This window comes from Peribacillus sp. P4_D6, from assembly GCF_056401795.1.
In genome coordinates, this window is the sequence record NZ_JBFUIQ010000002.1 from 1 (window position 1) to 57,671 (window position 57,671).

56 protein-coding genes and 3 pseudogenes (1 of these 59 running past the window's edge) are annotated in these 57,671 nt (G+C 37.2%); 42 read left to right on the forward strand and 17 right to left on the reverse strand.

Translation table 11 applies throughout. From position 1 onward, the window contains the following. The 8 genes from ccsB to AC1DVB_RS01785 all read left to right on the forward strand — a co-directional run. Positions 1–797 (forward strand): c-type cytochrome biogenesis protein CcsB (gene ccsB / locus AC1DVB_RS01750; RefSeq protein ID WP_477587906.1); only part of this gene is annotated, 797 nt, incomplete at its 5' end. Between the two features lie 294 nt (positions 798–1,091). Then, the gene (locus AC1DVB_RS01755; RefSeq protein ID WP_034308096.1) at positions 1,092–1,808 is read left to right on the forward strand and encodes a response regulator; all 717 of its coding nucleotides are present in this window, start codon (positions 1,092–1,094) and stop codon (positions 1,806–1,808) included. Then, positions 1,805–3,598, forward strand: coding sequence for an ATP-binding protein (locus tag AC1DVB_RS01760; protein ID WP_477588045.1), 1,794 nt, complete (start codon positions 1,805–1,807; stop codon positions 3,596–3,598). The genes AC1DVB_RS01755 and AC1DVB_RS01760 overlap by 4 nt, the downstream gene beginning before the upstream one ends. A 216-nt stretch (positions 3,599–3,814) precedes the next feature. After that, positions 3,815–4,375, forward strand: coding sequence for an RNA polymerase sigma factor SigX (gene sigX, locus AC1DVB_RS01765; RefSeq protein WP_053537311.1), 561 nt, complete (start codon positions 3,815–3,817; stop codon positions 4,373–4,375). Continuing rightward, the gene (locus AC1DVB_RS01770) at positions 4,341–5,570 is read left to right on the forward strand and encodes a hypothetical protein (RefSeq protein WP_477587908.1); all 1,230 of its coding nucleotides are present in this window, start codon (positions 4,341–4,343) and stop codon (positions 5,568–5,570) included. Before sigX ends, AC1DVB_RS01770 begins: the two co-directional genes overlap by 35 nt. A 115-nt stretch (positions 5,571–5,685) precedes the next feature. Next, a protein-coding gene (locus AC1DVB_RS01775; protein WP_477587910.1) for an IS3 family transposase occupies positions 5,686–6,845 on the forward strand; the annotation gives its coding sequence in 2 pieces (ribosomal slippage) (positions 5,686–5,944 and positions 5,944–6,845; 1,161 coding nt in all). Between the two features lie 254 nt (positions 6,846–7,099). Continuing rightward, a complete protein-coding gene (locus AC1DVB_RS01780; protein ID WP_057276244.1) occupies positions 7,100–7,345 on the forward strand; it encodes a ParB N-terminal domain-containing protein in 246 nt (81 codons plus the stop codon). Positions 7,346–7,754: 409 nt separating this feature from the next. After that, positions 7,755–7,952, forward strand: a complete 198-nt coding sequence (locus AC1DVB_RS01785; protein WP_048687036.1) for an IDEAL domain-containing protein — start codon at positions 7,755–7,757, stop codon at positions 7,950–7,952. A gap of 160 nt (positions 7,953–8,112) precedes the next feature. On the opposite strand, the gene AC1DVB_RS01790 is transcribed toward AC1DVB_RS01785, so the two are convergent. Both AC1DVB_RS01790 and AC1DVB_RS01795 read right to left on the reverse strand, forming a co-directional pair. Further along, a complete protein-coding gene (locus AC1DVB_RS01790; RefSeq protein WP_057276242.1) occupies positions 8,113–8,403 on the reverse strand; it encodes a recombinase family protein in 291 nt (96 codons plus the stop codon). A 225-nt stretch (positions 8,404–8,628) separates the two neighbouring features. Further along, positions 8,629–9,012, reverse strand: a pseudogene (locus AC1DVB_RS01795) (AAA family ATPase); the annotation flags it as partial. A gap of 281 nt (positions 9,013–9,293) precedes the next feature. Between AC1DVB_RS01795 and AC1DVB_RS01800 the strand changes: the two are divergent. The 9 genes from AC1DVB_RS01800 to AC1DVB_RS01840 all read left to right on the forward strand — a co-directional run bounded on the left by AC1DVB_RS01800 (position 9,294) and on the right by AC1DVB_RS01840 (position 16,796). Next, positions 9,294–11,402, forward strand: a complete 2,109-nt coding sequence (locus AC1DVB_RS01800) for a BglG family transcription antiterminator (RefSeq protein ID WP_477587913.1) — start codon at positions 9,294–9,296, stop codon at positions 11,400–11,402. 61 nt (positions 11,403–11,463) lie between these two features. After that, positions 11,464–11,772, forward strand: coding sequence for a PTS sugar transporter subunit IIB (locus AC1DVB_RS01805; RefSeq protein ID WP_057276240.1), 309 nt, complete (start codon positions 11,464–11,466; stop codon positions 11,770–11,772). A gap of 37 nt (positions 11,773–11,809) precedes the next feature. Then, on the forward strand, positions 11,810–13,099 hold the full coding sequence (locus AC1DVB_RS01810; RefSeq protein WP_057276239.1) for a PTS sugar transporter subunit IIC: 1,290 nt from the start codon (positions 11,810–11,812) through the stop codon (positions 13,097–13,099). Positions 13,100–13,129: 30 nt separating this feature from the next. Beyond that, a complete protein-coding gene (locus AC1DVB_RS01815; protein ID WP_057276238.1) occupies positions 13,130–13,528 on the forward strand; it encodes a hypothetical protein in 399 nt (132 codons plus the stop codon). Positions 13,529–13,570: 42 nt separating this feature from the next. Further along, a complete protein-coding gene (locus tag AC1DVB_RS01820; RefSeq protein ID WP_057276237.1) occupies positions 13,571–14,437 on the forward strand; it encodes a class II fructose-bisphosphate aldolase in 867 nt (288 codons plus the stop codon). 115 nt (positions 14,438–14,552) lie between these two features. Continuing rightward, a complete protein-coding gene (locus tag AC1DVB_RS01825) occupies positions 14,553–15,164 on the forward strand; it encodes a P-loop nucleotide/nucleoside kinase family protein (protein ID WP_477587915.1) in 612 nt (203 codons plus the stop codon). Positions 15,165–15,374: 210 nt separating this feature from the next. Next, entirely contained in the window at positions 15,375–15,614 is a 240-nt protein-coding gene (locus AC1DVB_RS01830; RefSeq protein WP_477588048.1) for an HPr family phosphocarrier protein, read from the forward strand. A 135-nt stretch (positions 15,615–15,749) separates the two neighbouring features. Continuing rightward, positions 15,750–15,950 carry a hypothetical protein gene (locus AC1DVB_RS01835; RefSeq protein ID WP_477587917.1) on the forward strand — a complete coding sequence of 67 codons (201 nt, stop codon included), beginning with the start codon at positions 15,750–15,752 and terminating at the stop codon, positions 15,948–15,950. A gap of 21 nt (positions 15,951–15,971) precedes the next feature. Beyond that, entirely contained in the window at positions 15,972–16,796 is an 825-nt protein-coding gene (locus AC1DVB_RS01840) for an RHS repeat domain-containing protein (protein WP_477588050.1), read from the forward strand. 392 nt (positions 16,797–17,188) lie between these two features. On the opposite strand, the gene AC1DVB_RS01845 is transcribed toward AC1DVB_RS01840, so the two are convergent. Together AC1DVB_RS01845 and AC1DVB_RS01850 are read right to left on the reverse strand one after the other, a co-directional pair. Next, positions 17,189–17,389, reverse strand: coding sequence for a hypothetical protein (locus AC1DVB_RS01845; protein ID WP_057276234.1), 201 nt, complete (start codon positions 17,387–17,389; stop codon positions 17,189–17,191). A gap of 194 nt (positions 17,390–17,583) precedes the next feature. Then, positions 17,584–17,670: a Fic family protein gene (locus tag AC1DVB_RS01850; RefSeq protein ID WP_141242743.1), complete on the reverse strand. Its 87-nt coding sequence runs from the start codon at positions 17,668–17,670 to the stop codon at positions 17,584–17,586. 561 nt (positions 17,671–18,231) lie between these two features. Between AC1DVB_RS01850 and AC1DVB_RS01855 the strand changes: the two genes are divergently transcribed. The 3 genes from AC1DVB_RS01855 (at position 18,232) to AC1DVB_RS01865 (ending at position 23,752) form a co-directional block, all read left to right on the forward strand. Continuing rightward, positions 18,232–20,607, forward strand: a complete 2,376-nt coding sequence (locus tag AC1DVB_RS01855) for a M14 family zinc carboxypeptidase (protein WP_477587919.1) — start codon at positions 18,232–18,234, stop codon at positions 20,605–20,607. Between the two features lie 1,074 nt (positions 20,608–21,681). Continuing rightward, positions 21,682–23,100, forward strand: a complete 1,419-nt coding sequence (locus AC1DVB_RS01860; RefSeq protein WP_477587921.1) for a processed acidic surface protein — start codon at positions 21,682–21,684, stop codon at positions 23,098–23,100. A 1-nt stretch (position 23,101) separates the two neighbouring features. Next, a complete protein-coding gene (locus tag AC1DVB_RS01865) occupies positions 23,102–23,752 on the forward strand; it encodes a class D sortase (RefSeq protein WP_063576785.1) in 651 nt (216 codons plus the stop codon). A gap of 159 nt (positions 23,753–23,911) precedes the next feature. Here the strand turns inward: AC1DVB_RS01865 and AC1DVB_RS01870 are convergent, their stop codons facing one another. From AC1DVB_RS01870 to AC1DVB_RS01885, 4 genes are all read right to left on the reverse strand, one after another. After that, complete coding sequence (locus tag AC1DVB_RS01870) at positions 23,912–24,319, reverse strand: DoxX family protein (RefSeq protein WP_057276229.1); 408 nt, start codon at positions 24,317–24,319, stop codon at positions 23,912–23,914. A gap of 220 nt (positions 24,320–24,539) precedes the next feature. Then, entirely contained in the window at positions 24,540–24,725 is a 186-nt protein-coding gene (locus AC1DVB_RS01875; protein ID WP_477587924.1) for a hypothetical protein, read from the reverse strand. A gap of 36 nt (positions 24,726–24,761) precedes the next feature. Beyond that, the gene (locus AC1DVB_RS01880) at positions 24,762–25,340 is read right to left on the reverse strand and encodes a YitT family protein (RefSeq protein WP_477587926.1); all 579 of its coding nucleotides are present in this window, start codon (positions 25,338–25,340) and stop codon (positions 24,762–24,764) included. Positions 25,341–25,632: 292 nt separating this feature from the next. Beyond that, a complete protein-coding gene (locus AC1DVB_RS01885; protein WP_477587927.1) occupies positions 25,633–27,126 on the reverse strand; it encodes a DHA2 family efflux MFS transporter permease subunit in 1,494 nt (497 codons plus the stop codon). 518 nt (positions 27,127–27,644) lie between these two features. Here AC1DVB_RS01885 and AC1DVB_RS01890 point away from each other — a divergent pair. From AC1DVB_RS01890 to AC1DVB_RS01910, 5 genes are all read left to right on the forward strand, one after another. Further along, the gene (locus AC1DVB_RS01890; RefSeq protein WP_477587929.1) at positions 27,645–28,463 is read left to right on the forward strand and encodes a TIM barrel protein; all 819 of its coding nucleotides are present in this window, start codon (positions 27,645–27,647) and stop codon (positions 28,461–28,463) included. A 24-nt stretch (positions 28,464–28,487) separates the two neighbouring features. Next, positions 28,488–29,831: an amino acid permease gene (locus tag AC1DVB_RS01895; protein ID WP_400449747.1), complete on the forward strand. Its 1,344-nt coding sequence runs from the start codon at positions 28,488–28,490 to the stop codon at positions 29,829–29,831. A gap of 134 nt (positions 29,832–29,965) precedes the next feature. After that, positions 29,966–30,979, forward strand: a complete 1,014-nt coding sequence (locus AC1DVB_RS01900; RefSeq protein WP_057276224.1) for an SIS domain-containing protein — start codon at positions 29,966–29,968, stop codon at positions 30,977–30,979. A gap of 57 nt (positions 30,980–31,036) precedes the next feature. Next, the gene (gene frlD / locus AC1DVB_RS01905; protein WP_477587932.1) at positions 31,037–31,819 is read left to right on the forward strand and encodes a fructoselysine 6-kinase; all 783 of its coding nucleotides are present in this window, start codon (positions 31,037–31,039) and stop codon (positions 31,817–31,819) included. Between the two features lie 67 nt (positions 31,820–31,886). Next, positions 31,887–32,615: a GntR family transcriptional regulator gene (locus tag AC1DVB_RS01910; protein ID WP_048678490.1), complete on the forward strand. Its 729-nt coding sequence runs from the start codon at positions 31,887–31,889 to the stop codon at positions 32,613–32,615. A 36-nt stretch (positions 32,616–32,651) separates the two neighbouring features. Here AC1DVB_RS01910 and AC1DVB_RS01915 read toward each other — a convergent pair whose 3' ends face one another. Beyond that, positions 32,652–32,822, reverse strand: a complete 171-nt coding sequence (locus AC1DVB_RS01915; protein WP_170946962.1) for a hypothetical protein — start codon at positions 32,820–32,822, stop codon at positions 32,652–32,654. A 43-nt stretch (positions 32,823–32,865) separates the two neighbouring features. Next, positions 32,866–33,372 (reverse strand): DinB family protein, encoded by a 507-nt coding sequence (locus AC1DVB_RS01920; protein ID WP_477587935.1) that lies wholly within the window; start codon positions 33,370–33,372, stop codon positions 32,866–32,868. Between the two features lie 313 nt (positions 33,373–33,685). Between AC1DVB_RS01920 and AC1DVB_RS01925 the strand changes: the two genes are divergently transcribed. The 11 genes from AC1DVB_RS01925 to AC1DVB_RS01975 all read left to right on the forward strand — a co-directional run bounded on the left by AC1DVB_RS01925 (position 33,686) and on the right by AC1DVB_RS01975 (position 43,950). Next, a complete protein-coding gene (locus tag AC1DVB_RS01925; protein WP_477587937.1) occupies positions 33,686–33,892 on the forward strand; it encodes a hypothetical protein in 207 nt (68 codons plus the stop codon). A 1,419-nt stretch (positions 33,893–35,311) separates the two neighbouring features. After that, positions 35,312–36,424 carry an ABC transporter substrate-binding protein gene (locus tag AC1DVB_RS01930; protein ID WP_477587939.1) on the forward strand — a complete coding sequence of 371 codons (1,113 nt, stop codon included), beginning with the start codon at positions 35,312–35,314 and terminating at the stop codon, positions 36,422–36,424. After that, complete coding sequence (locus AC1DVB_RS01935; RefSeq protein WP_477587941.1) at positions 36,414–37,247, forward strand: alkaline phosphatase family protein; 834 nt, start codon at positions 36,414–36,416, stop codon at positions 37,245–37,247. The genes AC1DVB_RS01930 and AC1DVB_RS01935 overlap by 11 nt, the downstream gene beginning before the upstream one ends. A 100-nt stretch (positions 37,248–37,347) precedes the next feature. Next, entirely contained in the window at positions 37,348–38,202 is an 855-nt protein-coding gene (locus tag AC1DVB_RS01940) for an ABC transporter permease (protein WP_187049156.1), read from the forward strand. After that, a complete protein-coding gene (locus AC1DVB_RS01945; protein WP_063576768.1) occupies positions 38,199–39,002 on the forward strand; it encodes an ABC transporter permease in 804 nt (267 codons plus the stop codon). The genes AC1DVB_RS01940 and AC1DVB_RS01945 overlap by 4 nt, the downstream gene beginning before the upstream one ends. 68 nt (positions 39,003–39,070) lie before the next feature. After that, a complete protein-coding gene (locus AC1DVB_RS01950; RefSeq protein ID WP_477587944.1) occupies positions 39,071–40,084 on the forward strand; it encodes an ABC transporter ATP-binding protein in 1,014 nt (337 codons plus the stop codon). A gap of 26 nt (positions 40,085–40,110) precedes the next feature. After that, a complete protein-coding gene (locus AC1DVB_RS01955) occupies positions 40,111–40,893 on the forward strand; it encodes a DeoR/GlpR family DNA-binding transcription regulator (protein WP_034313142.1) in 783 nt (260 codons plus the stop codon). A 101-nt stretch (positions 40,894–40,994) separates the two neighbouring features. Further along, complete coding sequence (locus AC1DVB_RS01960) at positions 40,995–41,867, forward strand: Cof-type HAD-IIB family hydrolase (RefSeq protein ID WP_191930285.1); 873 nt, start codon at positions 40,995–40,997, stop codon at positions 41,865–41,867. A 29-nt stretch (positions 41,868–41,896) separates the two neighbouring features. Continuing rightward, entirely contained in the window at positions 41,897–42,226 is a 330-nt protein-coding gene (locus AC1DVB_RS01965; protein WP_034313138.1) for a DMT family transporter, read from the forward strand. A 38-nt stretch (positions 42,227–42,264) separates the two neighbouring features. Then, a complete protein-coding gene (locus AC1DVB_RS01970; RefSeq protein WP_034313134.1) occupies positions 42,265–42,585 on the forward strand; it encodes a DMT family transporter in 321 nt (106 codons plus the stop codon). Between the two features lie 414 nt (positions 42,586–42,999). Continuing rightward, positions 43,000–43,950, forward strand: coding sequence for a sugar phosphate isomerase/epimerase family protein (locus AC1DVB_RS01975; protein WP_477587948.1), 951 nt, complete (start codon positions 43,000–43,002; stop codon positions 43,948–43,950). Positions 43,951–44,304: 354 nt separating this feature from the next. Here the strand turns inward: AC1DVB_RS01975 and AC1DVB_RS01980 are convergent. From AC1DVB_RS01980 to AC1DVB_RS01995, 4 genes and pseudogenes are all read right to left on the reverse strand, one after another. Further along, positions 44,305–44,781: pseudogene (locus AC1DVB_RS01980) on the reverse strand (transposase); the annotation flags it as partial. 6 nt (positions 44,782–44,787) lie between these two features. Next, a pseudogene (locus AC1DVB_RS01985) lies at positions 44,788–44,967 on the reverse strand (transposase); the annotation flags it as partial. Between the two features lie 347 nt (positions 44,968–45,314). Continuing rightward, positions 45,315–45,713 (reverse strand): large conductance mechanosensitive channel protein MscL, encoded by a 399-nt coding sequence (gene mscL / locus AC1DVB_RS01990; RefSeq protein WP_268572780.1) that lies wholly within the window; start codon positions 45,711–45,713, stop codon positions 45,315–45,317. A 409-nt stretch (positions 45,714–46,122) separates the two neighbouring features. After that, entirely contained in the window at positions 46,123–46,590 is a 468-nt protein-coding gene (locus AC1DVB_RS01995) for a DUF2306 domain-containing protein (protein ID WP_057276210.1), read from the reverse strand. Between the two features lie 342 nt (positions 46,591–46,932). On the opposite strand from AC1DVB_RS01995, the gene AC1DVB_RS02000 reads away from it, so the two are divergent. Then, a complete protein-coding gene (locus tag AC1DVB_RS02000; protein ID WP_057276208.1) occupies positions 46,933–47,277 on the forward strand; it encodes a hypothetical protein in 345 nt (114 codons plus the stop codon). Between the two features lie 94 nt (positions 47,278–47,371). On the opposite strand, the gene AC1DVB_RS02005 is transcribed toward AC1DVB_RS02000, so the two are convergent. Together AC1DVB_RS02005 and abc-f are read right to left on the reverse strand one after the other, a co-directional pair. Next, positions 47,372–48,208: a DUF2935 domain-containing protein gene (locus tag AC1DVB_RS02005; protein ID WP_098187000.1), complete on the reverse strand. Its 837-nt coding sequence runs from the start codon at positions 48,206–48,208 to the stop codon at positions 47,372–47,374. A 533-nt stretch (positions 48,209–48,741) separates the two neighbouring features. Beyond that, a complete protein-coding gene (gene abc-f / locus AC1DVB_RS02010; RefSeq protein WP_477587952.1) occupies positions 48,742–50,379 on the reverse strand; it encodes a ribosomal protection-like ABC-F family protein in 1,638 nt (545 codons plus the stop codon). Between the two features lie 690 nt (positions 50,380–51,069). Between abc-f and AC1DVB_RS02015 the strand changes: the two genes are divergently transcribed. Next, positions 51,070–51,840, forward strand: coding sequence for a GH25 family lysozyme (locus AC1DVB_RS02015; protein WP_477587954.1), 771 nt, complete (start codon positions 51,070–51,072; stop codon positions 51,838–51,840). Between the two features lie 234 nt (positions 51,841–52,074). Here the strand turns inward: AC1DVB_RS02015 and AC1DVB_RS02020 are convergent, their stop codons facing one another. Next, positions 52,075–52,254 (reverse strand): H-type small acid-soluble spore protein, encoded by a 180-nt coding sequence (locus AC1DVB_RS02020; protein ID WP_034313120.1) that lies wholly within the window; start codon positions 52,252–52,254, stop codon positions 52,075–52,077. Positions 52,255–52,781: 527 nt separating this feature from the next. Between AC1DVB_RS02020 and AC1DVB_RS02025 the strand changes: the two genes are divergently transcribed. The 4 genes from AC1DVB_RS02025 to AC1DVB_RS02040 all read left to right on the forward strand — a co-directional run. After that, positions 52,782–53,531: a TerC family protein gene (locus AC1DVB_RS02025; RefSeq protein WP_095679481.1), complete on the forward strand. Its 750-nt coding sequence runs from the start codon at positions 52,782–52,784 to the stop codon at positions 53,529–53,531. A gap of 848 nt (positions 53,532–54,379) precedes the next feature. After that, entirely contained in the window at positions 54,380–55,483 is a 1,104-nt protein-coding gene (locus AC1DVB_RS02030) for an endospore germination permease (RefSeq protein WP_477587957.1), read from the forward strand. Further along, positions 55,455–56,966 (forward strand): spore germination protein, encoded by a 1,512-nt coding sequence (locus tag AC1DVB_RS02035; RefSeq protein WP_477587959.1) that lies wholly within the window; start codon positions 55,455–55,457, stop codon positions 56,964–56,966. Before AC1DVB_RS02030 ends, AC1DVB_RS02035 begins: the two co-directional genes overlap by 29 nt. 5 nt (positions 56,967–56,971) lie before the next feature. Further along, positions 56,972–57,671, forward strand: partial view of a Ger(x)C family spore germination protein gene (locus AC1DVB_RS02040; protein WP_274604997.1) — the 5' portion only. 434 nt of this gene lie beyond the right edge of the window; 700 of the gene's 1,134 nt are visible here — the first part of the coding sequence; the start codon lies at positions 56,972–56,974; the stop codon falls past the right edge of the window.

Below are 57,671 nucleotides of genomic sequence, written 5' to 3' on the forward strand. Positions count from 1 at the left end.
TCCCTGCTTTGCAGAGTGATTGGCTCCATATTCATGTAACGACTGCAGCGGCAGGACAGTCAATCCTTGCCATAAGTTTCGTTACTGCCATCATTTATTTAATCAAGTTCGTTGATCAGACACAATCAAGCAAAAGAACGTTCTGGCTTGAAGTCATCATGTTCACATTAGTCTGCACCATCGGTTTCGTCATCATCACTTCTTCTTTTGCTGCCATGGATTATAAGGCGAATTTTGATTGGGTCGATAAAAAAGGTGCCGAAGTCAAACAGGAATTCAACCTGCCGGCATTGGTAGGTCCCAATGAAGGGAAACTCATCGAGACGGATCGATTTGAACCGCTGGTGGACATGCCTGCACTGATCAATGCCAAGAAACTGAATACTGTTCTTTGGTCATTCGGCATGGGACTCGTCCTGTATGGTTTAATAAGGTTGATTGCTCGCAAAAGAGTGGCAGCTTTGATTAAACCGATCGTTAAAAATGTGAATTTGAATTTATTGGACGAAATTAGTTATCGTTCGGTCCTTATCGGTTTTCCGATCTTTACACTCGGTGCCCTCATTTTTGCAATGATCTGGGCCCAAGTGGCCTGGACACGATTCTGGGGCTGGGATCCGAAAGAAGTCTGGGCATTGGTTACTTGGTTGTTTTATGCGGCTTTCTTGCATCTGCGGATGTCAAAGGGGTGGCAAGGGGAAAAATCGGCTTGGCTTGCCGTCATCGGTTTTGCCATCATCATGTTTAACCTGATTTTCGTCAATCTTGTTATTGCTGGTTTGCATTCATATGCTTGATTCTGTATTGTAATGTTTAGATGAAGGGGGTCTTTTGATAGAAACGTCGAGAGTTGGCTTATCGATTTTTCTAGAAAATGATCCCTTTTTCTGTCAATCCCATTCAATGGGAATATTTCGGTGAAATAGCAATTATCCATTCTTGATGGGCGGTCGGAGTCTTTTTTGTGACAAAATGGTGAAAGGTTCATGGAAGCCTTGTGAAATCGGCTCTTTATCGTACGATGTAAGGAAAAAGTATTAGTCATGGAAGTATTCATTTTGTAGAATATATGATAGGAGGCTGATTACATAATGTATAACGCTATTAAAATTCTCGTGGTGGATGATGAGGAAAGAATCCGCCGGCTGCTAAAGATGTATTTGGAAAGGGAAGAATACATAATCGATGAAGCTGAAAATGGAGATATGGCTTTAACAAAAGCCCTTGAAAATGATTATGATTTAATTTTATTGGATATTATGATGCCTGGGAAAGATGGAATCGAAGTTTGCCGTGAATTAAGGGAAAAGAAAACGACTCCAATTATCATGCTGACGGCTAAAGGGGAAGAAGTGAACCGTGTTCAAGGATTCGAAGTGGGGACTGATGATTATATCGTAAAGCCGTTCAGTCCCCGTGAAGTCGTGTTAAGGGTTAAAGCTTTATTGCGTCGCTCTTCAAGCACAGGTTACATGCAGACGGAAACGACGGCAAAAGATGTGATCGTCTTCTCGCATCTAACAATAGATAATGATGCCCACCGTGTACTTGCTGATAACAAAGAGGTTTCATTAACACCGAAAGAATATGAATTGTTATATTTCTTGGCGAAATCCCCAGATAAGGTTTTTGACCGGGAGCAATTGTTAAAAGAAGTATGGCACTATGAATTCTTTGGAGATCTTCGAACTGTAGACACGCATGTTAAACGCTTGCGTGAAAAATTAAACCGCATATCCGAAAACGCAGCCAAGATGATTGTGACCGTTTGGGGTGTAGGTTACAAGTTCGAAGTCATTAATGACTGATGCTATGGGGCAGTGTTGTAGGGAAGCTATGGGCAACGATCCTATTGCTCGTGTCGTTTGTATTAATTGTTTTAACCGTTCTGCTGGTCGAATTCTTTGAGAATTTCCAAATTGAAAATATTGAAAATGATTTAACCAAAACGGCTGAACAAATCATTAAGGTGACCAATGAACATCAGGGATCCAGCAATGAGGTATTACAAATAGCTTCGGAATTAATAGGCAATGAAACGAAAATGATCATTCTTAATGATGACAAAATGGTATTCTCATCCATCGGTGGAGATAATGAGTTTGAAATCACGCCGGAACTCATTAAAAATGACCCCGAATTGCTCAAGGTTTTTACGGAAAGAAAGACTGTAAAAAAGGAAATGGCGCTATCGGATGATGCGGGAAACGAGGGCTTATCCGCAATCGTGGTAGGCATTCCGCTTGAATTGAATGGGGAACAGGATGAAGTGTTCCTATTTCAATCGTTAGAGTCTATGGAAGAAACCACAAAATCCACTACACAGTTCATTTTATTGGCAGCAGGCATCGCCATTATTTTGACAACGATTTTTGCTTTCTTTTTATCTACAAGAATCAATGCTCCATTGGTGAAGATGAGGGAAGCCGCCCTAGCGATTGCCCGGGGGAAATTTGATACAAAGGTTCCAATACTGACTCAAGATGAAATTGGTGAGCTGGCCATAGCGTTTAATCAGATGAGAAAGCAACTGAAATTCAACATGAATGCACTTAGTCAGGAAAAGGAACATCTCTCCAGCATTCTTAGCAGTATGGCAGATGGGGTCATCACCTTCAATAAAGACGGCACAATTCTTGAAACGAATCCGCCAGCGGAAAGGTTTCTGCAATCCTGGTATTTTGAAAAGGGCTATAACCGGGAAGATAATGTGAATGTCCCTTTGGTTTTGATGAATCTTTTTGATGAATCTGAGTCCTTCGATAAGGAACAAGTCGGTGAAATTACCTTGCAGGGCCGTAATTGGGGATTGATTGTCAGTCCGCTATATACAAATGGTGACAATATTCGGGGAGCGGTGGCCATCATAAGGGATATGAGTGATGAAAGACGTATGGACAAACTCAGGACTGATTTCATAGCGAATGTCTCCCATGAGTTAAGGACCCCGATTTCAATGTTGCAAGGATATAGTGAAGCGATTGTAGATGACATTGCGGGCAGTGAAGAGGAAAAGGTGGAAATGGCCCGCATCATCTATGATGAATCTTTAAGAATGGGACGTTTAGTCAATGATCTACTCGATCTAGCTAAATTGGAATCGGGTAAAATGAATCTTAGCTATGAATGTGTACCCGTTTCTCCATATTTAAAGAGGATTACAAGTAAGTTTTCTGGGCTGGCTAAAGAAAAAGGGATTACAATATCAGCCAGCCWGCAAGACAATCAGATTCAATGGCATTTCGATCCGGACCGTATTGAACAGGTTTTGACCAATTTAATTGATAATGCGATTCGTCATACTCCCCCAGGCGGTAACATTGATGTCATTCAGAGGACAAGTGATCGAAGGGGACTGATCATTGATGTGAGGGACTCTGGATCTGGAATTCCCGAAGAGGATCTGCCTTTTGTATTCGAGAGGTTTTATAAGGCGGATAAAGCAAGGACCCGCGGCCGTTCGGGTACCGGATTGGGTTTGGCAATCGTAAAAAATATAATCAATGCCCATGATGGCTACATTTCGGTAAACAGTTTACCTAATAAAGGGACGACATTCAGTATCATTTTGCCTCGAATTATTGAAAACACTGAATGAATGACAGGTGGATCGCCAGATAATCTTGTTTCATAAAGAACTGCGAAGACAAAGGCAATTGGATTTCTTTCCAACTTGTCTTTGTTTTTTTAGGACACAAAATAAGAAGTACCTGATATGTGGAAATTAACGGAATTTTATAATAAGATTAAAGCCGAAGTATGTAACTTTTGTTTAGGATTGACGACTATATTTATGAACGGATGTGGGGAAATGATGGATTCCGTTTTCCACGATCTTTATGAAAAATATCATCAGGAAATATATCAATTCATTTTTTATATGACTAAAAATCGAGAAACCGCCGAAGACCTTGTTCAGGAGGTCTATATCCGGGTGATGAAGGCCTATGAACGCTTCGAAGGAAAAAGCAGTGAAAAAACGTGGATGTATTCGATTGCCAGAAATGTGACGATTGATCACTTTCGGAAACAAAAAGGTTGGAAAGACAAAATCTTTCCTAATTTTGATTGGGATAGGCAATTGCTGAAAGATGAAGAGCCCATTCCCGAGGAAGTGGCTATCAAGAACGATGAAATCCAAGATATTTACCAATGCTTAAACCGGTGTACCACGAATCAAAGATCCGTGATCATTTTACGATATATTCAGGGATTGTCCATTACGGAAACTTCTGAAGTATTGAATTGGAGTGAAAGTAAGGTAAAAACGACCCAGCACCGAGCTTTGAAGGCCATTAAAAAGTTGATGGAAGATTTATCAGGAAAGGAGGGCCACCGCATTGAGGAGATCCCGTTGGAGAGAAAACGAAATTGAAGACATGCTGCGCGAGCTTCCGACATTAAAAGATGACCGGACCAAGGCAGAGGTGTATGCGAGAATACATGATAAAAAGAAAAAGAAGAAGAAACACTGGATACCTCTGTTCGCGGGTGTTGCCTCCTTATTCTTAATGGTTGTTTTGGCATCATCGTTCATTATTGAAAAAAAAGGAACGACAAGTCGAGAAGACAGCGGCAGCAGTGGGAAATTATCTCTATCTGAAAGTAAGGAAATGGCAGATCTTGAACGGAAGGATTCAAGTAACCAAGAAAAGCCCTCAGAAGATAAACAGGAAGCTCAAGAGTTTTCGAGTAACCAAGCGAAAATCGAATCTAAAGACAAGTTTTCAGAAATGGAACCGCGAAAAGGGGAAAAGGAAAAAACATTTGAACAAGCGATCTACCAGGATGACCTTAAAAATGCCTCGATCATTACGATGGGTGTCCCGGATGATCAAATGAATTTCATCGTTCCCATTTCAATTAAACTTAAACATCATGATGAAAGTGATACACTGAATCAGTTAGTTAATCAAATGTCCGATATTGATGAAGCGCAATATGGGCTATCTGACTATTTTCCGCTTGACATTAAGATTAGCCAAGGAAACGATATAAACACTGCTAATATCGATTTTCCAGAAAAAAGCCAACTGTTGGCTGAAGATAAACTTTTTCTCCATTCGATGGAAGAAACGCTTTCCTATAACAATATAGAGAAAATGACATTTTCCACAGAAGGTAAGCAAGGTGCCAGGTTTGCGCATGCGGGATATTTAAAGGAGGTGGATATACCTCATCAAAAAAAACGCACATACCTTCTTTATCAAAGGGATGAGTCCTCTCCAAGTTTCCTTGTTCCAAGCAATATGGGTTATCGGGACTTTGAAGAGGCGCTTCAAGCCGGAAAAGGGGAGGCGGACATCGAGGGAATTTCACCTGCAATCCCCCATGACCTGAAATGGGAAAGGATAAGCACTAATGGAGATCTTGTGACCATTCACCTATCAGATCAAGCCGTTATTGAAAATAGTGAGGAAACCCTTCAAGCTTTAGAAGCCATACTCTTCATAGCTAAGGATTTTGGTTTTGAAAAAGTGAAGTTTGAAAATGCTCCTATTGAAGAGGTGGGAAAGCTGAATTTAACTGAAGACATAATGGTGCCCGAAGCACCGAACCAAGTGAATTGAATGCATTAACAGAAAAAAAGTGCTCGCGCTGCGGTATTATCCCCTTCAGGTAGACAGAGAAAAAAGAGAACATGATAAAATGTTCTTAACTGTCAATCTGGAGGGGATTTTTTGTATGGCAAAGAAGGGGCAAACGTTTCAAGCGTATACAGAAGAAWTAAAGAGAGAAGTGGTTCGTCTGAAAGTGGAGGAAGGTTGGTCATATCGCCAGATTCGTGAGCGTTTTGGTATTAAAAGTGATGCACAGATAGCCAGTTGGGTGAAGAAAGTGCAGAATAACGAGTCTTTTGAAGATCAACGTGGTGTATGGAACCGTAAGAATTTTTCTAGTGTCGAAGAGGAAAATACCTATCTAAAAGCGCAGGTGGATTATTTAAAAAAGCGCAATCCAAATCTACATGGGAAGGAATGGTCCTGAAAGCCGAAAGGTTTCAAATAATCGATGGTTTGAGGAAAACGTACCCACTTTCGTGGCTATTAACAATCGCTGAAGTTTCAAAGGCTGGATACTACAAATGGCGGAAGACACATTCTGCTCGTTCTTTGCGACTTGAGAAAAATTTATGGATAAAGGAACATATTTTAGCCATCCATAAGCTACACCCCTACTACGGATATAAACGGATGACTGGAGCTTTGTCCAGAGAAGGAATCGTTGTAAACCACAAGCGTGTTCGTCGATTAATGAGAGAGTTGGGGGTCCAATCAGTCATTCGGAAGAAACGCCCTTTCTACGGTCGAAGAGGGTCAGKTGTATTTCATAATGTCTTAAATCGTGAATTCTACGCAGAGATGAGGTTTCATAAGTTAGTAACAGAYATAACCTATGTACGGATTGGAGACACGTTTGCCTACCTTTCCGCCGTTTTAGATTTGTATAATAATGAAATTGTTGCATGGGAAGTTTCTACACGAAATGATCTTGAATTGGTTCATAATAYGCTAAACCAGCTAAGGGACAAGCCGTTTAGCAAGGGGGCTCTCCTGCACTCAGATCAARGATTCCAATATACGACGAAATCATATGAAAATCAGGTGAAGGAACTCGGCATTCGAGGAAGCCACTCTCGTCGTGGCAATTGTCACGACAACRCGTGTATAGAAAGCTTCTTCTCACATTTAAAAACAGAAAAGTTATATTTAACATGTCCAAAAACAGCAGAGCAAGCTTATCTAGCTATTCAAGAGTATATAGAGTTTTACAATACGGCTCGCTTTCAAGAGAAATTCAACGGCCTTTCCCCAATTGAATATCGAGAAAAGGCCGCAGCTTAAAAAATACTCTTTTTTTATTGTCTACTTGACAGGGTTATGTGCAGATACCTAAAAATTATCTGCTCTTTTTTAATTTATCCTCTATTTGAACTAACATGTGAACAAATGTACTTACACTAAAGGGTGCGTTAGCGCCATAAGAAGGTTGCCAAATGGTGGCCTTAGGATGAGAAAAGTGACAATAGCTGATTAAATCGGTCTTATAATAGGTGAATAAAGAATATAATTAGACTTCAGATAGGGGGAAAATAAAAATGAAACCAGATGAAACAGAAGAGTTTATTTTACTAAATCAGATTGTTGTAACGGAAGAGTTTTTAAATTCCAATCCGAGTGTTGAAAAAACACTACAAGTTTTAAATCATGCTAAACGGACAGGCTGCTTAGATGAACCCATTATGATAAATAGGGATACAAAGATCCTTAGGGACGGTTACAGACGCTATATTGCAGCCCAAAAGGTGGGGATGGAATTAGTCCCCGTTATTTATGAAAAATAAGCTTTTACATAATCAAAAATAGAAAAATGGAAGAAGATGGGTGGTTCCTGTAAGTTCGTTTAGTTTAAACCAGAACCATCCAGCAATCACTGAACAGCTAAACGTAAACCTACCTGAAAGTAAAACATAGTTTTTAAAGTCAAAAACACTACTTTTTAAAATTAAATGCTGAGAAATGCTCTACAAATAAATTAACTAACTTTAGATTTATAATTACCTATTCGATTCAAATTAGAGAAATAAGATTATTTAAGGAAGTACTTATGTAATATATAATTAGTTTTGTTATTGAAAACATATAAAACAATTATCTGTCTAATAGATATATTATTGGAACTACTTAGATAAATATTTGAATATTCTGAAAACTGGTGGTATAATAGAAAAAAGGTCAAGGAGTTGGTTTCCTATGGAAAAGAATTTGGCTAATACACCACCACAACCTGAAATAAACGTTAAGGATTCTGAATTTGCTGAAATGGTGTTAAACAAAGCTCTTCTTAATTTCCGAAAAGAGCAAATCCGAAAAGAGATTGACCAGTCATTACAGGATCAAAACAAAGAAGAATTCCTACGATTAACAGAGGAATTGAAAAACATTTCTTAATATGTTGTTTATAAAATGAACTAATCATATTTGTAACTTTAAGAAGTACGCCAAAACGCCAACCCATATCTATGGATTGGCGTTTATGATTTTTATCGATTAAGCTTGATATTATAAATAAGTTATTATTTGTTCCAAAACTCGTCCTTTATTGAACACATCACTGTTCGATTTGAAAAGGACGTTTTTTATTGCCTTCTCCTTCAGCTTCCAATTCAATAGCAATATTATGAAGGTCCCTAACAGAACGGGCCAAGCGGTCAATTTTAGTAACGACTAATTTATCACCTTTTCTTAATGCTTTTCTTGTATTGTCTAAATCCTGGCGATCTGTTTTCTTTCCACTTTCTTTTTCCATATATATTATTTCGCAACCATATTCTATTAATTGTTCAATTTGGCTTTCAAGCGACTGTCCAACTGTCGATACCCTTGCATATCCAACTTTCATTTGCTCATACCCTTTTTTTACCTAAAGTTATATATCTTCTATACATTTAATTACAGACTATCTTTTAGACATAAACAAGAACAAAAAGAGGAATATGTAACTTTTGTGCGCGTGTTTTAAGTGATAATTTGCACATCCAACTTTTAACCCCAGCTACCTTCATATGAGAAGTTTAGCTGGGGTTCTTCATTAATTATGTCCAATCACTAAGCTATTTCGTGCAGCCTATACTACTTCGGTGGTAATGGATGTAAGGTGATTGATTTCGAGGATATGTTCAATTTGAGAAATAGACGGTAAAGTTATCGTTTATGACTTTCATGATGGTTGTGAGCGCCTCGTAATCGGAAAAGCCCTCTCGTTTAATGGAGATACCTAATTCACCCCATTTATATTCTAAAATATGGTGCATCTCGTCTTTAATGAGTTTCTGAAATTCAAAAGCAAAACCAATGCGGGAGTAATGCTGGGGATATTTTTTTCAATCCCTGGCATCCCGATGAATATCATAGCTAAGTCATGTTGATCATTGATGTCACGAAGTTGCTCTAAGTGTTGCAGTATCAGTCGATCGATTTCATCCACTATAATTAAGTGAATCCCTTCAAAAGCAAAATGACCTATCGAAGGCTTATTTGGCAGATCTTTCTTTAGTGGTATGAACGATTGTTTTGTAAAAATGGCTCTACTTTAAGTACTCATTGGTGTTAGCTTGATGGGTATGTGTCTGTACCCCTATAAGAGATACATCTTTTTTCGATGGATATTTGATTTATAGTTTGAATAAAAAGTGTTAACGCTTACATTTTTGCAAATTGAAGTTGCAATAAGATGTACTAAACTATTTGAATATTGCGAATTATAATGAAACTATGAAAGGAGTTACTATCATGAAAGAACGGACTCAACGAGTACTTACCAGGTTTTTGACAGTAAATACCTTTTTGACTTGTGAGGATTTAAGTAAAGAGTTCAATATTAGCGAGCGTACTTTTCGAAACGAATTGGTCCTGATTAATAAATATCTGGCAGAAAATAATTATCCATCAATTACGACAACAAGAGGAAAAGGGTTGAAGTTAGACCTAACTGATGTGGATCGCGAAAAGCTCCTGTCCAAAATTGGTAATGACAGAGAAACAGATTATTATCGGCCCAATGAACGTTTTCTTGCCTTACTTTTAGATATTGCCGATACCACAAGAACGACAATGCTCTTTAAAATGGAAGAAAAACTGCAGGTATCGAAAAGTACATTGGATGAGGATATGAGAAGACTTCGTCAGTTTTTAAAGGAATATGGGATTTCTGTAGTGAGTTTAACGAAGCAAGGTATTGTATTAAAAGGCGATGAACGCTCAATACGCACTATGTTATACGATGTGATTAACAGTATGACAGATATTGCTAAACTAATGGAGTACCGAGATATAGATACAGTAAATACTTTTACAGATCAATTTGTTCTTGATTATTTGGATACAAATGCATTAAGGGTCATTGGAGAACATTATGACGAAGTCTTTGAAAAGTCCAGAGTGGAGATTAATCATGTATACCGGAATCAAAGCATTCTTTTTTTAGGTATATGGGTAAGGCGGTTGCAAGAAGGAAATACCCTTAGGGAATTAGCCAAAGTTAGAGCCGAAATAAAAGAAGATCCTGTCAGAAATTTTGTCGATTCCATCTGTATGGAGTTTGGTTTATACCCATCATTAAATGAAATTAAATATACTACTTTTACAATCGAATCGTTTAATCCAAAAGATATGAATAATTCATTCGATTGGGTTACCGCACAATTATTAACTATTCAATTAATTGAGCATGTAGAAAAAGTAACCAGAATCCCCTTTTCTCAGAGAGAAGAAGATTTGTATGAAGGTTTGTATAGGCATATCACAGGGTTATTAAGCAGGGTGAAGAACGATTTACAGGTATTTAATCCTTTGAAAGACACTATTAAGGAGTCCTATGCCGAGATTTATCAGGCAGTCACTTTCTTTAGTAAGCAAATAGAGGACTACATCAAAAAAAAATTATCAGAAGATGAGATCGGGTTTTTGACCGTTTATTTTTCAACGTCTGCCAGCCAGATTAAGCAGAAAGAACAATATGTTTATCAGGCAGTTGTGCTTTGTAATCATGGGGTTTCAACTGGAAAGCTGTTGGCTGCGAATTTGAAAGAGCATTTCAATATCGAGATTGTTGCAATATTGAGTTCGTATGAATTAGCCTTTATTGACAAGCTGGATGTTGATTTAGTTTTTACGACCATTTCAATTGATTATCCAAGAAAACCTGTATTATTGCTTAATCCAATATTAAGAGAAAGTGACAAGAAGGAAATTAAAGTTTTTTTACTCAAAAATAAGAATAAGAGAAGGATCGTTTCCAATAAGTTAGATGCTACACAGCTAATGCAGGATATTTTGATGTTAATTGTAGAAAGCGGCGGTAAGGTAACAAAGGAAAGCTATCACAAAGTAGAAGATACTTTTAAAGAACATCATTTAAAAATTAATACAAGGGAGATACAGCCGATGTTGCAGGATATTTTGAGGGATTCCAACATCCTACTAAAGCAAGAATGTAAAGATTGGAAAGAGGCAATTACGAAATCTGCCCAGGTATTGTTAACAGAAGAGGTCATTGAAGAACGATATATAAACGCCATGATTAAATCTGTTGAAGAGTATGGGCCTTATATAGTAGTAGGGAAGCATTTAGCATTAGCACACGCAAGGCCGGAAGATGGAGTAAACAAATTAGGCATTAGTGTCATGACGTTAAAGGAACCAATTAATTTTGGAAATCCGGATAATGATCCGGTGAAAATTGTTTTTTGTCTAGCCGCAGTGGATTCTTATTCGCATCTGAATGTGATGAAAAATCTGATTGAGTTAATTAATGATGAAGAGAAATTAGACCTGTTAATTACAGCACAAGATGTAAACATGTTTAATCAAGTTTTATATGGTAGTGAAGTGAGGAAGTAACAGTTTTAAAAGCAATTGATAAGTATATAACCCCAAAATTGAAAAATGAGGAGAGGGCAAAATGAAAAAAGTAAATATCTTATTTGTATGTGGAGCAGGTTTAGGAAGCAGTTTTGCTTGTCAAATGTCGGCAGAGGATGTATTAAGCAAGTTAGGTGTCAACGCCAAGCTAGATCATAGTGATATCTCGTCTGCTGTTTCAGTAAAACCCGATATTATTATTACGGCACAGAACTTCAAATCCCAATTCGAGAAATTTTCAGTTGATCCTAAACAAACGACAATTGTTTATTTGAGAAATATTGTATCTAAGGCAGAGATTGAAGAAAAAATTACCCCGGTATTAAGGGAAAAAGGCGTTTTAGCTTAAAAATAAATAGAGATAGCTAGAGATGGGGTGGGAAAAAATGAGTGTAGTTAACTTTATTATCGAAAATATTTTGACACAGGCATCTGTCACAATCGCGTTGATTGCTATGTTGGGGTTAATTTTGCAAAAGAAATCAACAGGGCAAGTTATTTCTGGTTCTTTAAAGACGATGTTAGGGTTTATGGTATTGTCCGCAGGTTCTAGCATTATTGTTGGTAGTTTAGTCTATTTCGGTCATATTTTTACAGAAGGTTTCCATATGCAAGGGATTATTCCTTCGATTGAAGCTATTAATGGCCAAGCAATGAATGAGTTAGGATTGGGTCGTGATATCGCACTAACTTTCTTAGCTATCTTTGTTTTTAATATTATCATTGCACGGTTCACTAAATGGAAATACATCTTTTTAACTGGTCAGGCAATTCTTTGGATGGCTACTATGACAACAGTATTTGGTTACTTTGCAGGTTTACGTGGTGTTGCATTGATTTTAGTAGGCGGTTTCATTGGGGCCGTATTTGCGGTAGCTATGCCCGCGATTGCACAACCATTTGTTCGTAAGATTACTGGTATGGATGATATTGCTTTAGGACACTTTTGTACGGTTGGGTATGTGTTTGAAGCAGGTGTAGCGAAACTAGTTGGGGGAAAAGGCGAAAAGAAAAAATCTGTTGAAGATTTGAAATTACCAGCTCAATTTGAATTCTTACAAGATACCTATCTATCTTTGATGGTGGTAATGACTCCTCTTTATATTATTACAGCAGCGTTTGCAGGTGAAAAGTTCGCTTCTACATTATCAGGAGATACCAATTATTTAATGTTTGCGTTCTTACAATCTATCCAATTCGTAGTTGGAGTGTATGTATTATTAGCAGGAGTTCGCTTATTACTAGGTGAAATTGTTCCGGCATTTAGAGGGATTGCCATGCGGTTGGTCCCAAATGCAATTCCTGCATTAGATTGTCCAGTCCTATTTCCATTTAGCCCTAATGCAGTCATTGTAGGGTTTATCACAACTACTATAGGTTCGATTATTGCAATGTTTGTATTACCTGTCTTCGGGTTGGCGATGATCTTACCAGGTATGCTTACAGCTTTCTTCGCGGGGGGTACCGCCGGTATATTTGGTAACTTAACAGGTGGTATTCGTGGAGCAATTATTGGTGGTGTTGTACATGGTTTCTTCATTACATTATTACCAGCACTATTAGTAACAACATTCAATTCTATGGGGTTTGTCAATGCAACAGCAACAGATGTTGATACAGTAACAGCTGCTTTGCTATATGCATGGCTCATTGGTCCACTTTTAAAAGCTTTCTAGGATGTAGGTAGAGAAAAGGAGGYACAAGTAATGTTTGGATTTGGAAAGAAAAAACCTAAAGAACCGAAAAAAGAAACAACCGAAGAGGTATTGTTAACAGTTGAACGAAAAGAAGAGTTATTACGTACCATTTCCTTTAAAAAAGAAGAAGTAAATCAAGTAGCTGGAGAAAAACAAGCAAAAATTTATGAGGAGATTGGCTTAGCATTTAATGAACTTGGTGAAGAAGATCATGCTATTGATTCTTTAGAAAAAAGTATTCAGGCCAAAAAGTCATTAGGTAATGGTTACAAAACTTTATTAAAACTTTATAACAAGAAGCGTGCAGAAGCAGCAAAAGTGAATAATGAAGAATTATTACAGATATATCTAAAGAAAATGGATCAAATGATGCAAGTTTCTAAAGAGGTTACTCGTGGTGTTCGATAAGGAAGAAAATAAAAGATTAGTATAAAGGGAGAGTAATTGATCATGTATACAACATTAAAAGAAGTAACACGTAGGGCTGAAGAATTGAATTATACAGTTGGTTCATTTAATGCACATAATTTAGAGATGTTACCTGATATGATCCGTGCAGCAAAAGAGCAAGGAGCACCAATTATTATTCAAACAAGTATAGATACTGCGAAATACATTGGTCATGAAAATATTGTTGCTGTATGTAAAACGATGGCCACAAATGAAATGGTAGATGTGGTATTGCATTTAGACCATGCAAGGGATTTTGATGATATTAAAGAGGCAATCCATAAAGGATATACATCAGTGATGTTTGATGGTTCTCATTTACCATTCAAAGAGAACATTATGAAAACAAGAGCAGTAGTAGAATATGCACACAAATATGGTGTTTCAGTAGAGGGCGAACTAGGGACTATTGGCGGTACTGAAGAAGGGATTCATGTAGATGAGAATGATAAGGTTTATACTGACCCAAAAGATGCAGAAGAGTTTGTTAAAGCAACAGGGGTAGATGCTTTGGCCATTGCCATTGGTACTAATCATGGTCAATATAAATCTAAAACAGAAGTAAATCTACCACTATTAAAAGAAATCAACGCTGTAGTAGATGTACCTTTAGTTATTCATGGGGGTACAGGTGTTAATGAAATGGATGTACATGAATTAATTAATAACGGGATTCGTAAATTTAATGTAGGTACTGAGTTGTTAGTAACATGGACGAAAACAGCGAAAGAAACATTCGGAGAAACAAAAGTAACGAAATCATTACGACATAATATTATTCCATGTAATCAGGCAGTAAAAGAAATTGTCAAACATAAAATTGGAATCTTCATGAATAAAGAAGACCGAACCCTCCAAGTAAAATAATGACATAAAAAGTTCATTAGTCTTTTTCATAAGGGTTGGAGAAGATGTGGCTAATAAAGAGAGTACTAGGAATTCCTTGTACTCTTTCTTTATTCGTTAGATATGAGGTGGTAAGATGGATAAAGTCTTAATCTTATTAGCAGGTTTACCTGGAACAGGAAAAACCTACTTAAGTAATATCCTCAATAGTAAATTAGGGTCATTTTATAATCTTTCTCAGGATGACTTGAAAGAATATTATTGTGATATGTATGGTTATCGTAATCTAGAAGAAAAGCAGAAGATAGAAAAGATAGCATGGGCGAAGTACTTTGAAATAATGGAACAGCAAATGCAAGTAGGTAGCAATATTATGTCTGATTATCCTTTTAGTCAAAAACAAAAGCCTCATATTCAGCAATTAGTAGAAAGATATAGTTATGAGGTTGTTACTATTCGGTTAATTGCAGATTTAGATGTATTGTTTGAACGACAAAAAAAGCGAGATTTGGATCCGAAAAGGCATTTGAGTCATATCGTAACTTCCTACAAAAAAGGGGATCAGTTAGCTGATAGAAGTATTGCAGATAACTTATTGAACTATGAGGAATTTATAAAAAGATGTACAACGAGAGGATATGACACGTTTGAATTAGGAACTTTATATGAAGTGGATGTATCAGATTTTACAAAAGTGAATTATTCTATGTTGTTGGAAGATATAAGACTGGGGTACATTAAAATGTAGATTTCTGGAACTAGCAAAGAATTTTAAAATTCAAAACTTAGGGGCTTTTTAATCTCATTAATATTATTCTTCTCTTTGAGCATATAACCCTTGGTGCAGAATTTAAGGGCTTGAAGGATACGATTTTACTGAAGAGAATGTCCTGACAAAGTAAGAGAATTATCGAATTTCTTCACTTATAAAATAAAAGAGTTTTTTAAAGATGGAGGAATAAAAACTGGAATTCATGCAAGACCTGCGACCTTATTAGTTAATATGGTTAAGCCATTTTCTTCAGATGTGATCCTTGAGTATAAAGGAAAACAGGTAGACTTAAAATCAATTTTGGGTGTAATCTCGCTAGGAATCCCGCAGGGAGAAACAATAAAAATAATTGTTCAAGGCGATGATGCAGAAGAAGCGCTGTCTAATATTGATGAAATGATGAAAACAGAAGGCCTAGGTGTATAAAATCAGTTTCAAATTCGATAATCTAATTCTCCCCTGAATGGAAAATGCGAATAATAAATTTAGCTAAATCAAAGGCATTCCTTTAATAAAAATATTTCTCTGGAGCAAATCGTAAATGGGTTTGCTCTTATTTAATTGAGCGATACAAAGTGGCACCCGGATACAAATTCTTATACGTATGATGCAGCGAATCAGCTTTCCTCTATTAACGGGACGACCATTACACATGATAAAAATGGGAATTTAACCAATGATGGAAAGCGAATATTAGTGTATGATGCGGAAGACCGGTTAGTAGAGGTCAAAGAAGGAACGACTAAGGTTGCCAAATATTAGTATAATTCAGAAGGACTACGCATTAGCAAAACAACAGGATCTACAACTGTTAATTATACGTATGATGAGAATGCCAATGTTGTACTCGAAACAGATCAAAGTGGAGCAGTTCATGCATCATATGTTTACGACAACGGGAACCGTCCACTAACGATGACGAAGTCCGGAAAAACCTATACATTCCATGCAAATGCACATGGAGATATTACTTCAGTAACAGATGGTGCAGGAACAGTAGTGGCATGTTTTGAATACGATGCATGGGGCTCCCAGCTAAAGGAATCCGGTAATTTTACCTCACAGGTACCATTCCGTTATGCAGGATATCGAAATGATTCTGAAACGAAGCGTTATTATTTACAACAGCGTTATTATAATTCTGAAATTGGAAGGTTTTTAACATTAGATCCCCAACTGGGAGAAAAAGAGAATCCAATTACTCAAAATTGTTATTCTTACGCAGATAATAATCCAGTTATGTTGGTTGATCCTGATGGGGAAAGGGCATATGGGATGACATTAGTTTTAACTGGAAATAAAAGACACATGTACGCCCATAAAAAAGGAATGAAAGCATTAAAAAAATCATATACGAGTGATGGTTATAGTGGGTTTGTTGGAAGAGCTTCTGGTGGCGCATATGAGGCGACTAACGCTTACAGGAAGAATAAAAAGTCTGTAAAGAAAGCCAGAGGTAGGGTATTGAAGAAGAGTAAGCCAAGTAGATTAGCTTTCAAAGTAGCAAGAAGAGGAATCCTAGGACCTGCCGCCTGGGGTGGCGATATTTATACTTATGGTCGTGCTTACTATAAAGGAGCTAAAAGTTATAAAAAAAGAAAGCGATAAGGTGGTTTAATTGTCTAATATAGTGATTGGTGCAGTATTTATAATAATAACTATGGTTAAAACAATTAGAAATAAAGAATATATATGGTTAATATGCTTATTACCAGTGGTGTGTTTAATAGTTTTTTCCCTTACAGATATTCTAGACTTCATACCAAAATTGTTAAAGATGATTTCTTCTTATATTCTTTTCATACTGACTATCATTTATTGTGTTTTTTATAGTATGAGAAATCAAGTTGATTGAACTTTAGTTATAATCAGTTGTTTTATATTTATTACTAAAAATTATAGATAAATGTTTAGGTCTAGGTCTTAACTAATAGAAAAAGTTAATTTGTTAAAGTTTATAATTGGAAAACGTATAATTCTTTTGTGAAAGCAATGGGGTTTTACGTTTTTATTATCAGTAGAGGGAAAGGGAAAGAATCTATTTCACGACTACGTTCCTGTAATCTATGTGACAATATATAATCTTTAGAACCTTGGAAACAATATTGTTCATAAGTTGCTAGCATAACTTTGTCTACATCGGTTGAGCGTGACTGCTCCGGAGTATCAGCGGATAACATAAGTATCATTTTGTAATTCATTTGGAAAACTCCTCTTCTATTTAAATGAGAACACAAAAATAGCCACCTCCGATTGTTACCGGAAGTGACTATTCTTCTTGTTTATGCATATGAGCTTCAACCTAATATACCGCTTCTTTAAATGGCGGCCTAGTTTTATCGTTTGCTATGAGCATGATAAAACTAAAGACTTCTTCATCCGGAACGATTAAATCTTAGCCGTTCAAATCTAAGAAGGTGAATACTGCTAAATAAGAAGTTCGTTTATTACCATCTTTAAAACAATGACCACGTTTTATCAATTTAGCGCATGAAAATTATTTGTAAATAATTTTATGTTTCTGAAGTATGAAAAAAGGAAAAAAATTCAATTATTAATAACTGAAAATTCTTAATTCACACAAAAATAAGTGTATAATATTATAAAACAGTTATCTAAGTTTGTAGTTACTATTTCTTAATAAGGAGGCGATACTCTTAAACATGTATGGAAATTTAAAATATTAGTAGGGAGCAGAAAAGGAGAAATTTATTAGTCTAGAAAGGAATTTAATCAGCAACAGTAGCCAATGCGGGTTTAGATATTGCGTTTTTTAACTAATACATATTTTAATTGAATACAACACGAAATGACTCGCTAAATGGCTGAACAACCCCTGTTGAAAGCGGTTTAATTTTATAACGTTAAACAAACCACATCGTTAAAAATATTCTTTATAAAATTTGATAAGGTCCCCCAGCAAGTAACACTACATAAATTTGACCTTTCGAAACTAGTGCTGCAATAGAGAGCGAATCCCAATAAAATAAACATTGAACGACTAGGTGGGATGTATACAAAAAATCATACTGGAGGTTTTAGGATGAATAAGAAAAAAGCATTATCCGGCCTGATGGCTGTGAGTTTATTAACAGTAATTCCGTGGAGTTCTGGACATGCTGAAAAACCTCAGTGGACAAATGTGAATACATATGAGGAACAGGACGGAAGCAAGTTTAATAGCGAAAACTATGACTTTGTGAAATTTTCACAAATTGGTTCCAAATTAAAAGAAATTGAAAAACTTTCAAACCGTGTGAAAGTTGAAGTCCGTGGAACATCAGCTGATGGAAACCCACTCTATGTTGTCACGATTGCCGACCCAACTACACAAGGGAAGTTCGGAAAAGTGAAGGCACTTAGAAAGCAAATGTTTAAGAATCCAGGCAAAGCTCAAGAATGGGTTGCCAATAATTCTGACTTTAAAGTTCCAATCATGATTAATGGCTCTATTCATGGGACTGAATTTGTAGGAAGCGATGCAATCCTTCAATTAATTGAACGTTTTGCTACCCAAAATGATGCAACAACCAAAGACGTTTTAGAGAATAATATTCTTATTTTCAATGTCGTACAAAACCCTGATGGACGTATTGATGCCACCCGCTTTAATGGCGAAGGAATTGACATAAATCGTGACTTTATCACCCAATCGCAGCCAGAAACAAAAGAGATGGTTGAGCTCATTAAAGAATGGAACCCGATGGTGTTCCTTGATACTCATGGTTATGTGAAGAATTATCAGCCAAATCTGCAGGGGTTAATTGAGCCTTGTACGCCACCGCATAATCCTAATTACGAGTATGACTTATACGGAAAATGGGCCTATAAACAGGCAGAAGCAATGGAAGCGGAAATAATGAAGGATCATGAGAACTATTCAGGATCCTTGTATCAAAACATGAAAGGTTCCTATATTCCGCTGCGCGATGACTCCGCTGGCTGGGATGATTACCCACCAATTTTCACACCAATGTATGCGATGTATCATGGTGCTTACGGTCATACATTAGAAGCTCCAACAAATGATTGGGATGGAGTACGATGGATGTATAATTCGATTATGGGAGCACTGAAATTTGCAACAGCCAACAAGCAATCCATGATTACTGATCAAATTGAAGTTTTTAAAAGAGGAATTAACTTTGACCATCCTTTTCATAAGGAAGGGTTATTTCCAAAAGCCTACATTCTTCCACTAGACCCTAAGGATCCGACTGTTACGAATAAGGCTGTAAATCATTTGATCAATAATGATATTGAAGTTGTTCAAGCTGTGAATGCATTTGAAGCGGATGGAGTGTTATATCCAAAAGGAACTTATCTCGTTGAGATGGATCAGGCGAAAGCCGGATTAGCAAACACGATGCTCTGGGATGGGGAAGACATCACGAACGATACCCCAGCAATGTACGACATTTCCGCATGGAGCTTACCGGAGCTTTGGGGATTCGAGGCAGTAGCCACACAAAATCCTATTAAAGTCAATGCAACGAAAGTAAACCAGATTACAGGTCAAGGCAAGGTTTCAGGAAAAGGACCGTTTATGATTCCGAACAGCTCTGTCCAATCGGTAAATTTAGTAAATAGATTGCTTAAGCAAGGAATACCTATTGTACGTGATGCACAAGGTAACTTCTTTGCAAAAACAGTAGCTAATCAGGTATCAGCAGCGGTGAAAGAATCTGGGTTACAGGTTGGAACTGCTGATGTACCAGCAGATGCAGTGGATATTACGTCTGTAAAAGTGGCTATATTAAAGGATGGAGGTATGGGTAAACAGAAATCACACGCAGGAACAAAGCTTGCTTTGAAAAGACTAGGTTTTGATGTGACAGAAGTTACGCCAGTCGAAGTGGCTAAAAATCCCCTTAACGGTTTTGATATTTTTGTCTATAGTGGAACGGAAAGTCTCATTTCTACTAACCTTTCCGAAGCTAATAAAGAATTTGGATTACAGAACGCCGGGCAACTTAATGCATTTAAAGACAATGTGACAAGCTTCTTAAATGAAGGAGGCAAATATATAGCTGTAGGTGCTGGTGCATCTAGAGCAACTAAAACACTCGGTCTTACAGACGACATCATTAATGTAGGAGGTTCCAACAGTAATGGTATCGTAAAAGTCGATTATGAGGGAACTGGTTTAACAGCAGGTTATGGAGAAAATGATATCGGATTTGTCTATCGTCCAACATGGTTCACGGATACTGGTAATGATGAAATTGTCGCGACCCTTGCAGATTCAGATAATTTCTTCGTAGCTGGTCACTGGCAAAATAACATAACCGCCAAGGGCCAAGCCGTAATCGTAAAAGAACAGAATAAAGATGTAACTCTTATTGGGTTAGAAGCAGGTTTCCGCGACCACCCGGATTACTTGTTCCGTCTTCTATCTAATGCAATTTTCGAAAAATAGTAGAATTAGCCAAAGCCGGATTCAGCAATGAATTCGGCTTTGGTAATTTAAAAAATGCTGAACGCTTGCTCTGAACTCATTACTTTTAAATCATCTGTTGCAAAAACCCTGAAGGACAATAAGCAGTTTTTTAGCCGATTAAAAATGGTGACTACTCTTATAATTCACAAGCTGGATATGGATTAACTAACCAGGAATCATTATAGATGAAGTTAAATGATTGGATTAGCGAACAAAATAATTAACTTGCAATGGGGGCTGTCGTTCTCCTTTTATGTTTTAAACGACGTATCGGCCCTAGGAGGTTTGTACGGGTGAGTACACCTAGATAATTTCAAAGGAGTAGGAGATGGTAAACAATTTATCTATGCGTAAAATATCTATATTCTTTATTTAACAAGGTAAAAGGAATTCAATAAAGGATATAAAATAATAATAATCGATCAGGTAATACTGCTTAACTTCCTGATTCATTATTTATTTAATTAGTCTTAGATTTGATACGGGGACCTCATTAAATAAACACTCATTTTAAATCTCTCAAGCGGTATAGTATCAGTAGTTAATACCGGTGATTAAATAATGATAAAAAACCTGTAGTTTTTTGTCTAGTTGTAGAAGAAGGAGTATTAAGCTGGATAGCTGTTTCCGACATACTCGACCCATTCCAGGGTAGATTATGTCTTTTTTCGCTTTGTCTAAGCGAACTTTATAGGCTATGAGGTCTGATACTTATAGACTGACAACTTTACTTGAAATTGATGTAGCCCGGTGGTGAATTTATATTCATTTTGCTTGAGCTAAGTTATGTTTCCCCTAAAATATTAATAATTTTTTTATCTGGAGGCACAGTAGCGGGAGTTTTTTAATCCCTCTTTTTGAAATCAATATATAAATAGGAAGAAATACGTCTTGATTACCGTAAACAGTGGTATATGCTGTTAAAAAGTTTGTTTGAAAAGTAAGTAATATAGCAATTTTTCCTTATTGGAAAAAATAACTTCATTGTTAAATTATTGTTATTACCTTATAATTTTCTAGAAACATATGAAATGATATGAATAGGAGAAAAGTATGAAAAAACTGTGGACCATTTTAGTTTCATTTACGTTGTTAATTAGCTTATTCCCGCAATTAGCATCGGCGGCACCAAGCAAGAATTTTGAGAAAGAACTTACAAAGTATTTAAAAGAGGTAAGCCTTGTCAGGGGGTTTGAAGTGACGAAGGATGATATTGAAACATCTCTTTCTTTTTACGATGAAAGTATTGAGAACTTTGAATCTATTGGTGATCTAAAAGAAGCCTTGGGCGAAGTTATTAAGGCTGATTTGAGTAATTTAGATGCCATTTATGAAGATTATAATCTAACTAATGAGAGCCTAATTAATCTATTACACGAAAATGGCGAAGAACTAGACGATTATATTTTTATCTGGGATCTCGATGAAGCTGTTTATTTCTATACAGAAGAGACAGAAGAGGGCGATTTTGAACGCGATCCGAATTTTGACAAAGAATTAGTCAATTATTTAGCCAAGGTTAGCAAGGAAAGAGGCTTCGAAGTAACACAAGATGATATCGAAGCGTCATTGAAACTCTATGATTTTAGCACGGAAGAATTTGAATCTGTCGAAGAGCTTAGCGAATTCCTAGGTGACGTCATAAAGGCAGATCTAAGCAACTTAGATTATTTTAAAGAGAATTATGGATTGGATAAACAAGCCTTGCTTCAAATGTTAGAAGAAAATGGTGAAAATATTAACGATTATATATACATAGATAATCTTGAAGAAACTGTTTGGAACCTTACTGGCGGAGGGATGGATGGCGAAGTTGCCGAAGATCTTCTTCCTATTTTCGAGCAAGAACTCGGTCTAACGGAAGAGGAATTACAGCGGCTTGAAGACCACATGATGTCTTTGGAAGACCATCTTTCCAACCCGGAAACAGTCAAGCAACTTGAAGAATTGGGCAACCGCATGATGGCTTTCGAGGAATTTGATGTAGCAACCGAGCTTACAGCTGAACAGATAGCTGAAATGGCCTCAATCTATGAAGAATTACTTTCCATCTTTAAGCTTAATGTTTCCTATTCCCTTGTGAAAAGTGGCTCGGAATCACCTGTATCCCTTTTGGATTTAATGAAATTGGAAGAATTGAAGGGTACTAACCTGAAAATATCAATATATAATACTGACGGGAAGTTCTTGGCTGATCTGTTAATAACAGGTGATATGGTCGATTCTGATACTCTTACTAATGCAGGCGGACAAATAAAGGAATCTGCTAAAGAGGTACAAAAGACCATTGAAAAGGCACCAGTTGCTAAACCAGTAAAACAAAAGATCAGTGCCCATACTAATTCAGAACATCAAACCGTAAAAGGTGCTAAACTGCCAAATACCGCTTCCGGTTATTTGCCTAGTGCCCTTTTAGGACTATTTCTTGTCTTGTTCGGAAGCTTGATGTATCGAAAAATCAGGAAAGCTTAATATGAAAAAATTAAAGAAAAAGCGGTTACTGCTGCTTTCTTGTACAATTGCCATCATTTTATTTGGGGTTTGGTTTTCCACATCCAATCTGTATAAGTTTGCAAAAGGCTACTTTCTTTACAAGACTCATGCTCCTAGTAGTCAAGTGAATGAAACTGTGCAGAAATCAACAAGTGATAAACCAACAATTGATAAAACACCAAGTAATGACACAACAAAGAAAGAGCTATATCCTGTCCGCCCTAAAACGGGTGAAGAAATCGGGGAGCTTTATATACCCAAACTAAAAACAAAACTTCCTATTTTCCATGGTACAAATGAGGATGAATTGGAAAAAGGCGTTGGTCACTTTGCAGGAAGTGTGTTACCTGGTGAAAATGACAATTCCGTACTTTCCGGTCATAGAGATACGGTATTCCGTAAACTCGGGCAAGTGGGCGAAGGAGATTTGTTGATAGTAAGAACATCGGCAGGAGAGTTCACATACAAAGTCAACAAAGTTCGAATTGTGGATAAGGATGATCGAACTGTAATCGTACCAAAGCCACGGGCAACGCTAACCGTCAGTACCTGTTACCCTTTTGATTATATTGGGTCAGCACCTGAACGCTATATCCTTGTCGCGTATTTAACTTCAAAAACAGTAAGTTAATCAAATGTACTAAAAAAAAGCGTCCCAATAAGGAAACCTATTGGGACGCTTTTGATTTTATTTCTTATTAGAAAGAAAAGCGAAGATGATATCACTTCCTCCACTTTTAAACCAATTAGAAAAAACACCTTTCACGGTGTTTTTTCATGGCCGATTTATTTATATTGTTAAACTATTCTTATTTCTCGATGTGCCAGATGAAGCGGATTTTAATATTTTATGATGGTAAATATAAGAGCCGGCTATCAATATATACCCGATAATGAAAATCAGCCATCCACTGGCAGGGTCGCCCACTGAAATGCTTGAATACATAGCCCCCGTCAAATCAAATACAAAACCGGCATAAGCCCATTCCTTGATTCTTGGAAAGCCTGGAATAAGTATTGCCACGACACCTAATAATTTGGCAATCCCAATAAAGGGTAGGAGGTAAGTAGGATAACCTAAATGATTGAATAATGCGACTGCATCGGGAACAGACATTATATCCGGAATAGAACCCAAAACCATTAGTGCCACTAAAAGTCCTGTGAAAATCCAATATATAATTTTTGTTTTTTTCATTTATTCACATTCCCTCCCTTAGATTGACATTTTAATCATATTCCACTTTTCTTTTTTTAATGCATTCTAAAAAAATAATCTTAAACAGTTGTGGCACAATCCTTTAGGAATCGCGCTTGACTGAAGGATAACTTGAAGAAAAGCGAGTTTGCCTGCAGTTATTTCTTGAAAAATATTCATTTGATTTCAGAAATCTGCTCCCACCAGGTGACAGCCGAAATCATGGGTATAGTACGAACTCACGAGTAAATAGGGTGAATTCACGAGTAAAACAGCAAAACTCACGAGTAAATAAGCCGAATTCACGAGTAAATGGCCGTAACTTACGAGTAAACGGACCAAACTCACGCGTAAACGGTGCGAAATCATGGGAAACCGTATAAAATCCCGAGTACAGTACAAGCAAGATGTATATCGTAAGGGGGCACTTGTAAGTACAACTTTATCTTAAAAAGTTAATTGTCTTAAAAGAATTGATTATAATGACGCAGAACCCGACACAGGATATCGTGATGAGGGAATACATTAACTTTAAGTCTTTCAATATAATGATTCCCGCAATTACTATGAGAGAATCAATGATAAAAATAATAATTCCAGGATTGGTTGCTGTGGTTTTAGATATTAATAGTGCTAGTAAATCCACTCCACCGGGGCTAATATGTTGTCTCAGCATAAAACCGACACCAATCCCAATCGTCATTCCACCGATAATGGCACTTGTTATGATCGGCAGATGAACCAAACCGTTAAGTGGTGTTAGCCAATCAATAATGGTTGAAGTAAAAGCTAATCCAAGGATGGCATTAAAGAAATAAGACTTATCGTATAGAAGAGATAGAAGGTATATGGGGATATTGATCATGATCATGGTATGTCCAACCTGGATTCCCCAAACATATTTGATTAATAAGCTTATGCCAAATATCCCGCCATTTATTAGATGAATGGGGATAATAAATAAGTTAAGACCTACTCCAATGAAAAAACTTGAAAAAATCAGCGTAACAAACTTTTTCATAAAAAAATTCCCCTTGTCCAAATCATTATCTTAAAATATATGAGAGAAATCTAAATATATACTTAGCTGATTGGAAATTACGATTGCTATTTGTTCCATAAGATATTTTTAATTCACATGGGAGTAAGTTAATCAAAGTAAAGGCCTTCTCGTTTTAGGCCATGATGTAATTAGGGCAAAAAAAAGAGACACTAAAAGAGTCTCTTTTTTTTGCCTTGTTTTCATGGGGCAAGTCAGTTTAATAATAAAAGAATTTTTTATACCTTGGAAAATAGGTTGGATTTAGCCTTTTTTATTCAAGATGTTTTTGTGATAGGCGATTTGTAATGGTATCTTCTTGTGGGGAAGTTTGCCGTATATAAAAGGCCAGTATGAAAGCAATTATGGTCAAACCTGTTGCTATCATGAATGCATCATCCACTCCCATTACGCTGCCCTGTTTAATGGCCGTCGCCATTTGTGATGTATTATCCGGTGATATGTTCCTTTGAGATAAGATTTCCTGAACATGTTTCGTTCCTTGGTTTGTCATGATGGACACAAAGAATGCCATGCCAACAGCACCTGCCACCATTCTCAATGTATTGACCATTGCTGTGCCGTATTTATTTAGGCTAAGTGCCAATTCATTTAATCCGGCTGTGAAGATAGGCATCATCAGTATCGACATTCCGAACATTCTAATGGTATATACCCACACCACATAAGAATAAGACGTATCTGTTTGAAGCCGCGTTAAAAGATAGGTTGTAATGATAGTGATGGCAAGTCCGCTCACCGCAAGCCATCTCGCACCAAATCGATCAAACAGCTTACCTGTGATAGGGGACATGATCCCCATTAAAATCCCGCCAGGCAATAGCATGAGACCGGATTCCATCGGAGTGAACCCACGGATATTCTGCATATAGATCGGCATGATGATCATTCCAGAGAACATACCCATGGTTGCGATGATGTTGATGATTGTCGTTAAAGTGAACATCCGATACCGAAAAATTCTAAATTCCAAAATAGGATGTGATACAGTAAATTGCCTCCAGACAAATAAAATTAAACTGATTCCTCCAACAAGGAACATCGTCAGTACTTCGGGACTGCCCCAGCCCTTGGTACCGCCAGTAGCAAATCCATATAGAACCCCGCCGAATCCGATAGTGGATAGAATGACACCCAGCTTATCGAGTTTAGGCCGGCTGGTTTTCCCTACTTTTTTAATGATGAAAATGGCAAAGATGAAGTCAAGCAGGGCAAATGGGAAAATGATAAAAAACAGAACCCGCCAAGAATAGTTTTGGATAATCCATCCTGATAGCGTAGGTCCTACAGCAGGGGCAAAATTCATCGCGATACCAAATATGCCCATTGCGAAACCGCGTCTGTTAGGCGGAAATAAAGTGAAAATTACATTTGTGATCAACGGGAACAAAATCCCCGCACCTGCAGCTTGAACCACACGTCCGATCAATAAGACGGAGAAGCTGGGGGCAATTCCGCATAAAAAAGTTCCTAAGGCGAAGAGTCCCATCGAAGCTAGATATAATTGTCTTGTATTGAATCGTTCCATTAAGAAAGCGGTAATCGGGATGACAATCCCATTGACCAATAAGAAGATAGTAGTAAGCCAATTCGCTGTTGCAGCTGATATGTCAAAATGAGTCATTAATTGAGGCAATGCGATATTAATTAAAGTCTGATTTAAGAAAGCGACTAGAGCACCAGCCAGCATCACCGCAAACATGGGACCTGTACGTACTTTAGTGATGGCTGTTTTGTCGTGATTCATTATTATGGCACGTCCTTTCCGCTAGGATAGTACAAATTGTACTGCCTGCTATTTTTAAAAGTTTAGAAACTAATTCGTTTCACGAAGTATTAGTGTAAACCCACCTATATTTTCCGGTAAAATACAGCATTTAAGGAGATTCACCTCAATTACGGCTTTTTTGAGGTGTTTATTCTTTATTAACCACTCACTTGACAATATTTCAGGATACATTATCTCTTGGAAATCCCCCAGGTTAACATCCATTCTACAGGTATATCATATTTCAAACAATAATCACCAATATAATACTTACAATGTACCAGAGAAATTTGTGCACTAGGTATAATACTTTAACATTCTACCATTCGTATTCACTAAAAAATAGTTAATTAATGTTGAACAATAAAATCACGACTTTTCCGTATTTTGCGAATAATTATTTTTTTAATATTCAAAATAATTATTGCAATCAATGTACTGGTTAATTATAATACAAAGCATAACAAATAAAAAGTCATTATGAGGGGGTGAAATAATTGAATATTGCAGGGATGAATATAACTTTTAGGCATTTCCCTTTTCATTATTTTTTGGATTGCATGGACAACCTTGGGATTAATAGCATTGAGTTATGGGGTGGGGAGCCACATTTGTATGTTTATCGAAACATATTAGGAAATATAAGGAGTTTGAGAAGGGAAATTAAGTCTAGAAATATGAAAATCATTTGCTATACCCCAGAACAATGTATCTATCCTTATAACATTGCATCCTCGGATGCTCATTGGCGAAAAAAAAGCATGGAATATTTTATGGAAAATCTTTATGCCGCGCTGGAGTTAGACACAAACATGATGCTTATCACTTCTGGAATAGGGGACTTTTCTGTCTCACAAGAGGAATCATGGAAATATGCAAGTGACTCAATCTTTCAATTAACCAAAGTAGCTGAGATGGAAGGTTTGATTCTTGTTTTAGAGCCATTGACAAAGTATGAATCCAATCTGGTAATCGACTCAAAAGGGCTAAAGAAAATATTAGAGGAAATCCAATCTACTTCATTAAAAGGAATGATAGATACGGTTTCCATGCATCTGGCGGGTGAAACACCTGATGAGTACTATTCCTTCCTTCCCGAATTAGGCCATTTTCACCTAATGGACGGAGATGGTCAATCAGATGCACATTTGGCACTGGATGATGGGGGTTTAAATTGGAGGGAATACTTAACAAGCCTTCAAAGCCATCGTTACAAAGGAAGTTGTACTTTAGAGATTATGGGATCAAATTATTATCAAAATCCAAGAGATGCAATCAAGAAATCAATTGAAAAAGTTAGGGAATTGGGAATTTAATCATCTAATTTGGAGGAACTCTTTATGAGTAATGGCACACTTACACGAAAACTGGGTTTTTGGTCTGCTCTGGCTATTGCTGTTGGAACTACAATAGGGTCGGGTATTTTTGTCTCATCCGGTGATGTTGCAAAGGCTGCGGGTACTCCTTCCATTTCCATTCTAGCCTGGATAATAGGCGGGGTGATTGCCATTCCGCAAGTAATGGTGCTGGCGGAGTTATCGACAGCATACCCCCAAAATGGAAGCGGTTACGTATATTTGAATAAAGCTGGGTGGAGGCCTCTGGCATTTTTATATGGATGGGCCACTTTCTGGGCGCTGGATCCTCCATCCATATCGATTATGGCTTTAGCTATCGTTTCTTATTTAGCAACCTTTTTCCCATTTTTCTCTGGGGTCGCCGGGAAATTATTGGGTATTGCGATCATCCTGCTCATCACATCGATTCATTATCGAAGCGTGAAGGAAGGAGGTCTTTTCCAAGTCATTATCACGGCTATCAAGATCATTCCTTTCCTGATTGTCATTGTCTTGGGAATTATGTACATGAACCCTGATAACTTTGCTTATACACCAGGACCTGGTGCCCAAAATTCAAGTTTAATGGGTGGCGTATCCGCAACCACATGGGCATATACGGGAATGGCTGCGATTTGTTTCATGGCTGGGGAGTTCAAAAATCCAGGGAAAATACTTCCGCGGGCTCTTATTAGTTCGGTATTCATCGTGTTGGCTTTATATACACTGTTAGCCGTTTGTGTCATCGGTTTGATGCCGTTTGATGAATTAATCAACTCCAATGCGGCTGTTTCTGAAGCTGTAAAATATATTCCGGGATTATCTGATATTGCATCATCATTCGTGGCCATTACGGCGATTATTGTTATCTTGGGTTCGCTGAGTTCTTGCATAATGTTTCAGCCCCGCCTTGAGTACGCAATGGCAAAGGACGGACTATTCTTTCAACGTTTTGCAAGAGTTCATCCTAAATATGAAACTCCAAGTTTCTCTATCATCGTTCAGGTTGCGTATGCATGTATACTTGTGTGCTTCAGTAATTTAACTGTGTTACTTGGCTATTTCACACTGATTCAATTGGTAATTAACATCCTGGACTTTGCCGCTGTTTACAAATGCCGTAAAAGGGATGATTATAATCCAATCTATCGTATGCCAATGTGGAGGTTAACGACGGTTTTAGCTATTCTTGGAGCATCATGGCTGGCCTGGGGAACATTTACTTGGGCGCCTATTCAAGGAGTGATTGCAGCGCTGATCGTTATCGTAACAGGTCTGCCGGTATACTATTATTGGGAAAGGAAATATGGATCAAAGAAAAATAACGACAGCGATATCGTGGCTTAGCAGAATGATAAGGGAAGTTAGGCCTTCTTTTGATAAACCAAAAAAATTTTAAAATAAAACAATTGTGCAAATTATTATGTTTAGATATAATACAAGACATAACAAATAAACAGGGATAAGGGAGGAAGCTGTTAATGCTAAAGTTTGATGAGGAGTTATTTCTAAATCTTGTAGAAAAAGAGGGCCTTGCTTTTAGAGGCCAGATTGAAGAAATCGTAGATGGAATCACAAAAAGGGGCTACAGCAATATTTTCCTTATCGGTGCTGGCGGCACCATAGCCATGATGTATCCATATGAATACATTTTAAAATCAAATTCTACCATCGATGTCCATGCAGAAATTGCGGCTGAGTTCATGGTGATGAATCATAAGCATTTCAGCAAAGATTCAGTCTGCATTTTTACATCTGTATCAGGGACTACTCAAGAAACAGTTGCAGCGGCTGAATATTGTAAAGAAAAAGGCGCCACTACAATCGCTTTAGTTGCAGAGCCAAATACTCCGTTAACACAAATTGCGGATTACTGTATAACGACTGGTTCTGAAACGCACTCTTTTGATACTTTCTTTATGCTTTTGTACATGGTCGTCTTCCGTTTCATGCATAACAACAATGAATTCCCGCAATATGAACAATTCACGAAGGAGGTTTCTCTACTTCCGCGTGCAATTCTAGATGCCGTTAAATCTTTTGACAAAAAAGCAGAGGAATTCGCCATTACACATAAAGACACGGATTACCACATGATGGTCGGTTCTGGTAACCTCTGGGGAAACACTTATTCATATGCCATGTGCATTTTAGAGGAAATGCAATGGATCCAAGCGAAATCCATCCACGCTGCAGAGTTTTTCCATGGTACACTTGAACTTGTTGTTGAAGATACAAGTGTTATTTTATTAAAAGGGGAAGATGAAACTAGACCGCTGATGGACCGTGTAGAGAGATTTGTAGAAAAAATCTCAAAAAATATAACGGTTATTGATACCAAAAGCTTTGAAATGGAAGGCATCAGCGAAGAATTCAGAAAGCACTTTTCAGTTAGCATCAACTGGTCAGTATTAAGTCGAATCAGCGTATACCTTGAGCGTGAGAGAAATCATCCATTAACACTTAGAAGATACTATCGCCAAATGGAATATTAAGATAAGTGGAGCACTACTTAGTAGTGCTCTTAAGTTTAAAGAAAGCGGGGGAAAATGATGAGAACGGTTACAGTCGGAGATAACTGTATGGATGTTTATCAAAAGAGCGGGGAGGTCTATCCTGGCGGTAATCCTTTAAATGTGGCTGTCTATTTAAGAGGGTTAGGTGCTGAATCTGCTTATATCGGCTGGGTGGGCTCCGATCAATACAGTGAAAAAATGGTTAAAGCGATACAGGAAAAAGGTGTTGATATTTCTCATCTTTCGCGGAAAGAAGGAAAAACAGCTGTTACCTTTGTTGAAATGGTAGGAAATGACCGCAGGTTTGGAGAATACGATGAAGGTGTCATGAAACATTTCCGCTTAACGACGGAAGAACTCCATTACATTCAAACATACCAGCTCATACATTCAGGGATTTGGGGACATGCGGATAAGTACTATTCCTTATTTAAAGAAAATGGAATGCTCACGTCTTTTGATTTCTCAGATCAGCTAGATCACGATCTCGTGAAGACTTTACCGAAGTTTGTTGATTATCCATTTTTCTCTTATACGAAGGATGATGCTTTTATCCGCCAATTTTTAAAAGATGTAAAAAATCAAGGATCTAAAATTGCGGTCGCCACTTTAGGAGAAAATGGTTCACTTGCCTATGACGGCATTCAATTTTATCAATGCGGTCCCGTTAAAGCGAATGTGGTGGATACAATGGGTGCGGGGGATTCCTTCATTTCCGGTTTTATTTATGGATTATTGAAAGGGCAATCTATCGAAAATTGCTTAGAATTGGGTACAGAGTCTGCTGCGAAAACCATTAGCTATTTCGGTGCGTGGTGACTGGGACTGTAAATCATGTATAATAGGTAGTAAATAATAAATTTTGACGGATAAGGATGAATCTAATATGAATTTAAATCCTTCAACCCCCCAGCCACTATATATGCAAATAAGGCAAATGTTGAAGAATGATATTCAGAACGGTAAATACAAACCAGATGAACAAATCCCAACCGAAGCAGAGCTTTGTGAAACTTATAACGTTAGCCGCATCACCATTCGAAAAGCAATCGAGGAATTGGTTAAGGAAGGAACACTGACACGTATTCCGCGCAGGGGTACCTTTGTTGCATCTAATAAGTTTCATAATGAGTTGTTATCCATAAGTGGATTCTCAGAGTTTAGTCATCAGCTTGGGAAGATACCGAATTCCCGGATCTTAAGAAGTGAGGTCATAGCAGCACCAAAAGATGTTGCAGGTCATCTCCTCATTGAAGAAGGAAGCCCCGTTCTCGAACTGGAGCGACTCATGTATGTAGATGAGCGTCCGCTTTTCTACGATACCGCTCATTATTCGTTACTTCGTTTTCCGGATTTGGAAAAGAAGATTGCAAGGGATGAATCAACTTATAAGATCCTATTGGAAGATTACCATACCGAAATAGTCAGTAACGATAAAATTATAGACGTGATTGGTGCTACAAAAATCCATGCTAAATATTTAGAATGCGATATTGGCGCAAATTTATTTAGAATAGTGAAGATTGCTTTCGATGCAAACGACCAGCCTGTGCACCTCTCAACGTTCATGTGTGAAACCAACAAGGTCAATCTGACTGTTCATCGGGCAAAATAGGTCATGCCATTAATTTGGCATGACCTATTTAAACATCTAGTTTTGATTTTCCTCCTCCAAACTTTCTTCTTTGATCATCGCATTTAAAATATCCTTACAATTAAAACATAAGATATTCTTGTTATCTAAGAGAATACCGTTCAGAAAACCAGCCGTACAATACACATCATGTGCACAGCGAACACAAGAGCCAACTAGTTCATCCATCGATACATCCCCCTATTCAGGAAATGGTATATATTTTGGTGTTCTATTTTGTATAAAGGTAAAGACCAAAATCTTGCATAACGGAAGTGTGCCCCATTTGTCGTAACATGGTAGCTATATTGCCACGATGATATGATCCGTGAGTGACAATGTGTAATACCGATTCGGAAATGGTAGTTTCAAGCGACCCAGCATACGGGTTATCCACAACCATTTTCTTTTCCATATCCTCTGTACTCAGAAGTGCTTTGTTTCTTTCGTACAAGTCTATAAATATTTTTTTCATTTCCTCAATACTTTTCTTTTCCACCTCTTCTTTTAATTCACTAGAAGATGCCATTGCTTCATCCATACTTATACCAGAGATAATATCAAACCACGTGTAATCTGTCAGATAAATGTGAGACAACACTTTTGATACCGACGAAAAACCACGCTGAATTTCCTTATGGTAAATGTGTTCTGGAAGTTCATTTAACCGATCGATGATGACTCCATTTGCCCATGCGTGATAGTTATACATTTCTAATACTGGCTCGAGGTGATTCATTAAAAAACCTCCATATACACTAGTTTTTTCGTATTGGACAATTTATGCAGTAAAAACAAAGTATTCAGGTTTATTCAATACAGCATATTCATTAATATGCTGTTCTATAATTTATATAACAATTCCTCCTTATGATTCTTCGGGTATATGTGCTCCTCAAATGTAATATATATATAAATAAGAGGTTTTGAGATAATACGAGCTACGAACATTCGGGTTATAAATGAATAGATAGTGGAGCATCACATATAGGCTTTTTTTCTTGCAGGAAAATAGCACCCAATATCGAACTGATAGTAAAGGAGATGGTAATATGAATCTGAGGATCAAATATAGGCTTTATATCCATGTAGACGGAAAACTTATTCCAGAACAGTATGACCGATACGAGATACTAAACGTCAGAGAAGGTATAGATCCCAATGATACTAAGGATTACCAAGTGCTTATTAAAAAATTGAGTAAGTCGATTAATCGGCCTTTAAATGAATTTGAAATAAAAAACTATGAAACAATGTAATTGCATCCCCTCTGGAGGGAAACGATTATTTCGTTTTCGAATTTATTCTCCTTCATTACAACCAAATTCTTAACGTTTAAAAGTGTAAATAAGAGAACCGTTTATAACCTGTAGCTTGCTAAATGATCCTCCTCCTTATGATAAATGTTAAAATATAAGGAGAGAGGAGATTTATGATCATGCACATATTTATTAGGTGAAAAATGGTTATAAATAATCAAGCAAAATCTTTGTCTTCATTGCAGAACCTCCGTGATCTTTCAATTTTTCTAACCTTTATCAGTAGATATCTGCGCGCCGTCGGAAGAGTCTTTAAAACGGATTACCTGGGTCTATAACTAGAATCTTATAAAAGCTTATTAAAATCCATTTTTCATTATTTAATGATAAATGGATTTTTTGTTTTTTTTTTGGAAATGCGAACAAAATGATTTTTGAACCAATCGGCTTATCTGGATCTAACAAAAAGTACATACTAATGCCGATGTTGCCAAAGGATTAGTTTGTTTTGACCAGTGACTAATCTCTTGAGGCATAATAAAAAATCACTTGAAAATTAGAAGATGTACCTTTAGCATATATGCCTGGGAATGCAACCCGTATTCGTGTGAAAGCCGCTGGTGATTTAGCCCAGTCTGAAATGAATGAAATGGTGTAGTCTAGGCAGGGGGGAAGGAGCTTTTCATTGTGCGGAGGAAGCTTCCCTTTAGTTAAATAAGTGGAAAAAGAAAAGCGCTAAGGGTAGTGGAATTGACGAAAAATATGACGCATATTTATTTCTTCCTCTCTTGAATTTTTACAATAATGGGAAAAAAGGTGCTTCCTCTGCTAATGCACTAGGTATAGTGCTCGGAACAGTAATTGGGCTTTTGAAAGAAGATTTCCAGATCATATGAAATAAACTGTGATGGTTACAATTGGTGTGGCTATTATAGTTCATAGTCTCGACATGGCTTTGAAGTGTAACGACTTTTATATTGTAATTGTCAGTTTAGTAGTGTGCGCTATAATTGGGGGAATGGATGAGGTATAAAAATTCCGCCCAGACCAATTATTATATATAGCCAAACATTGATAATAATAAGATCTATGTAAAACTCTCTGTATCAAGAGAGTTTTTTTTCATGAAAATTTATTTAGCTAATATGGATTTTTGTTAACGGCGAGCTAAAAAGAAGGGGAAAAGGATTAATGAAAAATTTTTCACATTCTCTTTTATAGACTTGCCTTTCCTTGGTCCTGTTTGCGGACTGTTGTTAATGCTTATGAAGATAAAAGCTGATGAGTTGGAGAAATAAAGAGCAGGTTTACAAAATCTTAACATTTGGTTTATGTGGGATTAATGTTTTCTGATTATGATTAAACCGTAATAAACAGTAATGAACATTAAAGATTCCACACTAAATGGAGGCACTTTTTATGAATCGCACATTCAAGAAGAATTGTTACAAGTCTATTCAAGCTTTGATGTTAGGGGTGAGTGTACTGGGATTAGCTGCTTGTGGAGCTACTAATGAGGAGGCTGCTCCAGTGGTTAAGGATCCAAGTTCGTTAACCTTGAAAGAAATTGAAACAAAGGCAAAAGTAGAGGGGACTATTAATAGTGTAGGTATGCCTGATTCATGGGCTAACTGGGGAGAAACTTGGAATGAAGTGATGAAAAAATATACATTGGAACACAATGATACAGATTTGTCCAGTGCCGAAGAGATTGCCAAAATGGAATCTGAAGGAGAGAATGCAACAGCCGATATCGGCGATGTAGGGATTTCCTTTGGGCCAATCGCGGAACAAAAAGAATTAACGATGCCATATAAAACTTCCTATTGGGACGGGGTACCTGAGTGGGCAAAAGATGACAATGGAGATTGGGTTGTTGGCTATCAAGGAACGATTGCATTCTTTACTAATAAAGAATTAGTAGATAACCCGCCTAAATCTTGGGATGACATATTAAGAGGGGATTATAAAGTAACAGTGGGAGATGTTCAGCGTGGTACACAGAATCAAATGGCCGTACTTGCTGCCGCTATCGCTAACGGCGGTGATGAAACAAATCTCCAACCAGGAATTGACTTTTTTGCTAAGCTTGCCAAGCAAGGCCGCCTTAGTTTAACTGATGCCAAGCCGGCTAACATCGAAAAAGGGGAAGTGGAAGTTGCCCTTGTTTGGGATTTCAATGCTCTTGGTTACGCTGACCAAATTAACCGCAATCAATTTGAAGTGACCATTCCAACTGAAGGTTCAGTCGTAAGCGGCTACGCAACCATTATTAACAAATTTGCAAAGCATCCGCATGCGGCGATGGCAGCTAGAGAATATATCTTAAGCGATGAAGGACAAATTAATTTAGCTAAAGGATTTGCCCGTCCAATTCGCGATGTAGAACTTCCGAAAGAAGTAGCTGAAAAAATGGTTCCAGAAGAACAGTACAAAAATGCAAAACCAATTGAAGATTACAAAGCTTGGGAAGAAACGGCTAAAAATTTACCTCAGATTTGGCAAGAAGAGGTGTTAGTCCATGTCAAATAAAGTAATAGCAATTGTTGTTGATGGTATGAGATACGATAAAGCATGCGAAGCGCTGGGATTTATTCAGCATTTAGTCGAAACGAATCAAGCGTCACTTTACAAAGTTAAGTCGGAGCTTCCAAGTCTTTCCCGTCCATTATATGAAGTGTTGTTAACAGGTACGCCGGCTTCAATGAATGGGATCACGTCCAATCAAGCCGTTCGTTTATCTACTGAGAAAAGTCTCTTTCATCTTACGAAAGAAAACGGGTTAAGAAACGGAACAGTGTCCTATTACTGGGTAAGCGAACTTTATAATCGTACGCCATTCCATTTTATTGAAGACCGTGAGCAAGAAGATGAATCCAATCCAATTCAATATGGAAAATTTTATTGGGACGATGACTATCCAGATAGCCATGTATTAATGGATGCAGAAGCTTTACGCAGAAAGTATGACCCTCACTTTTTATATATTCACCCGCTCGGTGTAGATGTAAAAGGAGAAATTTTTGGCTCGGAATCAAAAGAATATCGTGAGCAAATCCTAAAAATGGGAAGCTTGTTGGCACAACTATTGCCAATTTGGATCAAAGAAGGTTATCACATATTAATTACATCGGATCATGGCATGAGTGAATATGGCAACCATGGCGGCATAACTGATGATGAACGTGATGTACCGCTCTTTATCATTAGTCCAAAAGTTGAGCCTGGCATTTATGGTGAAGTGGTTCCGCAATTAGCTTTTGCACCGCTCGTTTGTGAACTATTAAATATTGAGCCGTCCGATAAAATGATTTCATATCAATTTCCAGGTCTGAAAGGAAAAGTCACCCTGTAAAAACATTAAATGATGATTCAAGATTGACTGGAATTGGTTTAACGAATGTACTGTTAGACCAATTCCCAAATTGTTAGAGAACATAGAGGAGCGAGAAGTCTTGCGAAAAATAAAAAAACAAAAAATTTACTTATTAGCTCTTTTACTGCCATTTATTATGTTTGTGCTTGGATTTGAGATAGGACCATTAGTGGCAATGATTAAAAATAGTTTTTATGCAGATGATGGAATTCAAGTTACGATTGATCAATACTTAACCATATTCAAAAGTGAATTTTACTTACAAGCCATTAAAAATAGCCTGGTCATTTCCTTGTTCTCTGCTATAACTTCTGTGATTGTAGCAGTCATTGCAGCCTATTCGTTTACAAAGTTCTCTCAAAAAATACAAAACCGACTACTGATGGTTACCAATATGACGTCGAACTTTGAAGGGATTCCCCTTTCATTTTCATATATTATCTTACTTGGAAACAATGGGTTGTTTACGTTGCTATTTGCCAAGATTGGTTGGGACCTGTTTGCAGATTTTAATTTATACTCCTGGACAGGCCTCATTCTTGTTTATATTTATTTTCAAATTCCGCTTGCCATTATGCTCATTTACCCGTCTTATCAAGGAATTAGGCAACAATGGAAAGAAGCATCTTCATTATTAGGAGGGTCAACATTTTCATTTTGGCTTCGGATTGGGGTTCCAGTTCTTTTACCTAGCATTGTAGGTACATTCAGTATTTTGTTTGCTAATGCGATGGGAGCCTACGCAACAGCCTATGCATTGGTCGGCAGCAACTATAACATATTGTCATTGCAAATTGCTTCTCTAGTTGCTAGTGATGTTGCATTAAAGCCGCAGCTAGGTAGTGCGTTGGGAGTCCTTCTAGCAACGACCATGATAGGGGCGATGTGGTTCAATGAAAGAATGATGCGTAGAGTTAGGAGGGATTTACGATGAAGTCTTCATTGACATTTCATAAATTGTTTGTTGGATTACTAGTTATATATTTATTAATTCCGCTTGTAGGAACACTTTTATTCTCGATTGCTGGTAAATGGGATCATACCATTTTACCTGAGAGTTATACAATGAAATGGTATATTGAATTGTTTCAAGATGAACGGTTTTACGATGCTTTCCGACGAACACTGTTTTTAATTGTCATGTCTGTAGGTCTTAGTGTTGTTATAATGCTTCCGACAATTTTTATTATCACGGTATATTTCAGTAAATGGGAAGGATTGCTCCAAGCCGCAGCCATGCTTCCTTATGGGGTTCCTCCCATTGTTGGAGCCGTTGGATTAATCAAGCTTTATTCTGCTGGACCGATTCAAATTGCCGGAACACCTTGGATTTTAATTGGTGCTTATTTCATAACCATTCTACCATTTATGTATCAAGGAATTCGTAACAGCCTTCGTACGCTTAATGCTGTACAACTTGTTGATGCAGCTGAATTACTCGGTGCCACAAAATTCCAAGCCTTTCGTACGGTGGTGTTTCCAAATATTATATCTGGAATTTTAGTGTCTACCCTATTATCTGTCTCTCTTTTATTTAGTGAGTTTGCTTTTGCCAATTTGCTTGTCGGGGGCCGATTCGAAACCCTTCAAATTTATCTATCCGACAAACTAAACAGCAGTGGTCACTTAACAAGTGCAATTGTTATAACCTATTATTCAATGATTTTACTTTTAACGGGGACTGTATTAAAGCTTACGTTTAGCAACAAAAGAAATCCTGTCGGGTCAAAATAAGAAGCGAATTCCTTCATTTTTTTAAGAAAAATACCGTAATAAAATACTACTTTAGAAGGTGAAAACTAATGAGCTATGTAACCATCGAACAAGTGACTAAGGGATATGACAATCAATTAGTTTTAAATAACATTTCTTTAACATTAAAAAAAGGTGAATTTGCTACACTTCTAGGGCAAAGCGGGTGCGGAAAAAGTACATTATTACGTTCCATTGCGGGACTTGAAGACGTTGATATAGGAAGAATCTTAATTGATGGAAAAGATATTACTGATTTATCACCGCGTCAGCGTGAAGTCGGTATGGTGTTTCAGTCTTATGCGCTTTTCCCGAATATGAATGTTTTTGATAATATCGCTTACGGCCTTAAAATGAAAAAGGTGAAAAATCTTAAGTCAAAAGTGAAAAATATGATTGATATGGTTGATTTAATAGGAAAAGAAGAGTCTTATCCTCATCAATTATCTGGTGGACAACAGCAGAGGGTTGCTCTTGCCCGTGCGCTTGTCATGGAGCCAAAAGTACTGCTTCTGGATGAGCCGTTAAGCGCATTAGATGCTAAAATTAGAAAAAGTTTGCAAAAAGAATTAAAGAGAATACAGAAAGAATTAGATATCACAACTATTTTTGTTACACATGATCAGGAAGAAGCAATGACGATGTCTGATCGGATTTTTGTCATGAATAAAGGACAAGTTGTACAATCCGGTTCTCCTTCAGAAATTTATACTTCTCCAGTCAATACATTTGTTGCAAAATTTATCGGGAATTATAATGTCTGTAATATGGAAGTTTTCCGAAAACTTGTTCGCGCCACAGAATTAAAAGGGAATGAAGTTGCCATTCGTCCAGAAGTTTTACAATTAGTTTCTGTTGGTGAAGACAGGTTGGACTCACAAGGGAACTGGGGAATTAAAGGATTTATTAAAGATGTTTCCATGGCTGGTAATGTTTTGAGATATGAAGTAGAAACAGAGGAGTGCGCTTTTCATGTAGACTATCTTCACCACCGTGGGGAAATGTTTGAGCAAGGAGCACGCGTTCAAATTCTTGTACCGAAGAAAGAATGCATTATGTTATAAAGTATTGATGATCTAGGGGGAGAAATATGTCTGTTTTGCCTGAAGAAAGAAAGAATGAAATTTTAAAAGAACTTAACAAAATGGGAAAAGTAAAAGTTATAGAATTAGTTGATCAATTTAATGTTTCAGAGGAAACGATTCGACGCGATTTGATGATATTAGAGGAAAAAGGACTGTTAAAGAGGGTTTACGGTGGAGCGATTAAAACAGTCTTTGAATTTGAGGAGCCTCCATTTACACAGCGTACAACGGTGAATCAAGAAGCAAAAATCAAGGTTGGGAAAAAAGCGGTGGAACTCATTTCCAACGGAGATGTGATTGCCATTGATGTAGGTACAACCATGCTTGAATTTGCCCAGTGTATTGAAAATAAAAAAGACATTACGATTTTAACCAATTCTCTTCCTGTGTCGTCTGTGTTGACCGAATTGCTCAATCAAAATAAGTTTACAGGACAAATTCTATTACTGGGAGGACAAATTGATCCAAAGCATCAATCCATATGCGGGGGTCTCACTGAACAAATGTTAAATCAATTTAATATCGATAAAGCGTTCATTTCAGCTGGTGGTGTTTCCATTCAAAGTGGTGTTAGTAATTATCATTTACGTGAAACATTAGTTTCACGAAAAATGGTCGAGGTATCAAAGCAAGTCATATTGCTAACGGATTACTCTAAAATTGGTGTTGACACCTTTTGTAAAGTTTGTCCTCTAGAAAAAGTAGATGTGATTGTCTGCGAGCAGCCATTTCCAGAGGAATGGAGAAATGATTCCAAATTAGAGGAAGTCAATTGGATTCAAGCATAGCCCATAAAAGAGATGGAAGAGGAGTACTCTCTTTTTTTGATAGCAGCAAAAAAAAGCTAGAAAGAAAATTTAATAGATAGAATGAAAAGGAGCTATATAGCATGAGTTTCATTGCGATAGACTTAGACGGAACATTATTAAACGACCAGAATGAAATTAGTGAAGAAAATATAAAGGCGATTCAATATGCCCAAAATAGAGGCTTTGAAGTAGTTATTTCAACAGGACGGGCTTATTTTGACGTTCAAACAATATGTGAAAAAGCCGGGATATCCCCATTTGTAATCGGGACAAATGGAGCAACCATTCATTCAAAAAGCGCAAAGTGCATTTCTTCCATTACGATAACTAAAGATCGTGTTGAATCCATTCTCCAATGGTTAGATGAACGGAATTATTATTACGAAGTGTTCACTGATAAAGCCATCTATACTCTTAAAAAAGGAAGAGAACATTTCCATAACGAGATTAAAAGTTTGAAAAGCGCAGATTTGAATCCAGATATGAAAGAATTAGTTGAAATAGCGGAAAGGCAATTTGACCAGTTTGGATATGTTTTAGTTGAAAACTATCATGATATCTTAAAACAGGAGGAAGAATTCTATAACATTTTAGCATGTTCTTTTGATGAAAATAAATTAGAGGAAGCCTGGAACCAATTCAAAAAGTTTGATGAGTTGATGGTCGTTTCATCTGCTGATCATAACATTGAGATTACCAGTAAAAAAGCTTCAAAAGGAATAGCCCTTGAAAAATTGGCTTTCTTGATGAATGGCTCATTAGATACGGCTATGGCAATCGGGGACAGCAACAATGATTTATCCATGTTCCAGAAAGTTGGATACAGCGTAGCGATGGGAAATGCAAAAGATGTCATAAAAACTGTTTGCACAACGACAACCCTTAATAATGATGAAAATGGGGTAGCTTATGCGATTTATCGATATATGGAGAACTTCGTGGTTCAAAAATAAGTGTCAATGCCAAAGGAGAGAGCGATAAAATGGCATGGATATATATCATAATGGCAGGACTTTTGGAAATTGTCTGGGTGATTGGTCTTAAACATTCATACGGATTCACCAAAATTATACCTAGTATATTTACGGTAGTTATTATAATCTTTAGTTTCTTTTTACTTTCAAAAGCTTTACATTCAATACCATTAGGAACTGGTTACGCCATTTTCACTGGATTGGGAACGGTTGGAACTGTAGTAATTGGGATGCTTTTTTGGGGTGAGACCATTGATCCACTGAAAGTATTTTTTATGGCTTTAATGATATTAGGGATTATTGGAATAAAAGTCAATCCAGCAGAGCCTAAACATTAAAGGAAAAGAACTGATATACAAGGTTAGGGGATGATTCAATGGCTTGGTTTTTTCTTATTATTGCCGGATTTGCCGAGATTGGTAGTGTTATTAGCCTGAAGCGTGCAGACGGCTTTAAAAAATTGCTCCCCTCTGTAGCGTGTCTTTTTTTGGGTAGTTTAAGCTTTTATTTTCTATCCTTGTCATTAACTTCACTTCCAGTGGGTACTGCCTATGCAATATGGACCAGTATCGGCTCAGTTGGAAGTGTTTTAGCAGGAATGATCTTCTTTAATGAACCTAGAAGTTTAAGATTAAACCTATTCATTATTTGTATCATTGTAGGCGCTATAGGTATTAAAATGACTTCTGGACATTAATCGAAAAAGACTTTTAATTTAAGGAGCTAATTGATGATTCCCGTATGGTGCGGGAGGCATTCTATTTAGGCTCAATTGGTCGAATTGTATTCATCTATATATTATTCAATTAATTAGTGTAACTCATCAAAATTAATCAAAATGGTATGTTAAGCGGACCGGTAGAAAAAAGTGGCACAGCAGTTTCTATAGCCTGCTTAGTTGGATATGCCCCATCTATGTCTGGGTTTATTCTACACGGAAGCATGTTCGACCGATCACCAGGAATAGAAGGCAAAAGACTTGTCTTTTGACAATGATTGCGTTCGGTGTCAAAGGTTTTATTATAAGCAGCTTAGTTAAAAATCGTAAACAAGAAAAAAATCAACAAAACTTTTTAAAAAAATCAAATGCTTAATTAAAGGTGGGGAAAAAATGAAAATTGGATTAGAAACAGAAAGCTATCACTTGCAATTTATTACGGGTCGAATGGATATTTTCGGTTTTATCAGAAAAACAGCTGAATTGGGATTAGACGGAGTCATGATCAATATTGTTCCATGGCCAGGGTTGTCAGGATGGGGTACCTTAGAATCATTTGAGCCGGAATATTTAGAGAGAGTAAGAAAAGAAATTCAAAAGTATGGATTTTTCGCTGAAATAGACACAAATGGAAGCGATCCGGAACATCTAAAAGAAGTCATTAAAGCATCACATAGAATCGGAGCGGATGTGATTCGCACGTATACATGCTTGGGAGAGTATGATCCGGAAAGATTGAAAAAAGCACCAGAAGATATCAAACAAATTGTACCATTATTAGAGAAATACAGGATAAAACTAGCTGTGGAAAATCATGAGGAAGAGTTAACAGATGAGGTTATCCAAATAATAAATGAAGTAAACAGCCCTTGGGTTAGCGCTCATTGTGATGTGGGCAACGGAATGATGGCATGGGAGGATCCGGTTGAAGCTGTAAGAAAATTAGCGCCATATGCATTCACAACTCATTTTAAAGATCATATTATCATTCATGATGGYGAGGATTATAGGGTATGTGGTGTACCAGTAGGGACAGGCAATATTGATACAGAAGAGTGTTTTAAAATACTTGTTGAGAAATCTACCCTAACTAGAATCAACGTTGAAATGTGTTTTCCATATGCTGTCAATTTTAAGAGAGAGCTTGGTGCTGGCGGAGTCTTTGCGGTTGGAGAAGGAGCTTTCAAAGTCGAACAACCTCCATATGATTTAAGTGTCATTAAACCATTGGATTACTATTATCCTCCAAAAGAACTTTTAGAACAAATGATTGAAGATCAAGAAAAAGGTACAGTACAATCGGTTAAGTATACCCTTGCATTACGGGATAAATATTGCCGATAAATAATATGTAGAAGCAGGGGTGTTGTATAATTCTGTTCATATAATAAAAATTATTACAGCAGTTCTAGCTAATACTTGCTATTGGGTTGATAGAGAGCCTCTTTTGATTGCCAACATTACTGTCGCTTTGCTTTACGAATTCCAACACACGGTTCTTTAATAAGTGTCGCCTGTCTTGTTATAGTAGTAGTAACGGATACTAGTTCATTATGACATTAAAAAACCCCTCCCATTAAAGAGAGGGGCTTCAGTTTGTAGACAAAAGGGGTTCGGAATTAAAATTCTGAACCCCTTTTGAAATTCCCTTTGAATTTTCGCCTAAAGTTAAGAGATTCGGCTCTACGAGCCCACATGTTAGGCCATTTTTGGACCTTGCCATGTCCAATTGGCCATCTTCTTTAAATTAATGGCAGCGAAAGTAAGCAACGCCTGCATTGACAATTTTTTAAGTCCCCTTAAAGTAGTCCAACGCATACCATGCTTTTCTTTTGCATCTGCGAATACACGCTCAATCGTTTCTTTACATTTTGCATATATAGGTTTTACATCTTGATGATGACGCAGATGATCTGCTTCTTCCACATGTGTTTGCCAGATATGCCGTGTCACCACTTTTTGACAGTCTTTGCTTTCTGTACACCGAGATAAAAATGAGCATGTTGTACAAATTTGTTTTGGCAATTTGTACTCGCGATAGCCCTCTTTATTTGTTGTTGAGTACTTTAAAGTTTCGCCCGAAGGGCAAAGGTAACAATCAAAATGTTCATCGTATACATAGTCCTGTTTACGGAAAAATCCTTCTTTGGTGCGAGGACGTGTATAAGGTACTAAAATAACTGGATCAATACTTGGGCGTCCTAMCTCTGAATACATATCTTTCACCAAGTCATAAATGAAAGTGAAGTCAATGGCAGCCTCCATTTTACGAACCAAATGGTTCGGTGGCACCAGTTGATCTAAAGWAATCATTTCAAGTTGATCTCGCTGAATAGAATCATATTTAGAAAGCATCCTCATCACCTCAAGTTTTAATACTTCTATTTTAAAACAAAAATGACTCCAGGCAAAAGTGTTCTATCAAGGTAAGACAAAGTTGATTGGAACGGAAGGTACGAGACTCCTGCGGGAAAAGCGCGTCTAGGGGAGACCCCGCAGGCGAAAGCCGAGGAGGCTCCCCGACCGCCCGCGGAAAGCGAGTGCCTGKAGTGGAAATCAACGTCCAMATTGTACARGCCATAAAAATAGACAAACTCGATTTTCATCGAGTTTRTCTACAGTCTGAAGCCCCTCCCATTAAAGAGAGGGGCTTTTTCTTATTCTGATTTTTGACTATTTCTGCACTTTTTCACTGATTCAGTATATACTTACGATGTTTCATCCTGCCGTGCATTTTTTTGTAAAAGATCACGGATTTCCTTTAAATATTGCTCGGATGCCGGTACCGCTTCCAATACCTCTTCCTCGTTCGCTTGTTTTTTTCTAATAAGAGAATTCGCTACCTTCATAAACATGAAAATCGCAAATGAAATGATCAAGAAATCAATCACAGCTTGGACAAATATACCGTATTTAAGAACTGCGTTTCCAACTTTAATGGTTAACGAAGAAACATTGATCCCCCCTAATATAATTCCAACTAGCGGTGTGATAATATTTTCGACTAGTGATGAAACGATTTTCCCAAAAGCAGCACCCATTACAACAGCTATTGCAAGATCGAGAACGTTTCCTTTAGTAATAAATTCCTTGAATTCCTTTATCATTGTAACTACACCTTTCTTTTTTCAATTGATARAAGCATATCAGAAACATGGTGAAAATTGAATAGTGTAAGAGGCATCCTTAATACCAAAGATAGGACCATCCAACCTTTTAATCATTTGAATCCGTTAATATAATGCCAATCACGACACTCCGATCAAAGGAGATAAAACGTTGGGAGGGCAGAGCGGAACGACTATGGCGTCATTTTTCAATGTCACGCAAGGCCGTTTTCACCAACTTGAGGAAGGGGGTGAATATAAATGTATTCGTTTGGCGATAATTATATTATTGTACTACCCCCTAAGTGGTACTCCTCCATTGTTAAAAGCCCTTCTCTTAATTGAGAAGGGTTTTTTGTTTTGGGATTTGTTAAATGGTTTTTGTTAATAGGGGGTATTTGGACTGAACTTAGATCGAATTGGATTTTTTATACTTCTTTCCAACCAACAATATCAGAGGAGAACCTATAATGCTTGGAAGAAACCAAAAAATTAATGGGTTCCATTCATTCAAGATAGTTATATTGGATACATTTACTACAAGAATTGCTGTACAAATAGCGATATAGGAACCGAGCATCCCGCTAATATGAGAGGCAATCCAGTTTTTCCATTTCTTCTTACCAGCTATATAGCCTATAAATGCGAAAGAATATGAAAATATTCCAATGAAAAATAAATATGCGCTGCTTTCCCAATTCAATATTGCCATAGTCAGGGATGTGACAAAGACTACAACATATGCACTGTGATAAATTTCACCACAAATTGTATGCATACCTCTTTTTTTCTTTGAAGACATAGCACCTATTCCACTAATAAGACATATTGCTCCAGCGCAAATGTGAATGAACAGAATGGTCTTAAAGATAAGCAACCTTCCCTTCGTTAAATAATCTTTATCAAAATGTAACAAATTAAATATTTATTTTATTATAATACAAATATTTACCAAAAATATGAATGTTAATTTTCAAAGAAAAAATCAATTCGGTTAGGGCGGATGAGTTTCCATACAATGAAGCATCCTTTCAAAACGGTCAGGCGCTGTATTTGTTGCGGAAAATCGTCAGTGAATCTGGTTTTTATGTGTTAATTTCTATATTTGGAATAAAGGGTCAGTGCGGTACACAAAAGGGAATTGTATCGTCCTTTTTAGGGAAAAAGGAGGATTTTACGTTTCATTTGGAGAATATTTTGACAAATGGGGGTGGAATAATTGCGACAGCATATTGAACAGGATTTATCTAAAGAGGATATTTTTAGGATGATTGTTAAGCACCTTGATGTATTTCCGTTGACTAGTATAGAGGCTATAAGAGAAGTGATCAGAAGTTCTTTAAATCAAAGAGGCTTGATAGGGGGGATAACCAAACAAACAGGAGCCGCTGCATATAACCGAAAAATATCAGACCAGGATATCCAATTAATAAATGAGTGTATTTGTGACCTCTTAAATAGCCGCGTTATCCAACCTGGTATTAATGAAGTCAATCAGGATTTACCATGGATTTCTGTTTCTGATAAAGAGAAACTTGAAACATTGGTGAACTCCCAATCTTAACTTTTTACATATCAAAGCCCTTCTCTATATCGAGAAGGGCCAATTTTTATTTGAATTTATTAATCAATAATAGCAATAATATAAAAACCTCTAATTAATTGTATGTTTCACCTGTAAGGTGGGATTCAAACATATCGATAATTTCAAGGAATCGTTCGGCCTCACGGAAAACGTGATCAGCCAAAAGTGGATGGATAATGCTCTTGATTTTGCATTCTTCGATTAAATCCCTGGCCGTTTTCTTAAAGTCTCGAAGTGATACGACGGAAACGCGGTTCTGATCTAGAAATTGATCCAAAAGAGGGGCGGTTTGTGATTGCGGTTTCATGGACTCTAAGTCTACGGCTTGAAAGACTAATTGATCAAAATCATTACTGAAGTTTCGCGCCATATCCACCAGCTTTCTTTCCGATGGATCAAGGAGATGTCCGATGAATTTTGCATGATCCGCCATGATTCTTAAAAAGAAAACATTTTCTTTGATGATCGCATCTGCAAGAGGTTTCAATTTACCCTCATTTAATTCTTTTAATCGTTTTCTAAAATAATTGGCTTCCCTGCTTGTATGGTCAACTAATAGCGGGAAATTGTTCGCACCAGGCAATTTACACGTGAGTATTAATCCCAATACTTTTCTTTTAAATAAAAATATGCCTGTAGCAGCTTGCTGGACCTCCGTGTTAAATCTCCTGATCTGTTCGGGATCAGCTTGATTTGTTAATGAATGGGATTGCTGTTCTATCCGTTCAAACAAATGATAAAATTGATTAGCTTCCTCAATTAACTGTGTATCTTCACATCTAAAACCCAGTCTTAGAAATAACGAGTGTTCCTTCATTATTCTTGACCAAAAACGAATCTCATCTAAAGAGCGTGCAACAAACATTCCCGAGTTATTCCTCATATTGGCTTCCTGTATGTTCTCACTCATAACTAATGCCCCCTTTTAACAAATCCATCATTAAAAGCATATTAACGAGGGGGCATTATTATTCTGCTCGAATTGCAAATCCTATCATTACCGATATCCTTTTAACACTTCAAACCAATGAGTTTTTTTGTTTTCTCTTGTAGGAAAAATACCGTGATTCATCCATGTTCTTGAAGAAAAGTAAGCGAGTATAAAGGAAGGAAAAACGATTTCGAACTGAGGGGGGTACAAAAATCCTGGACGATTTGAGTCTTATCTAAAGGCAGTTTTCACATACTTTGTTGCTATTTACCAGGTAGTGAGTTGTGGTTGATTTYCCCTCCAGATGCTCGCTTTCCTTGGTGCGGGCGGTAAGCCTCTGTGGGGTCTCACCTGTCCCGCTGCTCCCGCAGGACGCTCCAATCAACCTTAAATAGTTTCGTTTAAAAACAACAATCTTTACGAAAAGAGCCTATCTAAAAAACCCTTAGACTTAAATCATTCTAAGGGTTTCTACATTTAATTTATCCGTTTCAATAAGTTACAGTTGATAGTCATTTGTCAGCAAGTTCATTTATTTTTTTCGTAAGCTCATTAAATTTTTGGTCGAGTTCTGTGTACGCTTTATCGTTTGGAGTCATAAAGCTAAGCTTTCCTAAAACTTCTTGTCTTTCTGTTTCAAGCGTTAATCGCAGTTCTTCTAGATCATCTCTTTTTAAGGGTGATTCATACAATTGCTTTTGTATGCGATTATTTGAAATGACGAGTTTGCTGCTTGTCGTTTTTTCGAGAAAATATCGATCATGCGAAACGACGAGTAGCGTTCCGGTGTACTGTGCTAAAGTATCCTCAAGTTGTTCCCGTGAAGCTAAGTCCAGGTGATTTGTCGGTTCATCCAAAATGAGCACATCTTTTTCCTCTAATATATATTCCATTAACTTACATTTCACTCGCTCACCCATACTCATATTCTTAATGGGTTCTGTCCAATGAGATACCGTGAAGCCTAAATRCTTCATTAAAGTTTGAACGTGCCCTCTAGATTCGAAAGTTTCTTTATGAAATAGCTGGGCGGGTGTTAGTTCAAGTGGTAAATCAAACACTTCCTGCGTCAAATAGCCTGTTTTTGCAGATGGTGAAATCCATACATCGCCCGCATAAGTTTCATGTCCAAGGATTATTTTTAATAATGTCGTCTTTCCGCTGCCATTGGGACCTATTATGGAAACCTTCTCACCATGTTGAATCGTGAAATTGACGTTTTTAAATAGTGTTCGACCGTTAAAAGACTTAGTTAAATTCTTAACTTCCAAAAAACGTTTTCCCATCTTGTTTTTTGCATGAATTGAAAAGCGTACAGTGTATTCTGGTTCAACAGGTTCAGTTTTTGCTTTTTCAAGCTCTTTTTCAAGACGCTTTTGTTTAGACTTTACCTGTGCATCCATGCGCTTTGCTTTTACGCGATAGTATTCCTTAATTCCTTCCTTTTTGGTCGATTGGGAATGGGCTTTTTTTGACCAAGAGGTGATTTCTTTCATTTGTCCCTCAATCCGTTCAACCATTTTTTGCTGTTTTTCATATTCACGTTGTTGTGTAAGTCTTTTCTGTTTGCGAACCTCCATATAACTGGAATAATTCCCTCTGTGCTCAATTAGCTTTTTATCTTCAATCGACCAAATTTTCGTTGCTACAGCATCCAAAAAATAACGATCGTGCGAAACAAAAATGATGGTACCTCCATAATTTTTAATTTGTCCTTTGAGGAATTCTAAACTTTCCTCATCAAGGTGGTTCGTCGGTTCATCTAATAGTAAAAGGTCAGCATCTTTAGAAAGTCCTTTTGCTAACCGGGCTTTCAGTTTTTCTCCCCCGCTTAATTGTCGGAAGTCATGGCTTGGTACATGCATTTTATCCAGTAATTTAACCTCTGAAGGCGTCTTATCTTCTGAAGAATGGGACTCGACTTCTTGTTCAACCATAAAAACGTTCACGTCTTGCTGCAGCCATTGGATTTGTCCATGTGCAGGCTCTAAATCATTATTGATTAATTGCAACAACGTAGATTTTCCGGCACCATTTTTACCAATGATACCGATGATCTCGCCTTTTTGAACTGTAGCATTAACTTTTTCAAAAATGTTCTGGTCCAATACTTCATAACTAATATTGGTTAATTTTAAAAGTTCTTTCATATAATCCATCCCTCTCTTTAAGGGAGAATAAAAAAAATCCTCCCAGTTCATTTGGAAGGATTAGTCGTACCTGTGCATTATCAAATAAGAGCTATTTTTACGATAGCTCTAAAATTTATAGAAAATGGGCAGACTAATCCTATTTTGTATGATTTGAAATATGCGATTTCAAATTTTAAAAATAAGATTAGTTAATCATCGGCCACCCATCATCCCTTCTGATATTAATAAAATCAGTATAGCATAAAATAATCTTTGAAAACAAAAGGAAACAGCATATTACTTTGCTTTCAATCTGAATTTAAGGCTGTTTTAACATACTTTGTCGCTATTTACCAAGTAGTGAGGTGTGGTTGATTTCCCCTCCAGATGCTCGCTTTCCTTGGTGCGGGCGGTAAGCCTCCTCGGCGTAAACGCCTGAGGGGTCTCACCTGTCCCGCTGCTCCCGCAGGAGTCTCGCACTTCCGCTCCAATCAACCTTAAATAGTTTCGTTTTAAAAACAACAATCTTTACGAAAAGAGCCAAATTTAAAGATTTAAAATTGTTTTAACCCAATCAAATATCTTATTATAAGGTGGGCAGTGGGCAACCAGCCTGCAGTTTTCACTATATGATGTTTTTTTAAGGGATATGTTAAAATCATAAAACATTTACCCCCATAGGGTTATTTCCTTAAGGAGGACTTTAATATGGAATATATCAAGGGAATCGATGTTTCACATTGGCAAGGTGCTATAAATTGGGGGGAAGTTGCAAAGGCAGGCGTGAAGTTCGTTTTCATTAAAGCAACAGAGGGAACGAGTTATTCTAAGCTATCCTATTTCAAAGAAAATGCACCACTAGCATTGGCAGCGGGATTGAAAGTCGGGGCCTATCATTATGCAAAGTTTGCAACTGTTGCAGAAGCAAAGGCTGAGGCTGCTTATTTTTTAGATTCAATCAGCTCGTTTGCTTTAAATTACCCTGTTGTTCTTGATCTTGAGGAAAATAAAAAAAAGGCAAATAAAAAAACGCTGACCGATGCCGCAATCGCTTTTTTAGCAGCCATTGAAAAAGCTGGATACACGGCTATGCTGTATACTGGTAAATACTTTCTCGAAAATGATTTAGATGAATCAAGGTTCAAGAATTACGCTTTTTGGATTGCCAGATACAACAGGACGTTGGGACGCAACACGGACATTTGGCAGCATTCTGATTCAGGTAAGGTAAGTGGAATCAGCACAAAGGTGGATTTGAATATAGCCTATAGGGATTTTACAAATACCATAAATACTGTTAGGACTGACGAACCACATGAATTTAAAACTGAAACAATCTCAACTTATACTGTAACAAAAGGCGACACACTTAGCTTCATTGCAAAAAAACATAAAACAACCGTAAAATCGCTTGTCAGTCTAAACGGAATTAAAGACCCAGACAAAATTAATATCGGTCAAAAATTAAGGTTGAAATGAGCAAAGGAACTTTCAAAAGGTCAAAACAAGTAGGGGGAGCGGGTGTGCGAGACTCGCGGGAAAAGCGAGTCCAGGGGGAGACCCCACAGGCGCAAAGGCGCCGAGGAGGCTTCCCGGAACGCCCGCGGAAAGCGAATGCCTGGAGAGTAGATCAACGTACAATTTGTACAAATCCTTAATTTACCGTAGACAAACTGGCTCTTCTTATTAAAGAGGAGCTTATTTTAATGGATATTATATTTCTTTAAGTTCGTCTATTGCTACGTCAGATCTTTCCTCTAATGGGCCTCTTAGATGTACTGTAGCTGTTCTTCCATCTTCATTTAAATTATCAATCCAAACTGAAGTGCCATTATATCTAACCTCAATGTCAGATGAAGACGAAAGAATCTGCTTTACACGCTTAGCATCCATATAAATCCCTCCCTGTTAATTAGTCTTCCTATTATTTAGGGAAATCCTTGATTTTATTCATTTGATTAATGTTGCAACTAAATCATATAAGGAACAATGATGTTTACCTTTCCATGTTATCCGCCCTAGCTCTCTTTTTAATTAAGCTTGTATGAAAAGATGGGGATTATTAACACCTAAAATATTGAGTCAAATGAAAGTGACTATGTTTTTGTTACGAATATCTCCGTACAATGGCAGATGCCAGGAACATCATAAAAATATATGACAGAAATATCATTTAATGGAAGAATAGGAAGTTGGTGCTTTTCGAAGTGCGGAGATATAAATCCTAACCAATTGGAATGAAGTCTAAGCATAAAAGAATATTATAGAGCTGACGGATGCTTTACTTTAAATAGGGAGTAAGCTAATTGGACGGAAGGATTGAATAAGGAAGAAGAGAAGATGGGACAATATTGGAGGAGAAAGTGTTGTTGGGTTTGAAGTCATATACGCATTCTTTTACATGCTTTTAGGGGGGTATCATGGAATTATCGTTATTATTGGAATATGGCTGGGTGTTAATTATTCTAATTTTTTTAGAAGGTTTATTATCTGCTGATAATGCATTGGTTTTAGCCATAATGTCAAAGCATTTACCAAAAGAACAGCAAAAAAAAGCGATTAATATTGGATTGCTTTTGGCTTTTATATTTAGGATTGGTGCAATCTTCATCATTTCGTACCTTTTCCATGTTTGGCAAGTTCAAGCCATTGGGGCTGCATATCTGATTTTCATCTCATTAAAGCATTTATTAAAAAGGGATCACGGAGAAAAAGATAAAAAAGGGAAAAGCTACCGGATGACCGTTGCGCAAATTGCATTGGCTGATATTGCTTTTGCTATTGATTCCATTTTAGCTGCAGTCGCTCTAGTCATTGCCTTGCCAGATACGCCAATGGGGGATATAGGAGGAATGGATGGGGCAAAATTCATTGTTATTTTATTAGGGGCCATTGCAGGTTTAATCGTCATCCGGTTTGCGGCAGGATACTTCGTTAAGGTACTGACGGAGCGGCCTAGCCTCGAAACGGCAGCCATGTTAATCGTTGGTTGGGTAGGGGTTAAGTTATTAATGCATACCCTTGCACATCCAGCCGTGCACATTATCTCTCACGATTTTGTTGAAGGACCGGTTTGGAATATAATCTTTTGGTCTGTCATGCTTCTTATCGCTATAGGCGGATGGTTTTTATCTGGAAAAACAGTAAAAAACGATAAGCAAAATCACTAATGTTATTAAGAGTTGAAATAGTTCATTTAATTCCCTGAATGAGCTCCTTAGGGTTATTTTTTTGTAAACGTTGCCAAATTAGAACTTTAGACAGACTTCAAATTTGAACTGCACCTCCAATTGTTAGAATGATGTCTAACAATTGGAGGTGCTTTTTTGCCATTGCTGCCATTTACCAAAGCCTTCCCGGCTGCAGTATTTGCCTTGTTTGCCATAATCATTATCACCCTTATTTTTCTTTTAGCTACACTAGACTCTTCGTCATTCACAGTAGCAAGCGCAGCATCAAAAAAGTTGTCATTAGATTAAGAGCTAGCTGGATGGCACAAAATATTTTGGACTTTGGTCATTGAACTTTAGCGTTTTCCATGATGTTTTGAGAAGGACTGCATGCACTTCAACCAGTAGTCGTCATTACCTACGTTACACTCATCTTAATTATGGCGATGGCTTCGATATCTCTCAATAAATGGATTAAAGAGGATCAAGCAGAAAGCAGCAGTATAGAAAAAACTATCAATGAAGAACCTATAAAGCTAACATCTTAAAGTGCCATTCATACTCAGAGGATACATTATAAGGGATAAAACGCCAACAGGCACCATCTTAAAAAAAGCTAGTGCCTGTAGTGCGTTTGATGAAGACGTACAAAACTTTTTTGACCTGTAAACAAAAAATGCTTCTAAAAATTACTCATTGCAAAGCCGATGATAAATGGCAGGTGATTCAGCGGAGCTTATTGTCGGGAGGGACTCAATTACCTATCTGTCTCTCCATTAAAGAAATGATGCACCGTATGAATAAAAACAAAAATGGCTCCTCATATTAAAAGAGAGGGGATGTGTCACATGATAAAAAGTATATCTACTTTTCAAGCAACAATGGTACTGATTCTATCTATTGGGTTGATGAACCATGTTATCGTTTTGCCTTCACTGCTTGGTGCATCCGGAAGAGATTCATGGATAAGTACTTTAGTAACCGGGATGCTTTTTCTATTATGGCTTCCCATGGTTTATTGGATAATAAGTAAAACAAAGCAACAGCATATCATTGGTTGGCTTCATACTCACAGTCACCCGCTCGCCGCCTGGACTATAAAAATCCTTCTTTTCTTATATATTTCATTAAACTTATTTGTCACTTTATATAGCACATTTTCCTGGGTGAAAAGTACTTATATGATTCAAACGCCAGAATATATATTATTCATACCTTTCATCATTCTATGTTTTATTGCTGCCGAGGCTGGAATCAAAACAATAGCCATTGCCGGGGGATTGGTTTTACCCCTTGTTGTTGTACTTGGATTTATGATTATGACGGCAAATATACAGTATAAGGATTACTCCTTGCTTTTCCCTATTTTTGAAAATGGGATTACACCTGTTTGGGACGGTATCGTAATACTAGGCGGAGGTTTTACAGAGATCTTTCTTCTCGTTTTAATTCAACAGTTTGTAAAGACTGATATAAAGTTCAGGAGTTTACTTTTTTTAGGTTTATTTCTTTTGTTTATCAGCATGGGACCCATAATAGGCTCCATTACAGAGTTTGGTCCGGTACAGGCTGCAAAAATAAGCAATCCTGCATACGCTCAATGGCGGTTACTAACCATGGGTAAGTATTTGAACCGGCTGGATTTTTTATCAATATACCAATGGCTTTCAGGTGCATTTATCCGTGTTTCGTTATCGATATTCCTAATGGGGGAACTGTTTCAAATTAAAACAAAGAAAATAAAAAAAATTGTATTGCTTGCTATATCAGTCTCCTTAATCATTGCGCTTTGTATACCAATCGACATTCCAGCATACAGGAATTTTACGGAACGATATTATTTTAAATTGAGTGTGATTAGCATTTTGGTTATAACCTTTTTCATTAATATAGTCATTTTTTTGAAAGAAAGGGTGAAGAAGAATGGAGCCTCTATTGAACAAGGCAAATAAGGGGAGTTCTTCGGAAATCCAACTAACGACGGAATATTTCAATGAACTATTCGGAATGAGCTCGGATGTAAAATTCAAAAGGCATATCATTACATCTGAGGGGAAAACAGATCCGGCCCTTATTTGTACTTTGATTTATTCAGAGGTGTTGGTCGATGTCAAAAAATTGTGGGAATCAGTAGCACGGCTTGAAGGTAGTGTATTCATTAATTCTAAACTGAAGGAAGAAGAGGTTATAGAGGATCCGCAAGACGAATTTAAAGTCAGTAGGGTTTTCCCTTCCTCCACTATAAAAGAAGATGTGGAGGAAAACGTATTTTCCGGGATGGTCCTGATGCTATTTGAAGAATTGGAATTATTATTTATGTTTTCCCTACCAAGCATCCCGAATCGAAGTCCCGAAGAAACAAGTAGTGAAATTTCCATCCGAGGTCCACGTGATGGATTTATCGAAGATATCTCTGTTAATTTAGGGTTGATCAGAAAAAGATATAAAACGGCATCACTCGAAAATCAAGCATTTACTATTGGCAAAAGGAGCAAGACAAAAATCAATTTATTATATGTGAAGGATGTTGTAAATCCAGAAACCATTGAAAAAGTAAAAAGGAAAATCTCCTCAATAAACACAGATATCTTGTTGGGAACTACTGAACTTGAAGAATTTTTATCAGACAGTAAGTTCAACCTGATCCCGTTATTTGATTATACAGGGAGGCCGGATTATGCTGTAGCCAGTTTAAATAATGGGCGCTTTGCCATTTTAGTGGATGGGTCACCAACTGCCTTAATTGGACCAGGCAATATTGCATTATTGTTAAAAGCCGCGGAAGATCGTCATACTCCATCTTACTATACAAATTTCGAATATTTATTTCGCATTTTCGGACTAATGGTATCAATATTTCTGCCAGGTTTTTATATAGCACTAATATCATTTCAATTAGACCAGCTCCCCTTCCCATTTTTGGCGACAATAACCGTATCTAGATTTGGGTTGCCCATATCACCTCAACAAGAGGCCTTCTTGATTTTGGGTTTATTTGAGTTGTTTCGAGAGGCAGGGATCACACTCCCAAAAGCAATCGGTCAATCACTTGCCGTTGTGGGTGGGTTAATTATAGGGGATGCGGCAATCAGAGGAGGGATTACATCCCCGACGATGTTGGTGGTGGCAGGTACTACTGCGGTAGCCACTTATACATTAATCAATCAATCTTTAGGTGGAATTGTAAGCATGGCCAGGTTTTTTGTATTATTTCTATCTTCTGTTTTAGGTTTATTCGGATTCTTTCTCGGTGTTTTCTCCATTATCCTTTATTTATCAAGGCTGCAGATTTTTGGTTTACCCTACTTAGCGCCTATATCACCACTATCCTTGAAAGATCTTTTAGGGGGCGGTGTCTTTGTGAAGCCATATCTCTTTAGAAAGAAACGAGCCGAAATGCTGAAAACAAAGGACAGAACAAAAGGGAATCGCTAATGAAAATGATCCTTAGATTTATACTATTCGTAATGAGCGTTGCTCTTTTAAGTGGCTGCTGGGATACCAAGGATATTCAAGATATTCAATATATAAGTGCAATGGGAATAGATTATCAGAATGGGCAGTATGTCATTTATGTGCAGGTGACGTCTTTTGCCGGTGTGGCTAAACAAGAAGGCTTGGAACCAAAACCAACACCTGTTTGGGTCGCCGAGGGACGCGGGAAAACAATGAATGAGGCCATGAATGACATTTATAAAAGGTCAAACCAGTATATTTATTGGGCTCATGTTAAATTGATCATTTTCTCTGAAAGCTTACTAAAACATGGATTGGACAACGTAAACGACCCCATTTTAAGATTTCAGCAAATTAGGGAAACAACTTGGTTATATGGAACGGATGATTCATTAGAAAAGATTCTCTTTGTCAATAGTTTATTCGGCTCTTCAGTGCAAACAAGCATTTTCAATCCGATGGATATTTATAAATTAAGATCCTTTGTCGAACCCATCAGGATCCAAAGATTTTATACGCAAAATTATGAAACAGGGATGACAATAAAACTACCGAAGATTTCATTAAAAAATGAGGTATGGAAAGCAAAAGAAAAAGCACAGAACACCGTAAAACTATCAGGGTCCTATTTTATTAAAAATAATCAGCTAAAGGGGGAGATAGCAAATAAACATCTTGGGGGGA

Excerpts from the sequence above, each read along its gene's own strand:
- AC1DVB_RS01755 (WP_034308096.1), top strand. The coding sequence starts at position 1,092 with ATGTATAACGCTATTAAAATTCTCGTGGTGGATGATGAGGAAAGAATC.
- sigX (WP_053537311.1), top strand. The coding sequence starts at position 3,815 with ATGGATTCCGTTTTCCACGATCTTTATGAAAAATATCATCAGGAAATA.
- AC1DVB_RS01780 (WP_057276244.1), top strand. The coding sequence starts at position 7,100 with ATGAAACCAGATGAAACAGAAGAGTTTATTTTACTAAATCAGATTGTT.
- AC1DVB_RS01785 (WP_048687036.1), top strand. The coding sequence starts at position 7,755 with ATGGAAAAGAATTTGGCTAATACACCACCACAACCTGAAATAAACGTT.
- AC1DVB_RS01790 (WP_057276242.1), bottom strand. The coding sequence starts at position 8,403 with ATGAAAGTTGGATATGCAAGGGTATCGACAGTTGGACAGTCGCTTGAA.
- AC1DVB_RS01800 (WP_477587913.1), top strand. The coding sequence starts at position 9,294 with ATGAAAGAACGGACTCAACGAGTACTTACCAGGTTTTTGACAGTAAAT.
- AC1DVB_RS01805 (WP_057276240.1), top strand. The coding sequence starts at position 11,464 with ATGAAAAAAGTAAATATCTTATTTGTATGTGGAGCAGGTTTAGGAAGC.
- AC1DVB_RS01810 (WP_057276239.1), top strand. The coding sequence starts at position 11,810 with ATGAGTGTAGTTAACTTTATTATCGAAAATATTTTGACACAGGCATCT.
- AC1DVB_RS01815 (WP_057276238.1), top strand. The coding sequence starts at position 13,130 with ATGTTTGGATTTGGAAAGAAAAAACCTAAAGAACCGAAAAAAGAAACA.
- AC1DVB_RS01820 (WP_057276237.1), top strand. The coding sequence starts at position 13,571 with ATGTATACAACATTAAAAGAAGTAACACGTAGGGCTGAAGAATTGAAT.
- AC1DVB_RS01825 (WP_477587915.1), top strand. The coding sequence starts at position 14,553 with ATGGATAAAGTCTTAATCTTATTAGCAGGTTTACCTGGAACAGGAAAA.
- AC1DVB_RS01845 (WP_057276234.1), bottom strand. The coding sequence starts at position 17,389 with ATGAATTACAAAATGATACTTATGTTATCCGCTGATACTCCGGAGCAG.
- AC1DVB_RS01855 (WP_477587919.1), top strand. The coding sequence starts at position 18,232 with ATGAATAAGAAAAAAGCATTATCCGGCCTGATGGCTGTGAGTTTATTA.
- AC1DVB_RS01860 (WP_477587921.1), top strand. The coding sequence starts at position 21,682 with ATGAAAAAACTGTGGACCATTTTAGTTTCATTTACGTTGTTAATTAGC.
- AC1DVB_RS01865 (WP_063576785.1), top strand. The coding sequence starts at position 23,102 with ATGAAAAAATTAAAGAAAAAGCGGTTACTGCTGCTTTCTTGTACAATT.
- AC1DVB_RS01870 (WP_057276229.1), bottom strand. The coding sequence starts at position 24,319 with ATGAAAAAAACAAAAATTATATATTGGATTTTCACAGGACTTTTAGTG.
- AC1DVB_RS01880 (WP_477587926.1), bottom strand. The coding sequence starts at position 25,340 with ATGAAAAAGTTTGTTACGCTGATTTTTTCAAGTTTTTTCATTGGAGTA.
- AC1DVB_RS01885 (WP_477587927.1), bottom strand. The coding sequence starts at position 27,126 with ATGAATCACGACAAAACAGCCATCACTAAAGTACGTACAGGTCCCATG.
- AC1DVB_RS01895 (WP_400449747.1), top strand. The coding sequence starts at position 28,488 with ATGAGTAATGGCACACTTACACGAAAACTGGGTTTTTGGTCTGCTCTG.
- AC1DVB_RS01900 (WP_057276224.1), top strand. The coding sequence starts at position 29,966 with ATGCTAAAGTTTGATGAGGAGTTATTTCTAAATCTTGTAGAAAAAGAG.
- frlD (WP_477587932.1), top strand. The coding sequence starts at position 31,037 with ATGAGAACGGTTACAGTCGGAGATAACTGTATGGATGTTTATCAAAAG.
- AC1DVB_RS01910 (WP_048678490.1), top strand. The coding sequence starts at position 31,887 with ATGAATTTAAATCCTTCAACCCCCCAGCCACTATATATGCAAATAAGG.
- AC1DVB_RS01915 (WP_170946962.1), bottom strand. The coding sequence starts at position 32,822 with ATGGATGAACTAGTTGGCTCTTGTGTTCGCTGTGCACATGATGTGTAT.
- AC1DVB_RS01920 (WP_477587935.1), bottom strand. The coding sequence starts at position 33,372 with ATGAATCACCTCGAGCCAGTATTAGAAATGTATAACTATCACGCATGG.
- AC1DVB_RS01925 (WP_477587937.1), top strand. The coding sequence starts at position 33,686 with ATGAATCTGAGGATCAAATATAGGCTTTATATCCATGTAGACGGAAAA.
- AC1DVB_RS01930 (WP_477587939.1), top strand. The coding sequence starts at position 35,312 with ATGAATCGCACATTCAAGAAGAATTGTTACAAGTCTATTCAAGCTTTG.
- AC1DVB_RS01935 (WP_477587941.1), top strand. The coding sequence starts at position 36,414 with ATGTCAAATAAAGTAATAGCAATTGTTGTTGATGGTATGAGATACGAT.
- AC1DVB_RS01945 (WP_063576768.1), top strand. The coding sequence starts at position 38,199 with ATGAAGTCTTCATTGACATTTCATAAATTGTTTGTTGGATTACTAGTT.
- AC1DVB_RS01950 (WP_477587944.1), top strand. The coding sequence starts at position 39,071 with ATGAGCTATGTAACCATCGAACAAGTGACTAAGGGATATGACAATCAA.
- AC1DVB_RS01955 (WP_034313142.1), top strand. The coding sequence starts at position 40,111 with ATGTCTGTTTTGCCTGAAGAAAGAAAGAATGAAATTTTAAAAGAACTT.
- AC1DVB_RS01960 (WP_191930285.1), top strand. The coding sequence starts at position 40,995 with ATGAGTTTCATTGCGATAGACTTAGACGGAACATTATTAAACGACCAG.
- AC1DVB_RS01965 (WP_034313138.1), top strand. The coding sequence starts at position 41,897 with ATGGCATGGATATATATCATAATGGCAGGACTTTTGGAAATTGTCTGG.
- AC1DVB_RS01970 (WP_034313134.1), top strand. The coding sequence starts at position 42,265 with ATGGCTTGGTTTTTTCTTATTATTGCCGGATTTGCCGAGATTGGTAGT.
- mscL (WP_268572780.1), bottom strand. The coding sequence starts at position 45,713 with ATGATAAAGGAATTCAAGGAATTTATTACTAAAGGAAACGTTCTCGAT.
- AC1DVB_RS02005 (WP_098187000.1), bottom strand. The coding sequence starts at position 48,208 with ATGAGTGAGAACATACAGGAAGCCAATATGAGGAATAACTCGGGAATG.
- AC1DVB_RS02015 (WP_477587954.1), top strand. The coding sequence starts at position 51,070 with ATGGAATATATCAAGGGAATCGATGTTTCACATTGGCAAGGTGCTATA.
- AC1DVB_RS02020 (WP_034313120.1), bottom strand. The coding sequence starts at position 52,254 with ATGGATGCTAAGCGTGTAAAGCAGATTCTTTCGTCTTCATCTGACATT.
- AC1DVB_RS02025 (WP_095679481.1), top strand. The coding sequence starts at position 52,782 with ATGGAATTATCGTTATTATTGGAATATGGCTGGGTGTTAATTATTCTA.
- AC1DVB_RS02030 (WP_477587957.1), top strand. The coding sequence starts at position 54,380 with ATGATAAAAAGTATATCTACTTTTCAAGCAACAATGGTACTGATTCTA.
- AC1DVB_RS02035 (WP_477587959.1), top strand. The coding sequence starts at position 55,455 with ATGGAGCCTCTATTGAACAAGGCAAATAAGGGGAGTTCTTCGGAAATC.